Origin of the sequence: Paenibacillus sp. FSL A5-0031 (genome assembly GCF_001956295.1) — a bacterium.
Lineage (GTDB): Bacteria > Bacillota > Bacilli > Paenibacillales > Paenibacillaceae > Pristimantibacillus.
In genome coordinates this window covers 1-57,671 of record NZ_MRTD01000009.1, presented here as the reverse complement: position 1 = coordinate 57,671, position 57,671 = coordinate 1, and the positions used below count along the sequence as shown (strand labels likewise).

General features: G+C 46.3%; 46 protein-coding genes (1 of these 46 running past the window's edge). 9 read left to right on the top strand and 37 right to left on the bottom strand.

The window, feature by feature from the left end; genetic code table 11:
* Positions 1-295: the 3' end of an S-layer homology domain-containing protein gene (locus BK120_RS16980; RefSeq protein WP_076268690.1), read on the top strand. The gene continues 911 nt to the left of window position 1, outside the view; only the last 295 of its 1,206 coding nucleotides appear in the window; its start codon lies off the left edge, out of view; its stop codon occupies positions 293-295.
* A 174-nt stretch (positions 296-469) separates the two neighbouring features.
* Here BK120_RS16980 and BK120_RS16975 read toward each other — a convergent pair whose 3' ends face one another.
* From BK120_RS16975 to BK120_RS16960, 4 genes are all read right to left on the bottom strand, one after another.
* Positions 470-925 (bottom strand): hypothetical protein, encoded by a 456-nt coding sequence (locus tag BK120_RS16975; protein ID WP_076268689.1) that lies wholly within the window; start codon positions 923-925, stop codon positions 470-472.
* A 102-nt stretch (positions 926-1,027) separates the two neighbouring features.
* On the bottom strand, positions 1,028-2,860 hold the full coding sequence (locus BK120_RS16970) for an ABC transporter substrate-binding protein (RefSeq protein WP_076268688.1): 1,833 nt from the start codon (positions 2,858-2,860) through the stop codon (positions 1,028-1,030).
* Positions 2,861-3,082: 222 nt separating this feature from the next.
* Positions 3,083-4,591 (bottom strand): ABC transporter permease, encoded by a 1,509-nt coding sequence (locus BK120_RS16965; protein ID WP_076268687.1) that lies wholly within the window; start codon positions 4,589-4,591, stop codon positions 3,083-3,085.
* Positions 4,592-4,605: 14 nt separating this feature from the next.
* A complete protein-coding gene (locus BK120_RS16960) occupies positions 4,606-6,048 on the bottom strand; it encodes an ABC transporter permease (protein ID WP_372239000.1) in 1,443 nt (480 codons plus the stop codon).
* Between the two features lie 217 nt (positions 6,049-6,265).
* Here BK120_RS16960 and BK120_RS16955 point away from each other — a divergent pair, with 217 nt between their 5' ends.
* Entirely contained in the window at positions 6,266-8,002 is a 1,737-nt protein-coding gene (locus BK120_RS16955) for an ABC transporter ATP-binding protein (RefSeq protein ID WP_076268686.1), read from the top strand.
* Between the two features lie 132 nt (positions 8,003-8,134).
* Here the strand turns inward: BK120_RS16955 and BK120_RS16950 are convergent, their stop codons facing one another.
* Genes BK120_RS16950 through BK120_RS16940 form a run of 3 tightly spaced genes read right to left on the bottom strand, consistent with a single transcriptional unit; the run spans position 8,135 to position 10,310 of the window.
* On the bottom strand, positions 8,135-9,109 hold the full coding sequence (locus BK120_RS16950; protein WP_076268870.1) for a formylglycine-generating enzyme family protein: 975 nt from the start codon (positions 9,107-9,109) through the stop codon (positions 8,135-8,137).
* 28 nt (positions 9,110-9,137) lie between these two features.
* Positions 9,138-9,668, bottom strand: coding sequence for a chromate transporter (locus BK120_RS16945; RefSeq protein WP_076268685.1), 531 nt, complete (start codon positions 9,666-9,668; stop codon positions 9,138-9,140).
* 24 nt (positions 9,669-9,692) lie between these two features.
* The gene (locus BK120_RS16940; protein ID WP_083682092.1) at positions 9,693-10,310 is read right to left on the bottom strand and encodes a chromate transporter; all 618 of its coding nucleotides are present in this window, start codon (positions 10,308-10,310) and stop codon (positions 9,693-9,695) included.
* A gap of 259 nt (positions 10,311-10,569) precedes the next feature.
* On the opposite strand from BK120_RS16940, the gene BK120_RS16935 reads away from it, so the two are divergent.
* Both BK120_RS16935 and BK120_RS16930 read left to right on the top strand, forming a co-directional pair.
* A complete protein-coding gene (locus BK120_RS16935) occupies positions 10,570-12,105 on the top strand; it encodes a sulfatase family protein (protein WP_076268684.1) in 1,536 nt (511 codons plus the stop codon).
* Positions 12,106-12,286: 181 nt separating this feature from the next.
* Positions 12,287-13,132, top strand: a complete 846-nt coding sequence (locus BK120_RS16930; protein ID WP_076268683.1) for an AraC family transcriptional regulator — start codon at positions 12,287-12,289, stop codon at positions 13,130-13,132.
* A gap of 147 nt (positions 13,133-13,279) precedes the next feature.
* On the opposite strand, the gene BK120_RS16925 is transcribed toward BK120_RS16930, so the two are convergent.
* From BK120_RS16925 to BK120_RS16890, 8 genes are all read right to left on the bottom strand, one after another.
* On the bottom strand, positions 13,280-15,046 hold the full coding sequence (locus BK120_RS16925; protein ID WP_076268682.1) for a glycoside hydrolase family 2 protein: 1,767 nt from the start codon (positions 15,044-15,046) through the stop codon (positions 13,280-13,282).
* A 10-nt stretch (positions 15,047-15,056) separates the two neighbouring features.
* Positions 15,057-17,078 carry an alpha-L-arabinofuranosidase C-terminal domain-containing protein gene (locus BK120_RS16920; RefSeq protein WP_076268681.1) on the bottom strand — a complete coding sequence of 674 codons (2,022 nt, stop codon included), beginning with the start codon at positions 17,076-17,078 and terminating at the stop codon, positions 15,057-15,059.
* 38 nt (positions 17,079-17,116) lie between these two features.
* Positions 17,117-18,013 (bottom strand): carbohydrate ABC transporter permease, encoded by an 897-nt coding sequence (locus tag BK120_RS16915; protein ID WP_076268680.1) that lies wholly within the window; start codon positions 18,011-18,013, stop codon positions 17,117-17,119.
* 16 nt (positions 18,014-18,029) lie between these two features.
* Positions 18,030-18,989, bottom strand: coding sequence for an ABC transporter permease (locus BK120_RS16910; protein WP_076268679.1), 960 nt, complete (start codon positions 18,987-18,989; stop codon positions 18,030-18,032).
* Between the two features lie 33 nt (positions 18,990-19,022).
* Entirely contained in the window at positions 19,023-20,609 is a 1,587-nt protein-coding gene (locus BK120_RS16905; RefSeq protein WP_076268678.1) for an extracellular solute-binding protein, read from the bottom strand.
* A 124-nt stretch (positions 20,610-20,733) separates the two neighbouring features.
* The gene (locus BK120_RS16900; RefSeq protein WP_076268677.1) at positions 20,734-22,374 is read right to left on the bottom strand and encodes a response regulator; all 1,641 of its coding nucleotides are present in this window, start codon (positions 22,372-22,374) and stop codon (positions 20,734-20,736) included.
* 3 nt (positions 22,375-22,377) lie between these two features.
* Entirely contained in the window at positions 22,378-24,174 is a 1,797-nt protein-coding gene (locus BK120_RS16895; RefSeq protein WP_076268676.1) for a sensor histidine kinase, read from the bottom strand.
* A 77-nt stretch (positions 24,175-24,251) separates the two neighbouring features.
* A complete protein-coding gene (locus BK120_RS16890; protein WP_305953888.1) occupies positions 24,252-25,154 on the bottom strand; it encodes an AraC family transcriptional regulator in 903 nt (300 codons plus the stop codon).
* A gap of 375 nt (positions 25,155-25,529) precedes the next feature.
* On the opposite strand from BK120_RS16890, the gene BK120_RS16885 reads away from it, so the two are divergent.
* Positions 25,530-25,853: a 2Fe-2S iron-sulfur cluster-binding protein gene (locus tag BK120_RS16885; protein WP_076268675.1), complete on the top strand. Its 324-nt coding sequence runs from the start codon at positions 25,530-25,532 to the stop codon at positions 25,851-25,853.
* Between the two features lie 215 nt (positions 25,854-26,068).
* On the opposite strand, the gene BK120_RS16880 is transcribed toward BK120_RS16885, so the two are convergent.
* The 8 genes from BK120_RS16880 to BK120_RS16845 form a co-directional block, all read right to left on the bottom strand.
* Positions 26,069-26,509 (bottom strand): hypothetical protein, encoded by a 441-nt coding sequence (locus BK120_RS16880; protein ID WP_076268674.1) that lies wholly within the window; start codon positions 26,507-26,509, stop codon positions 26,069-26,071.
* A 293-nt stretch (positions 26,510-26,802) separates the two neighbouring features.
* Positions 26,803-27,513: a lysoplasmalogenase gene (locus BK120_RS16875; RefSeq protein ID WP_076268673.1), complete on the bottom strand. Its 711-nt coding sequence runs from the start codon at positions 27,511-27,513 to the stop codon at positions 26,803-26,805.
* A gap of 508 nt (positions 27,514-28,021) precedes the next feature.
* Positions 28,022-29,986 carry a M56 family metallopeptidase gene (locus BK120_RS16870; RefSeq protein ID WP_076268672.1) on the bottom strand — a complete coding sequence of 655 codons (1,965 nt, stop codon included), beginning with the start codon at positions 29,984-29,986 and terminating at the stop codon, positions 28,022-28,024.
* A gap of 2 nt (positions 29,987-29,988) precedes the next feature.
* Positions 29,989-30,351, bottom strand: coding sequence for a BlaI/MecI/CopY family transcriptional regulator (locus tag BK120_RS16865; RefSeq protein ID WP_076268671.1), 363 nt, complete (start codon positions 30,349-30,351; stop codon positions 29,989-29,991).
* Between the two features lie 92 nt (positions 30,352-30,443).
* Positions 30,444-31,370, bottom strand: coding sequence for a hypothetical protein (locus tag BK120_RS16860; RefSeq protein ID WP_076268670.1), 927 nt, complete (start codon positions 31,368-31,370; stop codon positions 30,444-30,446).
* Positions 31,371-31,642: 272 nt separating this feature from the next.
* Positions 31,643-32,344 carry an Imm50 family immunity protein gene (locus BK120_RS16855; protein WP_144376784.1) on the bottom strand — a complete coding sequence of 234 codons (702 nt, stop codon included), beginning with the start codon at positions 32,342-32,344 and terminating at the stop codon, positions 31,643-31,645.
* On the bottom strand, positions 32,314-32,682 hold the full coding sequence (locus tag BK120_RS16850; RefSeq protein ID WP_076268668.1) for a VOC family protein: 369 nt from the start codon (positions 32,680-32,682) through the stop codon (positions 32,314-32,316). The genes BK120_RS16855 and BK120_RS16850 overlap by 31 nt, the downstream gene beginning before the upstream one ends.
* Positions 32,683-32,756: 74 nt before the next feature.
* Positions 32,757-33,230 (bottom strand): MarR family winged helix-turn-helix transcriptional regulator, encoded by a 474-nt coding sequence (locus BK120_RS16845; protein WP_256710926.1) that lies wholly within the window; start codon positions 33,228-33,230, stop codon positions 32,757-32,759.
* A gap of 343 nt (positions 33,231-33,573) precedes the next feature.
* Here BK120_RS16845 and BK120_RS16840 point away from each other — a divergent pair, with 343 nt between their 5' ends.
* Positions 33,574-34,377, top strand: coding sequence for an AAC(3) family N-acetyltransferase (locus BK120_RS16840; protein WP_076268667.1), 804 nt, complete (start codon positions 33,574-33,576; stop codon positions 34,375-34,377).
* A gap of 166 nt (positions 34,378-34,543) precedes the next feature.
* On the opposite strand, the gene BK120_RS16835 is transcribed toward BK120_RS16840, so the two are convergent.
* The 8 genes from BK120_RS16835 to BK120_RS16800 all read right to left on the bottom strand — a co-directional run bounded on the left by BK120_RS16835 (position 34,544) and on the right by BK120_RS16800 (position 43,187).
* Positions 34,544-35,974 (bottom strand): VanZ family protein, encoded by a 1,431-nt coding sequence (locus tag BK120_RS16835; protein ID WP_076268666.1) that lies wholly within the window; start codon positions 35,972-35,974, stop codon positions 34,544-34,546.
* A 343-nt stretch (positions 35,975-36,317) separates the two neighbouring features.
* On the bottom strand, positions 36,318-36,680 hold the full coding sequence (locus tag BK120_RS16830; RefSeq protein ID WP_076268665.1) for a cupin domain-containing protein: 363 nt from the start codon (positions 36,678-36,680) through the stop codon (positions 36,318-36,320).
* Between the two features lie 133 nt (positions 36,681-36,813).
* Complete coding sequence (locus BK120_RS16825; protein ID WP_076268664.1) at positions 36,814-37,641, bottom strand: helix-turn-helix transcriptional regulator; 828 nt, start codon at positions 37,639-37,641, stop codon at positions 36,814-36,816.
* Between the two features lie 490 nt (positions 37,642-38,131).
* Complete coding sequence (locus tag BK120_RS16820; protein ID WP_076268663.1) at positions 38,132-38,725, bottom strand: DJ-1/PfpI family protein; 594 nt, start codon at positions 38,723-38,725, stop codon at positions 38,132-38,134.
* A 181-nt stretch (positions 38,726-38,906) separates the two neighbouring features.
* Positions 38,907-39,452, bottom strand: coding sequence for a 50S ribosomal protein L25 (locus BK120_RS16815; protein WP_076268662.1), 546 nt, complete (start codon positions 39,450-39,452; stop codon positions 38,907-38,909).
* 434 nt (positions 39,453-39,886) lie between these two features.
* Positions 39,887-40,741 carry a sulfurtransferase gene (locus BK120_RS16810; RefSeq protein ID WP_076268661.1) on the bottom strand — a complete coding sequence of 285 codons (855 nt, stop codon included), beginning with the start codon at positions 40,739-40,741 and terminating at the stop codon, positions 39,887-39,889.
* A gap of 265 nt (positions 40,742-41,006) precedes the next feature.
* Positions 41,007-42,167, bottom strand: a complete 1,161-nt coding sequence (trpB, locus tag BK120_RS16805; RefSeq protein ID WP_076268660.1) for a tryptophan synthase subunit beta — start codon at positions 42,165-42,167, stop codon at positions 41,007-41,009.
* A 180-nt stretch (positions 42,168-42,347) separates the two neighbouring features.
* Entirely contained in the window at positions 42,348-43,187 is an 840-nt protein-coding gene (locus BK120_RS16800) for an aminoglycoside phosphotransferase family protein (protein ID WP_076268659.1), read from the bottom strand.
* Between the two features lie 872 nt (positions 43,188-44,059).
* Here BK120_RS16800 and BK120_RS16795 point away from each other — a divergent pair.
* On the top strand, positions 44,060-46,336 hold the full coding sequence (locus tag BK120_RS16795) for a preprotein translocase subunit SecA (protein WP_076268658.1): 2,277 nt from the start codon (positions 44,060-44,062) through the stop codon (positions 46,334-46,336).
* 185 nt (positions 46,337-46,521) lie between these two features.
* Here BK120_RS16795 and BK120_RS16790 read toward each other — a convergent pair whose 3' ends face one another.
* The 5 genes from BK120_RS16790 to BK120_RS35970 form a co-directional block, all read right to left on the bottom strand.
* A complete protein-coding gene (locus tag BK120_RS16790; RefSeq protein ID WP_076268657.1) occupies positions 46,522-48,339 on the bottom strand; it encodes a family 43 glycosylhydrolase in 1,818 nt (605 codons plus the stop codon).
* A gap of 543 nt (positions 48,340-48,882) precedes the next feature.
* Positions 48,883-50,622, bottom strand: a complete 1,740-nt coding sequence (locus BK120_RS16785) for an ABC transporter ATP-binding protein (RefSeq protein ID WP_083682090.1) — start codon at positions 50,620-50,622, stop codon at positions 48,883-48,885.
* On the bottom strand, positions 50,619-52,553 hold the full coding sequence (locus BK120_RS16780) for an ABC transporter ATP-binding protein (RefSeq protein ID WP_083682088.1): 1,935 nt from the start codon (positions 52,551-52,553) through the stop codon (positions 50,619-50,621). Before BK120_RS16780 ends, BK120_RS16785 begins: the two co-directional genes overlap by 4 nt.
* Before the next feature lie 86 nt (positions 52,554-52,639).
* Complete coding sequence (locus tag BK120_RS16775; RefSeq protein WP_076268656.1) at positions 52,640-53,590, bottom strand: ABC transporter substrate-binding protein; 951 nt, start codon at positions 53,588-53,590, stop codon at positions 52,640-52,642.
* Between the two features lie 248 nt (positions 53,591-53,838).
* Complete coding sequence (locus tag BK120_RS35970; RefSeq protein WP_076268655.1) at positions 53,839-54,864, bottom strand: helix-turn-helix transcriptional regulator; 1,026 nt, start codon at positions 54,862-54,864, stop codon at positions 53,839-53,841.
* Positions 54,865-55,051: 187 nt separating this feature from the next.
* Here BK120_RS35970 and BK120_RS16765 point away from each other — a divergent pair, with 187 nt between their 5' ends.
* Together BK120_RS16765 and BK120_RS16760 are read left to right on the top strand one after the other, a co-directional pair.
* Entirely contained in the window at positions 55,052-56,131 is a 1,080-nt protein-coding gene (locus tag BK120_RS16765; RefSeq protein ID WP_076268654.1) for an NAD(P)/FAD-dependent oxidoreductase, read from the top strand.
* 257 nt (positions 56,132-56,388) lie between these two features.
* Complete coding sequence (locus BK120_RS16760; protein ID WP_076268653.1) at positions 56,389-56,763, top strand: hypothetical protein; 375 nt, start codon at positions 56,389-56,391, stop codon at positions 56,761-56,763.
* A 243-nt stretch (positions 56,764-57,006) separates the two neighbouring features.
* Here the strand turns inward: BK120_RS16760 and BK120_RS16755 are convergent.
* On the bottom strand, positions 57,007-57,671 hold a 665-nt coding region (locus tag BK120_RS16755), incomplete at its 5' end, for a discoidin domain-containing protein (RefSeq protein WP_144376783.1).

Here is a 57,671-nt window from a genome sequence, read left to right as displayed (position 1 = left end):
TACCAATATAAATCCGTCATTACGTACATATAAGGGGATTGTCCTCGGAGAAAGCACCATGTTCGATGTCCTTCGCCTATATGGAACTTTTGGATTTTATGGAGACCAATCAGCTACCTATTTCTACGAGAAGACCAGCGACGGAAATTACCGCGACATTTCCATTCATGATAAGCTTAACAACCCTGATAATATGTATTCAATATCGTTCATATTCGATAAGGAGAGCCATGCTGTTGTCTATGTCTCGACTTCTTGGTTCCCCTATTCTTATTTTGGATGGGAAGATGTTTAATGTTATACAACAAACCCAGTACCGATGCGGTACTGGGTTTGTTGTATAGGTATAACATTCGTTCCAAAACCCTAAACGAAGAGCATTTTTAAAAAAAGCATCCTTCTTATCGGTCACAATTCTGTTCACCGAAACCATAATCATAAATGATTCCTTTTTAATTCCAGCCAACCCTTATGCTCTAACAGGTGCCACCTTATACGCGGCTCTACCGTCTGAATCTTGCTCTCCCTCATGAGGGGATACTCCCCAGCCGAATGAAAGTACGAAAGCGAGGCGCTTTGCTTCAGCTTCTGACAAATGGGCGATGACCGCTTCGTTCTCCGGCTCCAGAATAAGCTCTGCTTCTTGCTTCAGTGCGACAAGTATCCAGCTGTGAATGCCGCGTATCGTGTTGTACTTGATTTGATAGCCGTTTGTTACAGCTTGTACGAAAGTATCTTGCTCCTCATTCGCCAAAGCGGTTAAAGCGGTGTATTCGAAATGGAACTTACTTTCATCTGTAGGCAAATTGCCAGCCTGCACTTTGCTAATCAGTTCATCATTTGGCCAGCCGTAAGCCTTCAGCGATTCCAGCATCAAGGCATCCCATTGTGAAAGCTTCGTTTCGGGCTTGAGTGTGTCAGCCATTCGTAATCTCTCCTTTATGCTCGCATGTGAGCAGTCCTATGTGAAAGAGACTGCCCCGGTCATCATGGATAACCGGAGGCAGTCTCTTGCCAATATTAAAAGTTACTTGCTTGCTTTGTAGGCGTTTAGGAATTCTTTCGCTTTCGCCGGATCAGCTTTCAGCTCCATGCCAGTATTCACAAGCGGGCTAAGCGTGGAAACGGCTTTGAACTTGTTGCCATTGTAGAATGCCAAGATCTCATCCTGGTTAATGGAGTATAGAACTGCTTTCCGCAGATCTGCGCTTTCCGCAACTGGACGGTTTTTTGTATTGAACAGCAAGTAAGAAACAGCATTGCTTTGTACGGTTTGAAGCGCCAGCTTGCTGTCGCCCTTCACAACGTCAAATTTCGTCTCGGATACGCCGTAGTAGATGTGAATCTCACCACTGCGAAGCGCGGACAAGCTGCTGTCTGCGTCTTTGATAAAGCGGATTTTAATATTAGCGATATTCGGCTCATTTTCTGTACCCTTCATATACGCAGGGTTTTTGTAGAAAATAGCCTCGTAATCATTTTTGGAGGACAGGATGTAAGGACCGCTTGTAAACAATGTGTTGTTATACGCGCTGCCTTCTGTTACCGTATTTTGGTCGCCGTAAGGAATATCTTTGTTCACATCGAATTTAGCTACATCGTACGTGTTGATGCTCTCTACTTGTTTCTTGGACACGATACCTGCCGATTGGTGAGCCAAGTAGTTCAGTACTTGCGGGAAAGGCTCAGTCGTCGTAAGCTTAACGACTTGGTATTTACCCTCTTTGTTGTTCGCTTGTTTCTTATCCGATACGAGAGCGGATATTTTTGAACCAAGACCTTTTTCAAGAGCTGCTTTTACAGTGTCGCTGCCACCGGAAACCTTAACAGCATCTAGTGCTGCAGCATCCGTTACAAGTTCCACGTTATTGATATGCTCGTGAAGAGTAAACGTACGGTGGTCAGGTACAGAGTTTTTGTCCTTCGCGCGGTTCAGCGAGAAGATTACATCGTCAGCACCAACGCGTTCGCCAGTATCAACTGCGAGCTTGTTTTTGATTTGAGCAAAGTTGATATCGTCTCTTAGGATAAAGTAATAATCGGAATTGCCATCAGCAATCGCATGATTCAACGATAGGGAACCTTCGGAAGTGATTTTATCATCATCTGTAAGATTCACTAGACGCACATACATATTCGTATTAATAATGTTGATGGAGCCGTCGTTGCCTTTGATTGGATCAAGCGACGTCAGCGTCGGCATAGTCGATTGAAGCACTAGCGCATCTTTTGCACGCTTTGAAGTGTCTTTAAAATCAACATCTTCCCAAGGAAGCGAACGTGACTTCGAGATGCGTACGGAATCCTTGTTCAGTACGTCTTGATTCAAAGCCTGTGCTTTCAATGAGTTGTATAGCGGCGCGATATAAGCCTTGTCAAAGACAAGCTGCTGCTCGAATTGCTTGTACGTTTCTGTGTACTCTTCTGGCGTTTGAGCACCAGCCGCATCAATCAATTTATCGATTTCCGGATCAGCAAGGATGCTGTAGTCTCCGCCTGTTTTGAAGAGCGAGCGTACTGCATAGTCGGGGTTACCCGTAACGGTAGTCCAGCTGGACAATGCGATGTCATAGTTGCCAGCGTCCTGCTGTGATTTGAAGCTGCCGTAATCAGCTTGAAGATTCAATTTCACTTTAAAGCCGTTTTTTGTAAGCTGATCGCGAACAATGTTAAGGTCAGCCTCGTTTGAGCTCATGCCAAGCAATTCTATATCTACTGGGTTACTGTCAACGACTGCCTCTGTTCCTTGCGTTGGTGCTGGTGATTCCTTCACGTCGTTCTTGGTTGTTAATTTGCATCCGCTGAGCATAATCGAAAGACTGATTAGCAACAATGCGGCGAATTTGCCTTTGTTCTTCATGATAGTAGTCTCCTCCTGTTTTATCTATATCTTATATGTTAACTCACATTCAGTTATCGCCCATTCCGGTCTCGTAACGTAGAAGTCGATGGAATATGAATGAGGTTAAGAAGAAACGACTTCGTCGTCCTTGTTTAAGGACAAGAAGTTTCTCGCAAAATATAGGCGGAGTATAAATGTGAAGCTTATACTTTCCTATATTTTAAAAAAGGGATGAAATCTTTAATCCAGCTTCGGATCCAGCGCATCGCGCAAGCCGTCGCCAAGAAAGTTGAATGAGAGTACAAGCGCGATAATCGCAAGTCCCGGATAAACAGCCGTATAGGCATGCGTTTCGAGATATGCGCTTCCGAGCTTTAATATATTTCCCCACTCCGGAATATGCGGTTCGACGCCAAGCCCCAAATAACTCAAGCTGCTTGTGGAGATGACCGCAGTACCAATCGTCAGCGTAGATTTTACAATCATCGGCGCGATGGAGTTAGGTACGATATGCTTGAACAAAATAGTTCGGTCACTGGAGCCGAAAGCTCTAGCAGCCTGTACATATTCCAGCGTAGATACGAGCATGACATTGGCTCTCATTGTCCGGGCATAAGTTGGAATCGCACCTACGCTTAATGCCAAAATTAGATTGACCGTACTTGCGCCAAATGCCGCAATGATCGCAATGGCAAGCAGAATGCCAGGAATCGCATAGAGGATATCTAATATCCTCATAATAATATTGTCCGTATGCCGCCCGTAATAGCCAGAGACTGCACCTAGAACGCCCCCAATCAAGACGGGGATGAGCGTTGACAACAAGCCGACAGCCAAAGAGATTCGTGCGCCGAAGACGATACGCGAGAACAGGTCTCTTCCGAAGTTGTCCGTTCCTAGCGGATAAGCCAGCTCAGGAGATTGAAGAATTAAGCTGTAGTTGTTCTCAACCGCAAGGCCGTAATCAAAGGTCAGGTAACTTGTTATGGACAGCGTGAGCAGGAACAGGATAAAGAGCAGTCCCAGCATGGAAGTCGAGCTTCTCGACAGACGTTCCACAACTTCTCCAAGCTTAGAGCCGGATGAATAACCCTTGTCCCGCAGCTTCGCAATCAGTAATAATCCTAGAAATAATGCGAACAAGTTGCCGGATACCGAAGTTAAAATAAGGATACCAGCAACGATTCCCATCCAGCGAGGCATCGCTGCTTGATCTGCATACTTAGCGACCAGCAGCAATGCTGCGAGCTGCAGGACCGCTGCAACGATCAATAGAAACATACCGATCATAAACCCGTTAGCCACATATGGCTTAAACAAGTTAAGAGCTGATACTGCGAATACGAACAGAGTCGTAAGGAGCGAGTAAACAGCTAACGTATACGCCGCGCTTTTTTTCTGCTTGATGAGCTGGAACGCCGTAGTTGCCACGAATACATTCGCGGTTAGAAGGCTTAACAGAAGTACATAACCAAGCATTCTTGTGGAACGTCTGATCGCGCCCAAACGGATAAGATCGCTTCGAATGAGCGCCCATACCGCCAGCTCGAGCAGAGCGAAAGCAAAATATGCAATGCTTGCAATGAGTACTGCAGGCTTAAATGACCCGTCACCGGGAACATAACTGTTTAGCAGAAGTACAAGACCAAGCGCCAGGGATACAATGCCAGCGAAGCTTGCCTGACTGTATTCTTGACTCGATTTCAGCCTGAACTTGACTTCTTGCTTGCTGATAGTAGGATTCGTCAAGAGTAGCACCTGCTTTAGTATTGTTTCATTTTCGAGCGGATTCTAGGATCAAAAAACGCATACATCAAATCGACGATAACATTCACGATCGAGATGGTAATGGCTGTATACACGACCCCGCCCATCACGCTAGGAATGTCGGGAATGAACTGCTTATCAACGATATAACTGCCGATACCGCTAATATTGAATACTTTCTCTGTAACCGCCGCTCCCCCGAGCATACCGCCGAACTGCAAGCCAATGACAGTAATGATTGGGATAAGCGCGTTGCCAACGGCATGCTTCCAAATAACACTTTTGCGAGCAAGCCCTTTGGCCCTTGCAGTCGTAATGTAATCCTCATGAATAACTTCAAGCGTCGATGAACGGGTCATTCGGGCTACGGCAGCCGTTAGCCCTGTGCCTAGAACGACAATCGGCATAATCGCAGACAGCCAGTTCTCAGGGTTATACGTTGCAGGCAGCCATGGAAGCTTAATTGAGAAATTCAAAATAAAAATAAGCGCCTGCCAGAAGTTCGGAATCGACAATCCGAGCAAAGCAATGAACATAAAGGTATAATCAAAAAAGGAATTCGGTCTCGTAGCCGAAATAATGCCGATTGGCAAAGCGATCAATACTGCGATCAGCGTCGAGATAACCGTTAACGTGAGCGTCACCGGAAATTTATTCGCGATAGCTGCAGTAACATTCTCGTTGCCTGCAAATGACTTGCCGAGATCGAATGTAAATATTCCTCTAATTGTGTCCCATAACTGGACAAGATAAGGTTGATCCAATCCGTACAGATGGTTGAAGGCTGCGATCTGCTCGGCAGTCGCTGTCTCTCCTAATAAGTTAGCCGCTGGATTCATCGGCGATATATACAGGATTGTAAAAACGAGAAAAGCGACGCCCAAAATAACGAATACTGACATCACGATACGTTCCGCAACGTATTTCAAGTAAGGCATCGAGTAAATGGCCATCAACACATACATTGGAAAACCGATAATGAGTGATAAGATGAAGAAAGCCGGATTCAAGGCTAACGCATGATACGTATCGCCAAATGAAAACTTCAGCCCGTTCTCGCTGGCAAGCCGTTTATCCAGCTCATGGTTGAACGATTCATTAAATTTGATCTCAGCCAACCGGTGCGCTTCCTGCTCGGTTTGCTCTGCGCTGACGGTTTGCCCGAAGAAACGATGCTTGCGGACAAGCTGTTCTTTAGCCTCGATACGCAGCTTATCAAGGTGCCCAGTTGCAAGCAGCTTGCTCCTCGTCTCCGCGGCGATTGCTTTGTAGCCGTACTTAGACTTACGATATTGATGAACGCCATACACGATGGCAGATACAGGAGCTCCTAACAGCAATATAAGCAGACTGTAGGCTGGATGTAATAACATTTTGCGGTAGATGGCGGCGATATGATCAATAAAGCCATTACCCATAGCAGTTGCGTGCCCTTTCAAGCTAGTCCGCTTCCTTTCCATCTAGTAATTTTAAATTGCATTATTCCGATCAATATAGTAGATTTTATTTTATGGACTGGAATATGTCAATAACTTATAACTTTGTTACTTACTTTTTTTCATTATACATGATATAAGGAATATCAGGTATAAATAAGAATCTCTCTTTAAATTACCCTAATCTCAATTGGAAAACCACAGAATTGCAGGTGCATATATGGATACATTATTACAAGTTAACGATTTATCGGTTTCTTTTTTCGCCCGTAACAAAGAAATAGAAGCGGTACGTCACGTCAGCTTTGAGGTCCGTAAAGGCGAAACGCTCGGCATTGTAGGTGAATCCGGCAGCGGAAAGAGCGTTACTGCGCGTACAATTATGAGGCTTCTGCCCTCTCCCCCTTCCATGGTGAAGAACGGTGAGGTGCTTTTTCAAGGACAAAATTTAGCCTTTAAAACCGATAAAGAAATGGAAGCCATACGCGGAAGAGATATCGGGATGATCTTTCAAGATCCCATGTCCTCGCTCAATCCGACCATGCGGATCGGCAACCAAATTGAAGAAAGCTTGATCAAGCATCAAAAGCTGGACAAGAAGCAAGCCCGTACTGAAGCGATCGAGATGCTGAAGCTCGTAGGCATTCCGAATAGTGAAGCCCGCTATCATCAGTACCCTCATGAATTCTCTGGCGGGATGCGTCAGCGGGTCATGATCGCCATTGCGCTGGCATGCCGTCCTTCGCTGCTAATCGCAGATGAGCCGACAACGTCGCTTGACGTTACCATACAGGCACAGATCCTTAACCAAATGAAGGATATACAGAAGCAGCTGGGAACCTCCATTATTTTAATTACGCATGACCTAGGCGTCGTAGCCGGCATGTGTGATCGCGTCGTCGTCATGAAGGACGGAGAAATCGTCGAGACGGGAACAACGGAGCAAATCTTTGCTAGTCCCCAGCATCCTTACACTGTTAAGCTTCTCCATGCATTGCCTCGTTTAGACGAGAAGAAAAAACAGAAGCCCATCCCTGCGATTATTCAGCGGGAAGAAGGCGTGCCTTTGCTGCAGGTTCGTTCTTTGAAGCAATATTTTGATATGGGCAAAGGGCAAATTGTTAAGGCCGTTAATGATATCAGCTTCGATATACAGGCTGGTGAAACACTCGGAGTTGTCGGTGAATCGGGCAGCGGAAAGTCAACGACCGGCCGTACAATTCTTCGCTTAAATGAGGCGACGGGCGGCGAAGTGCTTTTCAAAGGAATACCGCTTCAGCAATTAAATCGCTCGGAGATGAAGACGATGAGACGCCATATGGGCATGATCTTCCAGGACCCGTACGCGTCACTAAATCCAAGGCTTCGCATCATTGATATTATTGGCGAAGCGCTTGACGTACACGAAATAACGACCTCCAAACGTGAACGTCAGAAACGTGTCGAGGAGCTGCTTGAGATGGTTGGGCTAGATCCATCTCATGCCATGCGCTACCCGCATGAGTTTTCCGGCGGCCAACGGCAGCGGATCGGCATTGCGCGGACGCTCGCTGTAGAGCCTGAATTTATCGTCTGCGACGAGCCATTGTCCGCACTCGACGTTTCCATTCAAGCACAGATTGTGAAGCTGCTCGAGGAGCTCCAGCAAAGACTTGGTCTGACCTACCTGTTCATCGCCCATGATTTATCGATGGTGAAGCATATTAGCGACCGCGTCGCGGTCATGTATAAAGGGAAGATCGTTGAGCTTGCCGAAAGCGAGGAGCTTTACGCGAATCCGATTCATGCTTATACGAAGTCGCTTTTGGCGGCAATCCCAGTACCTGATCCCAAGGTTGAATCGCAGAAGAAGCTGGTAGTGCATGAGGAAGCTGCCAAAGCTGATCCCTACGAGCTCGAACACTCCGAATTCGTAGAAGTGAAAAAAGGCCACTGGGTGGCCGTTGCAACCAGCTAAGCTGGCGACATTAAAGAACCGAAACCCGTTGGATGAATGGGTTTCGGTTCTTTTCATTTTGGTTATCGATACGTTGAGCATCTTTCAATTGCAACCTCACGACGGATACACAACCCCATCGATTACCCTTGTTTATCCGTCCATAATGTCCGCTGCCACACGGAAGCCACAGTTGCCGGTAGAGCTGTCTGGCGTGTTGCCGCTTCTGGCTGCTACACGGTAACGGTTGCAATAGGAACGGTGGCATAGATAAGAGCCGCCGCGCATGGCACGTATGCCTGTCGGTTCCATGAACCTCGGATTTCTCTCGGATGTCACTCGGTGATATTCGGGGCTGAACCAGTCAGAGCACCACTCCCATACATTACCGGACAAATTGAACAATCCATACCCATTAGGCTCATAAGCATCAACGGGCGCGGTGCTTACATAACCGTCGCCGGCATTGTTCTTCACGGGGAATTTGCCTTGCCAAATGTTGCACATGTGCTTTCCTTCTGGTTTCAGCAAATCCCCCCAAGGATAGGTTCTGCCTGTAAGCCCGCCTCTTGCGGCATATTCCCATTCGGATTCCGTCGGCAAACGAGTCCCGGCCCAGGCGCAATATGCCATCGCATCGTGCCAAGTGATATGAACAACTGGGTGGTCAAGCCGTTCATCAATAGTTGAATCCGGCCCCTCCGGCTTCGCCCAAAAGGCACCATCCACAGCAAGCCACCATGGCGCTTGCTGCGGGACCTGTCTGACCCGCTCTCGTGTCGGCTCGGAGGCCAGCAAATGAAACACAAATGACCAACCGAACCGTTCGGCTTCTGTAACGTAGCCCGTCTCCTCAACAAAGGAGCGAAATTCACCGTTTGTAACGGCATACGGAGAGATAAGAAAGGAATCGACATGCACATCACGAGCCGGTCCCTCTCCGTCCGACGCGACCCCGCCCCCTTCACTCGTCCCCATCCTGAAAGTGCCCCCATCAATTTTTACCAACTGACTGATTCCTCGTGCGCGAGTGGATCGTGTGGGAAGCAATGGATAGTCTATTCGTTTTATTTTGGCGGCTGCTACCTGTTCTCTGCCTGCCGCACAACAAGATTTCCCTGGTATCATATCATTATTTTGCCCCTCTCCCGGCCTATTAAGCATAGAATGCTGCCCCGCTAATCCCCGAGAATAAGAGAATCGTAAATGGATGCAATCGTAAACGAAATAACATGTATAAGCATGCAGCTACAATAAGGAAGGCCGGCAGCAGCTCATTGATAGACAAGCTAGCGGATAAATGGGCCACACAAAGTTGATAAGCGGCAAAAAGTATAAGAGCTGTAACAACAGGCTGCACGCCATACATGCAGCGCCCCAGATAATTTTTATGATCACGGGTAATGAAGTAAATCATTCCTGCAGTCATCAGTATGGAAGGCAGCAGTAATCCTAGCACACCAGCAATGGCGCCAATCACCCCGTAGGCTTGATAGCCGACAAGCAAACCCAAATTAACGGCGATGGGACCAGGAGACATTCCTGCGACTGCGATAACGTCTACAAGCATATCGCTGCTCATCCAGGCTTGGCGTTCCGTCTCCCTCTCTATTAATGGGATCAAAGCATACCCTCCGCCAAACGACACAAATCCCATTTGCAGAAAAAACCAAAATAACTGCGCCATGACTTCAGCTCCCAGATGAATGACTTAAATAAAATACATATATGAATTGTCGGCACCATCCTTGAATTGGCGTGCCTTCGAGCTTTTTGCACTCCGACTGCTATGTGTTGCAACGACACTGGCAGCAGCACCTCCGGTTATAAGCCAAATCGGATGTGTCTCCAAAAAAAGAAGTACAAGGCTTATAATCGCAATTGCTAACGAAAGTGTATCCTTAATTGATATCCTCCCCAGCCTAAAAACGGTATAGAGGATCATTGCAACAATTCCCCAGCCGATTCCTCTTAACGCTCCAATTACCTTCAAGCTGTCACTGAACTTGTAATAGAGTAGAAAAAGGCCGATTACGATAAGACAGGTCGGTAAGATGGCACCAATTGCAGCTGCGACCGCCCCCTTCAACCCGACTAGACGATACCCGATCAATAAAGAAGCATTGATTGCCACGCCTCCTGGGGCCGCTGCCGCAAGCGAAAGCGTTTCTTGTAATTCCTCTTCATTCATCCATTTCCTGCTCGCAACAATCTCCCTTTCCAACGCAGGAAAAGTGGCGTATCCACCGCCAAAAGAAACAGGCGCAAGTTTTAGAAAGCTCCAAAATAGGGATGTTATTCGAGGAGAACTCGACTCAGAACGATTCACTTCGCAACACTACCTTCCTAATCATTAACATTCTATTCGCAGCTTTGTTTATTCCAATCTGAAATAAGCATAAGCTAAATCCGAAATGAGGGAGTGATTTCAAAGCATCTCTCACGCTTTTATCTTACACCTTAATCCCAATATGATAAAAACAATCCTTTCGATCTTCCTCACAAAATAACAAATACTAAGGACACATTAGAGCATCCTTCTTATTACCATTATTGTCTATAATGAAAAGCAGAAAGGAGATGAATCTATGAAAAAGACAAATATTCTATTGATTACGAGCGACCAGCAGCATTGGAATACGATAGGTGCATTTAACAATGAAGTGCATACTCCCAATCTGGACCGGCTAGTTCGTGAAGGTACAACCTTCAGCCGAGCTTATTGTCCCAACCCTACTTGTACACCTAGCCGTGCATCCATTATTACCGGCATGTATCCAAGCCAACACGGAGCTTGGACGCTTGGCACGAAGCTGCTCGAAGATCGTCATACGATTGGCGAGGACTTCCAACAGGCAGGTTATAAAACTGCGCTGGTCGGTAAGGCACATTTTCAACCCTTGCGTTCAACAGAACAATATCCATCACTCGAATCGTATCCCATACTGCAGGATTTGGATTACTGGAGAACACACAAGGACTCTTTTTACGGCTTCTCTCATGTTGAGCTAGCACGAAATCACACCAATGAAGCGCATGTTGGGCAGCACTATGCAGCATGGCTGGAGGATAAAGGATGCACCAATTGGCGAGATTATTTTTTGCCGCCGACAGGCACCATGGATCCTAACCAGACTTACACATGGCCAATTCCTGAGAAATACCACTATAATACCTGGATCGCCGAACGAACGAATCTGTTATTGGAACAATACAAACAGAATGATGACAGCTTTTTCTTGTGGTCCAGCTTTTTTGACCCTCACCCAGAATACTTGGTTCCTGAGCCATGGGACAGGATGTATGATCCCGATAAGCTAACCATTCCTGCCATGGTTCCGGGTGAACACGATAATAATCCGCCGCATTTTCGAATGACTCAAGAAGAGGCGCCAGACTTCTCGTTCTTGCGAGAGAGCGAATTCGACATTCACGGTTACCGCTCCCATCATTATTATGAGTACGGCAGCAAACTCAGGCTGACGGAAAAAGACAAGAAAAAGCTGGTCGCTGTGTATTATGGCATGGTCAGCATGATGGATAAATATATTGGCACTATTCTTGATAAATTAGATCAACTCGGATTAGCTGATAATACGCTAGTCGTATTCACAAGCGACCATGGCCATTTCTTTGGACAGCACGGCTTGCAAGCTAAGGGCGGCTTCCATTATGAGGATTTGATAAAGCTGCCGTTCATCGTGAGGTACCCAGGGCACGTTGCGGCCGGCAAAACCTCTACAGCCTTTCAATCACTTGTTGATCTAGCCCCTACCTTCCTGTCGTTCTCAAATCTGCCTATCCCTCATGCAATGACAGGAGTAGACCAGAAGGAAGTGTGGCTTGGCAGGTCCGATCAAGCAAGAGACCATGCCATTTGTGAATTCCGGCACGAGGCAACGACCATCCATCAGAAAACGTTTGTAAATGAACGATATAAAATCACGGTTTATTATAACCAGATATACGGTGAAATTTTTGACCTGCAAGAGGATCCCAACGAACTTCACAACTTGTGGGATAACCCTAATTACTCCAGCTTAAAAACAGAGCTCCTGCTGAAATATGTATGGGCTGAGCTTGGTAAAGAACCTATGCCGATGCCTAGAATTTGTCACGCTTAGCTTGTCCATCACGAAGCCTCAAGTCTGTTACCAAGTGGGTACGTACTATTTGCATCATCGTACTAGGCCGCAGGCAGACTTGAGGCCCTTCTCATGAATGACGGTTACTATTCACCTATGTCGGGCGATGTTAAAATGATAGTGACTTTCATCAACTTTAACTTCGGAAGAGGTCGTCTGCATGATAGAGTTCACCCATGAATATGCGGAACATTTGTACCACACCCCCAATGCCTTGGAGAAGCATAACGGAGTTATACCCATCCGTATTGGCTATAACGAGGCAAAGCCAAATTATCATATAGGACCGCGCTTTATTGCTTACTATAGCTTGCATTTCGTTCTTGCAGGACAGGTTACACTGTGCATGAATCAGGAAGAGACAACACTTACGCGAGGCGATCTTTTTGTTTTATTCCCTCACAGCATTCATGAATATTACATTACTTCCTGTGAAGAACCCGCTCTAAAGATGTTTTGGGTTGCTGCCGAAGGTAAACAAATGCCGCTGGTCACTCGCCGCCTTGGGCTTACGCTCAAACACCCCTATATTAAAAATTTTTTCAACCAGGATCTTGAGCGATCCTTTTTTCAATTCGCCTCCGAATGGAAGCAGCTCGTGAGACAGGATGACTTCTCGTTAACGCAAGGATTCTACTCTTTCCTAAATCAGATCATTCAATTATCCAAACCGATGAAAGCAGCCTCACCCACCGATGACTGGGTAGCAACAAGCATCGACTATATTCATTTGTATTATAAGGAAGGGATAACCGTTGCAGACATTGCTGAACATGTCGGGATCCATCGCTCTCATTTTTCAAATGTCTTTCACCAGAAAGTCGGCATCCGGCCGCATCGGTACCTGACGAATCTAATCATGACGGAAGCTATGAAAATAGTGCAAACGACAGCACTGCCGATTTCTCATATCGCCCTATCCCTCGGGTATTCAGACGTGTACTCCTTTACACATGCTTTTAAAAGATACCATGGACACTCGCCAAGCTCTTACCGCAAATCATAATAACCTAACTTACAGCCTAAAAAGAGAAACCCGATGTCCTCCATAAGACTCGGGTTTCTCGACAATCTAACTGACTGCAGCAGATATTCATTGATTTATATATAATTGAAGGAAATATTTGATAATGGCTGAGCTTTATAGGTTCATTCAGGCTAAATTAATAGCTTTAATTGTATCCAAAGGTAATTTCGGCTTTCGATCCTCAGTCAGAAGCCCGTTAATCTCCTGCTGAACGTCGGCAAGCTGCGTATAGCAGTAACCACTAATATACTTAACGTCCTTAATCGCTTGGGTAATGCCGCGGAAACGCTTAATGAAATCCTCCTCCGACACCACTTGATCGCCGTAGCCCCAGCCTTTGTCCGACTGGAACGCGATACCTCCGAATTCGCTGATGATGATCGGCTGACCTTGATATTCGTATCCTTCGGCTAACGCGTACTTCCATTGATTGCAAGTCGTTTCATTGGCCAAAATCGCATCCTTGTCCGCATAACGCTTCAGGAAACCGTCACCTGTAGCTACATAGTCATGCAACGTTAAAATGTCGGATACCGTATGCTCCCAGCCGTCGTTCGTGATGACTGGACGGTAAGGATCAATGGACTTAGTCAAATGATAGATGCCCTCGGTAAACTTCTGCTGCCGTTTATCTCGCAGAATAGACGGGATGCCCCATGATTCATTAAACGGCACCCAAGTAATAATACTTGGATGATTATATTGCTGCCTCACAATCTCCAGCCATTCCTTTGTAAACGCATCGACCGCTCGGTCATGAAACTCGAAGGTGGCCGCCATCTCCGACCACACAAGCAAACCTTTCACGTCGCACCAATAGAGAAAGCGGGCATCCTCGATCTTCATATGCTTGCGCACGCCGTTGTAGCCCATTGCCAGAATGTGATCGATATCTTCAATTAAGGCTTCCTCGCTTGGTGGAGTCAGATGGCTTTCTGTCCAATAGCCCTGATCCAGAATCATTCTCTGGTAGATGGGAACATTGTTCAGCAGCACCTTTCCGTTCTTAATAGACACTTTTCGCATGCCAAAATAGGAGAACACCCTGTCTACGGCCTGATCCTTCACATACAGCACAAATTCCACGTCGTATAAGTTCGGATGCTGCGGAGACCAGAAGCTTCTTTTCCAAGGCCCGTTTGCCTCATGCAGCAGATCAACCTCAACGGTTAGGCAAGGGCGGTCGATCGCTAGACTAACCCGTTTCACAAGCTTGCCTTTGAAGGTAATGATAGCTTCCAGCCTTAAATCACCGGCTCCGGCTTCCTCCACCCCTTGCACCTCATAATCGAAACGGACGATGGAACGGTCGAAATCCGGCGTGATTTTGACGGCATCAAGTCTCTGTTCCTCCACGTATTCCATCCATACCGTCTGCCATATCCCGGTCGTCTGGACATAGAAGCATTCGAAATTGTCTTTGGTCCAGCGCTGTTTGCCTCGAGGCTGATAGCAGCTATTGCTGTCTACCACCATCACCGTAATTAGATTATCAGCTCCGAATGCGAGATAATCAGTAATATCGAACGAGAAAGCCGCGTAGCCGCCTATGTGCTGGCCTACTAACGTTCCATTCACCCACACCTTCGCTTCGTAATCCACCGCTTGGAAATGAAGGATAGCTCGTTTCCCTTCAGCTTCCATCGGGATGTGAACAGCTTTGTTGTACCACACTTGCGGATGGAATTCTTCAACTCCAATCCCGCTCGCTTTGGTTTCGTACGTGAAGGGCACATTTATTTTGTGGGTCTCTTCGAATTTCTCGTGCCACTTTTCTTTCTCTCCCATCCCGCGGTCATCGAAGCGGAAGTTCCATTCGCCATTTAAGCTTAGCCAATTGTCGCGTACAAATTGTGGTCTGGGATAGTCTTTGATATATGCCTTTGTTGTCATGCCGTACCTCCTAATTCTTGTGCTTCTCCAAAACTTCCAGTACATAAACAGATGTAGGACGCAGCGGATAGCCGAGCTTCCATTCTTCGGCAGGGACGATTTTTTTCTTGCCTATAACCCGTTCCGGCTCAAACACGGAATTAATATCGTCATAGGAATCTCCCGTAATTTCATATAAAATTGTTTCTTCCGAAGCCTCGAAGTTTTGCAGGTCAAGCGTCGCTTTCACCTCATTTAAGCTGCGGTTTACGATAAACACGGTGACGGAGGTGCGACCGCTGTTCGTGCCTGCCACAACATCGAGATCAGGCAGCGCCTCCAGAGAGATAGGCGTCTGCCTGAGTGACGGAACAGCAAACTTTCCGCACTCGGCTGTGGCGTGAACAAGATGCCGAACATCCCGATTCGCGTAAAGCTTCATTACTTCATAAGTTGGCGTTCCGTATACGGTAAGGGGTAATCCGCTCCAGCCGGGTTCCTTGCCGCAATATTGATCGGCATAATAATCGCCAACGCGAATACATCCGCCGAGCCAGCCGTTTACCAGATCGGAGAAGCTGCCGATATGAACCATATCGCTGCAGCGTATCATTTCGTTCAGGTTAGCAGCATTGGCTACTGCCGCTCCTAAGGTATGCTCATTCGGCAGCCCTTTTCGAATCGTGTTCGGGTAATACATCGTGTTGTATTCGGTAATCGCCAGCTTCACATGGCTATGCTTCGCATTCGCAAGAATATGCTCTGTCGTCTTTGCTATGTGGTGACGGGTAAACTCGGGATAAGCAGCAATCGCTTTATATCGATCCTCCGACGGCGTATTCTGGTTCATGCCGAATGGTCCATAGCCGTGGTACAAATGTAAAGTAAGATAATCAAAATGTTCACCAGCTAAATCTAGGACTGTCTTGTTCCACTCCTGCTCGTAGTGTCCGCAAGCCAGCAGGACGATGGAGGGATCTGTTGCCTTCATAGCTTCGGCGAAGGAAACCGTACGCCTTGCAAACTGATCTGCAGAACATGTACCTACCTGCCACTGTCCCCATACCTCGTTGCCAATCTCCCAATAGCGGACATTGTAAGGCTCTGGGTTTCCGTTCGCTGCACGCCTCGCACCCATTGGCGTATCGATGCCGCCATTACAGTATTCAATCCACTGAGCGGCTTCCTCGGGCGTACCCGATCCGTCATTTACGCAGATGAGCGGCTCCACCTGAAGTTCTCGGCAAAACCGAATAAATTCGTCCGTGCCAAAATATTTACTGGTCCAGCCACCCCATGCTTCGTTGTACATGACTGGTCTTTCGAGAACAGGACCTATACCGTGCTCCCAATGGTAGGCACTGATGTAGTTGCCGGCAAGCCTCATCATCCCCGCGTTCAAATCACGCGTCATGTCGATGACTTCACGCTTCACCATGGCGACGCTATCTATCGGCAATACAGATACATGGTCAATCCATAGCATACCGGTGGACACGTGATCGCTCCATCTCTGGTGGTCAGCCGGAATGTATACCCTGAGTTCGGCGTCGACGCATTCGCGAGCAATAGGCAGCTGCGCTTCGTACTCACGCCAATTGTGACTTTCGAGCTCGATCCGGACTTGTCCAAGGAGCTCTTCCGAGCGCCGATCGACAGCTTCAATGATAATAGTCTTCAACTCGACGGAGGCACGGGCCACAAGCTTGACCGTATAATTGGCTGGCCCCTTGAGCGCCGTCTTTTGCGCGATTCCCGCATAGGCCTCATCATCGCTCAGAAGGCGAATGCGCTGGGCGCGCCCCGAATGCTTCGGTGCAGGCGCCTCCAACGCGTACTTGGTATTTCGCCCATTCGTATAGGCGTACCAGCTACCGGAAATCTCTTTCTTTGACACGGCCTCGCTCTCGAAGTCCATATCTTTAAGCGGGAATGCGAGCATCGCTTCCATATGATCCCGAATATCTTCAACGAAATGACCGAACAGGTAAGGGTTTACCGCATGCTCGCTCGCGTGGCTGCAATCAATCGTAATCTTTGCGTTAGTTTTCAAAATAAACCTCCAACTGATTTGTCATAATGGTTACGATGTTAACCTTTAAGCGATCCGATCATAACGCCCTTTACGAAATGCCGCTGCACGAATGGATACATGATTAATACCGGCAAAGTAGAGACGATAATGACCGCGAACTTAATGCTCTCGGCAAGCAGAATTTGATCCTCCAGCCCGACACTTCCGCCGTCGATGCCTGCGGATTGGCTGATCATGAGAATTTCACGCAGCACAAGCTGGAGCGGATGCAGAGCCTCGTCACGGATATAGATCAGCGCGGCGAAGTACGAATTCCAATGACCCACCGCATAGAATAGAACCATAACAGCCAGTATCGGTTTGGATAGAGGCAATATAATGCTAAACAGCAATCGCCAGTTGGAGCAGCCGTCCATGTGAGCTGCCTCCTGCAGCTCCCATGGAATGCTTGATTGAAAGTAAGTCCGCATAACGATTAAATTGTACGTGGCGATCGCCCCCGGGACGATCAGCGCCCACATGGTATTCACCATCCCCAGTTCCTTAACCAGCATATAGGTTGGAATCAATCCGCCGCCGAAAAACATAGTGAGCGTGATCAAGACCATAATTTTGCCGCGCCCGGGAAGATCTGGCCTGGACAATGGATACGCCGCCAGTATCGTCATGATAATATTGATGAGCGTGCCGACCACGGTATAAACGATCGTATTGCGGTACCCTGTCCAAATTTTATCGTTGTGCAAAATGCTCTTGTACGCTTCCAAGGTCACACCCTTCGGCAGCAGCCATACATCTCCATTCAACACCTTGGACGGATCGCTGAACGAAGCGCTGACAATAAAGAGCAGCGGATACAGCACAATAATAATGATGATTGCGGCGATCACGTATATAACGAAGTCGAACGCCCGTTCATCCGACGGTTTTCTTATGGCTTGTTGCTTCGACATGCCTGAGTTCCCTCCTTTACCATAAGCTCGTCTCTGACGTCTTGCGCGCGAATCGGTTGACCATCAGCAGCAGGATGAGATTGATGACCGAGTTGAACAATCCGATAGCCGCCGTGTAGCTGTATTCTCCCTTCAATATGCCTGTCGTATAGACAAACGTGGAGATGACGTCGCTTGATTCCAAATTCAAGTTGTTTTGCATGAGCAAAATTTTCTCAAAGCCGACGTTCATGAAATGGCCGATATCCAGAATGAGCAGGATCACGATGACCGGAGCTATGCCTGGAAGCGAGACATGCCATATGCGCCTCAGCCTCGACGCTCCGTCCATCTTGGCCGCTTCGTATAGCTGCGGATTCACTCCGCTGAGCGCCGCAATGTAGATAATCGATTGCCACCCCATGTTTTGCCATATGTTCGAGCTGATGAAGATCGTCTTGAACCAGCCGGCTGCCTCCATGAATCGGACTGAAGTGCCGCCGAATGCCTCGATCATCATATTGATCGGTCCTGTCGGCGATAGGAATACGTTCAATATGCCTACGATAACGACAACCGAAATGAAATGAGGGATATACGTAATATTTTGCAGCCATTTGCTAAAGGTTTTGCTTCGGATTTCATTAACAATTAGAGCGAGCATAATCGGAACCGGGAATGCGATGAGCAGAGAGAACAAGTTGATGGACACCGTGTTCCATAACAGCCTCCAGAAATAATACGAGTCGAAAAACCGTTCGAAATGCCCGAAGCCTTCCCAAGGGCTTCCGAAAATGCCCTTTGCCGGATTGAAGTTTTTGAATGCGATTTGCAGGCCGTACAGTGGACCGTAGTTAAAGATTAAGTACCAGGCTACCGGCAGAAGCAGCATAAGATACAGATCATACCGTTTGGCTATATTCCTGATCAGGCTGGATCCGCGCCTCGGCTGGATATGGGACAGAGCGGCGGCTGCACCTTCTTGCGCGCTCTTCATGAGCATTCACTCCTTATTCATACGGTCTCGGTCTTATTTCTCCATCTTGTCGTAAGCTTCTTGATAGAGCTGTTCCAGCTCGTCGATCTTCATTTTTTTCAAAGTAGACTGGAATTCCTCCCACTTATCGAAGCTGATCGCGCCAACGATAAACTTCGTGCTTTGCTCGTCGATATATTTGTCGATGTCATTGCGCAGAATATTAACCTTCTGAGCGTTCTCTTCATTGAACATCGGAGCAGCATAACGAATCTTCGGCATGTACGGCTCCAGCTTCGCGTATGCCTCTTGAACTTGCGGTGGATTAATGAAAGACGCTACCTTGTCGCTGATCAAGTGAGGCGCGCCGCCGCCTGCGTACGGTGTCATTTTTCCCTGCGCGCCTGTTATTGCCAGAAAATCCTCTTTGTAATATGGCATGCCGTCCTTCAGCTCGTAATGCTCGCCCTCTCTGCCAAAGCGCAGCAGGGTGGAGCCTTCGTCACTGTAGAAATAGTCGATCCAGCGTATTGTCGCTTCCGGATATTTGTTCACAGATGTAATAGCGAACGCTCCGAAGTCGCGTGGCACCGGCGCTACCGGGCTTTGCATCTGGTCGCCATGCGGACCGACTGGAGGAGCGGTGCCGACATATTGATCCTGGATCGGCAAGAAGTTGTTGTTCGTCTGGTCAAAGAAAAGACCCGTATTGCCTGAGCCTTGCTTAGCAAGATATTGTGCTTCCGTATGCGTGAAGATTTCCTGATCCAGAAGTTTCTCCTTATACAGCTTGTTCAAGTACATAAGCAGCTCTTTGTGCTTCTCGTCGCTGCTCCAAATATTGATCTTGCCGTCTTCGATGTTGATGTTATAGCCGAGCTGCAAATCCAAGCCAAACGATCCGGCCATCATGTTTACGATAGGTATCCCCGCTGCCGCCTTACGCGCAGTCATAGGAATTTCATCTGATTTGCCATCTCCGTTCGGATCTCCATCCCGGAAAGCGAGGAGTACTTTATATAGCTCATCCGTCGTTTTGGGCTCTTCCAGGTTCAGCTTCTCGAGCCAAGCTTTATTGATCCAGCGTTTGTCCGTACGCGCCGAGCCTGTCGTTACGATGCCGGGAATCGAGTAAATGTGTCCTTCCGGAGTCGTAATGCCCGAGCGGATCTCTGGATATTGCTCCATTAGGCTTTTCAAATTTGGTGCATACTGCTCAATTAAATTCTCCAGCGGAATAAGCTGTCCGGCCGTCCCGTAGCGAATAGTCTCAAGCGGATTGAGTTCCGATCGGTACAATACATCGGGAAGCTCGTTGGAAGCGAACAATAGATTTTTTTTCTCTGCGAAGCCGTCTGTAGGAGCTTCGGTAAATGCTACTTGAATGTTGCTTAATTTCTCATAGTCTTGGAACACCGGCATATCTTTGAACGGCCCGTTAGCAGGCGCGATTCGCGTGAACATCTTGAGCTTGATCGGTTGCTCCACGATCGGGAACCCTTCCGCTTTAACAGCGCTTTCAGAAGCAGGCGAAGGCTGATTCTCTGTCTTTGAGCCTCCGTTGTTGTTGCTGCAGCCGGTCAGGATCAGACCGGAAACGATCATCGTAGTAAGTGCGTTTCTTCCCCAGTGTCTACGCATAAATCTGTGACCTCCAATGTTCTATTCACCGAATGGTGTAACCGTTTGCCAGCGGTGTCCACTCATTATAATTCACCCGTTTCGCCACAAAGTTATAATAATATGACTATTTACTCCACATATTTTACAACTTCGCTTCAGCTCCCCCGCCTCCCAAACCGTTCAAATACGTTTGGGGCGTCACGCCGGTCATTTCCTTAAACACTCTAAAAAAATAGTTGTAGGAAGAAAAGCCCGCTTGACTGCTGATTTGCTTGAGCGAGTATTGACCGTTCTCTAGCAGCTTGCGCGCTGCATCGATTCGGATCCGGTTTAAATATTCAGAGAACGTCGACTTCGTCTCTTCTTTGAATATTCTGCTTAAATACGATGGATTCAGGCTGATGGCGTCCGCTGCCAGCTCCAGGGTGACGCTGCCTGAATATCTTTCCAGAATGAATCCTATCGCTTGCGATACATGCCGTGAATACGGTCCCACTGCATGTGTCTCCTTGAGCAGGCTCAACAGGCTGGCATAGAAGGCTTGCAGCCAATGCTCCATCTCTCCAACGCTGTCTAATCTACCCAGTTCGCTCCTTGCAGGAAGCTTGTCCATCGCAGAGCCATGCTGAGGCAGCCATTTCTTCAACACTTTATCCGCGATATGCAGAAGCTCGCTGATGATCATTTGCACGGAATGAGAGTGAATGGGCTGCCCCTTAATCGAATCGAATACGGACAAGATCAGCCGCTGCATGCCGTCCTTATCGAGCATCTCGATTGAGAGCAGCAGCTGTTTCTGCTCCTCGATGGTTAAAGAGACCCGCTGACCGTATATGCCATTTCCCCCTCCATTCACTTGGCCAGTCAGTTCCTCGCCGGGTGAAAAGTCAAGCAATCGCTCTGCGGAACCGTAACTCGTTCCAAGAAGTGACAGGCTGCTGCATAAATGTCCGACGGCATAAACGCACTTTAAATTCAGGAATAGCTCCAGCGCATGGCGAAGCTTGCTCATCATTCGGTCAGCCTCGCTTGCGGCTGCATGCTCGCTTCGTTCCTTGAACGAAAAAACGACAACCATACGTCCGTTCTCAAGGTAGGCGGCTGTACGTTCTTGTATATCACCCAGACTCTGCTGCATGATCTCAACAGCCTGCTGGACGAGTCGATTGGTTTGTACGTCGCTGCAGGATTGCGTCAGCAGCAGGAAAGGGACAATCTGAAGAGACGCTGCAGCGTAGCTCACCGTTTGAGAATATAGCCCATTCTTTCGTGCAAAGGTTTCGATCTCCTGAGCGGACTGCGATTTCCTTCTTACCAAATCGGCTATATAACCACGGATGAGCACGGGATTCATTCGTTCTGCCATCGCTTTCTGATCATTGCGGTCCTCCAACAGCCGATCCTCCTGCCGAAGCGCAAGAACCGCTTTGTTCAACATGTCAATCAGCGTTGCTCCGTCGAGACGATGCTTCAGCAAATAATCAATGGAGCCATTTTTTAAGCAATCTCGCACATAATCATAGTCGTCAAAGCTGCTAAGCATAATCGTCTTAATGGCAGGATATCTTTCTTTGATCGTTCGATTTAGCTCCACACCATTCATTTCGGGCATATTTACGTCTATAATGGCGATATGCGGCGGAGACTGCTCGATCAATGCCAAGGCCATGACTCCGTTGTGCGCTTCACCACTTATTTCAAAGCCGTGTTTCCGGAAATTGATTAGCGTCGATAAATTGTTGCGGACCAGCGGCTCGTCATCAACCAACAGCACTTGAAACATAACCTATATCACCTCATGATCTAATTTTTCCGTGTCCCGTAGAACGGGAAGTGTAATTACGACCTTCGTATATAGTCCCAGTTCGCTGTACAGCTTTATACCGTAAGGTTCTCCATTTATGCGAACAATTCGTTCATGCACATTACGCACTCCCATACCACTGAAACGTGATGGAGCCTCTCCTTTGCTATGCTCGCCCAGCAGCAAATCCATCTGCTCCAGGGTCATACCTTTGCCGTTGTCCGTCACTTCGATTTTTAGGTTGTGATTCTCTTCGCAAACGCGAATCATAACCGCTCCCCCTTCCTCCAGCGAGCCGATCCCATGAATGATGGCGTTCTCCACGATAGGCTGCAGCATAAGCTTGGGTACCCGGCATTCCAGCAGGGCTTCATCCTCAATCTCCTCATACACCGGAATTGGCTGCATGTACTTATATTTCACGATGGAGATATAACTGCTTACATAGTCCAGCTCCTCTCGAACCGTAAGATATTCATTGGAATTACCTAAAACCCCGCGCATCAGCTCGATTAAAGAGCCGGATACCTCCTCGATATTGGGCACCCCGTTCAGCTTGGCCAAGTATTTGATTGTATTGAGGGAATTGTATAGGAAATGTGGACGTATCTGCGCCTGAAGAGCCGTCAACTCCGCTTCGCGCTTCTCCTTCTCACTGATTCGAATTCCTTCCAGCAGCCGTTTCAATTCCTCCACCATACCGATAAAGACGTGGTACAGCTGGCCTACCTCGTCTTTCGTTTTGATTTCCTTCATTGGAAATTCCAAATTCCCGTCCTTCACCCGCATCATCATGGACTTCAGACGCCGAATATTTATGGTGATCCGGGAGGACACCTGCAGTGAGCAGATTAACACGATGGCCAAAACAAATACCGATACTTCAGCCATCAGCTTGCGAAGATTCGCAGATTCACTAAGCAGTGAATCCATCGGTATTAGCGCCAGTGTAGTCCAGCCCGTATATTCCGATGAACGTCTAACGACGGTGTAGGTTCTTCCATCTATGATCATTTCCGCCGCATCGCCAGGGCCTTTGAACTCCTGCTTAATGCTTACAATCTTCTCAATAGGAGGAGCAAAAGACGGCGCCGATTCGGACTGATACACGAATCCGCCTTCTTTATCGAGCACATACAGCATGCTATCGGCGGTCGGCTTCACTCCATACGTTTTTTTGATGAAATCATAGTTTAAATCCACCATAACTACGCCGATTGTCTCGCGGTTATAACGGATTTCTCTGCCTACGGTAATGGCATCCGACACGCCGGTCTGCTTCAAATAGGCATGGCGCGATCCGTTTCCAAGCGTATAATCCATCATCTGTGACCCAAGGACTGTCCGGTCCAGCCATGGACCACCGGAGAAAAAAACCTTTCCGTTCAACCCAACAACGGCAATCCTAGAAATGTAGGGCTTATAATCGATCAGCACCGATAGAAATTCTTCAATCCGCTTCTGTTCTAAAAACCATTCGTAGCTGATCTCTTCCGATGGACTGAGCAGCGTATCGATCACCGTGTTTTTGTTAGTCACTACTACCGTGTTCAGCCGGTCGATCTCTTCCAGCATAATATTTAGGGATTCATCCGCCTGGCGAATACTATCCGATACCGAAGTAACTGCGTTATCCTTTATCGTCTCGCGCATATTCAAATAGACAATGCCAGATACGGATAATATGGAAAGCAGGGCGACTAGACTGAATGCGATGAATATCTTCCCTTGAATGCTTAAACGGGGCGAAATCCATCGTTGAAGGGTGGATAACTTCATATCGAGAAATCTCCTTTTTGAACATAAGGAAGTGTTTATCGTGTAATCGTTTTCAAATATATTGTACCTACTTGAGATTATCCAATTGTCTTTCTTAGAGTTAAGGGGGATTCCTTAAAATAAGTCTTGAATGCTCTGGTGAACGTATACAAATTCGGATACCCAAGGGACAGAGCGATCTCCGTTATCGTTGCATCTGTATCCATTAGCAGCTGCCTCGCCTTGTCCATACGGATCTTCTGCATGTACTTCATTGGCGGCATGCCCGCTTGGCTTGTAAACACTTGGGTAAAGTAGGAACGATGAACACCCGCGAAATCCGCTACCTGTTGGACGGATATTCCCTCTGAGGCGTGCAGCTCTATGTATTTCATGCATTCATGAATCCAACCTGCAAGCTCGGCCTCTTGAACTGGTACCGAATCCGGAATCAACCCGGCGAATAATGCACAAATATGACTTTGCAGCTCAAGTGCACCTGCCGGATTCCACCTCTGAGCGCCCTCAAGCGTATGAATGACTTGGTCTGCCGATGCTCTGACTCGTGAGGTCAGCGCCTTCTTGCGAAACGGATGCTCATGCGTTAAACCCGCAAGCTCTAGCAACGCCATTGCCCTATCGCCATCCACCGCCAACCAGCTCATTTGAAGCGGCCGATCAGTGGGAAGCATGTCGTAGAAATATTTACGATAAGGAAATAAACAAAACACGTCGCCCTTCTCCAGCTCCACCTGCTTGCCTTCGTACTGCAGCCGAACCATTCCCTCCTGCACAAAGTGAAGACTGTAGCACTCGATCCTCTTGGGTCCCACTTTATAGTTAGGCTTGGCCAAACAGCGACCCGCTCGAACCGGCCATATACGACATTCCTTTTCCAGTTGCCCAGGCGTATAGTAAATGAAATCAGCAAACTCATACTCGTATTCCTGCATCGCAGCCATCACTCCCATCCCATAATCATTTCCACAGACATCTAACATAATGACAACTATCTCATTTCTCAACATTCAAAATAAATTGAATTATTATAAGAATTATAATAATAGTAGTGGATTGTTCTTGTCTAGTTCACCTAACATAATGCTAATTATATTGGATGTGAAAAAAGGCCACTGGGTGGCCGTTGCAACCAGCTAAGCTGGCGCCATTAAAGAACCGAAACCCGTTGGATGAATGGGTTTCGGTTCTTTTCATTTTGGTTATTTACACATAAGAAGGATACTTTGAAAAAAGCCCCCCTCTTGTGGGTCTTTATTCTGATAAGGGCTATAGAATTGGACTTATTCATCAAGATAATGGTTTAATATAAGCTGGTTAGGTAATATAAGGATGAACAATTCGAGGAGGAATGGCAAATGCCAACGGTTCAAGTAGAAGGAAGAAACGCCATTCAGGCAGTAGAAGGCACAAAGCTTGTGCTAATGTTAGAGGATAATGGAGTCGACGTCCTGCACCGATGCGGCGGGAATGTTAAGTGTACGACCTGTGCTGTAGAAGTGCTCTCTGGAGATGCAGGCGAGATGAGTGAGGCAGAAGCGACAGTTCTTCGCAATAAAGGAATCGAGGATGCAGCTATTCGGCTATCCTGCCAAATTCGGTTGCATAGCGACCTATCGGTCCGGCTTATTAAGACAGCAACCTCTACTGGTCTGGAGCCCGGCACTCGTCCCCAAGATTAATCATTTTCCCGCGTTATATGGTGATGGAAAAGCAGATTCGATCATAACATTAAGTGAACTAACTCCATCTGGGTCATATCTACAACAATAAGGGCTTCTAGCCCTTTTTTTGTTTATATTGGCAGGAATAATGATTAGACCGTGCCGCCCAAACAAGGAAATGAACACGGCCTTCTTGCTAACAGTACGGCTGTTATATCCAATGAGTAATTAGCTTATGTTTTTCTGCACTTCCACGACTGTTTTCTCTTACACTTTCTATTGACTTTAACACCTAACTCTACAGCCGTTATAGAAGTTATTTTAATATATGCTACGACACCTCTCACATTAAGAATGACGCTGCCATCTGAAATGCCCAAATAAACACCTACATGCGATGTTCCATCAAAATGAATCCGAACATTGGGTGTTCCTACACCAATTCGCAAAAGAATTTTTAAAATATTGCTGTTGCTTCCACTGCTTTTACCGCAGCAGCATTTATGGCCTTCGCTCTTGTGACCTTCATTTTTGTGGCCTTCGCTTTTATGTCCTTCGTTTTTGTGTCCTCCACTCTTGTGGCCTTCGCTTTTATCGCCATGGCTCTGGTTTTTTGAGCATTTACAACCTGAGCTTCGGTCTCCTCCGCTCTTGCTTCCCCCTGTTCTCATCATTCCTATCATCTCCTTAATATTAGTAGAATTACTACTATCATATGGAGATTAATAGATTTTGGTGTGTATACGGCAGCTCAATGGGTTGGAAAGGCATATAAACTGCTCATGAGGAGAATAAGACATAAGGCTATATCAACGGCAAAAAGGGCTCTCAGCCCTTTTTCTGTATTTACCACAGGAGATTATACCACTCGCTGCTTATTTGAAGAATGTACCAAGTTCGATCAGGTGTCAGGCGACACTTGTTCTCGATCCAATTTGATTCACAATCATCAAGTTCATATTCTTAATCACAGAGGAATGTTCTTAGGCTTAGCGGCCGCCGCTCCAACATTCTTGACCTTCTGTAAGCTTGAAGCAATCAACGTTTGAGCAGCGAAGTAAGTAGACATAATAAGGAGATCTGAATAAGGCACATCTGCGACAAACTTATTCCAAGCCAGTATCGAGTCCGATGCAACGAATAGTATCGCACCAACAATCGCAAACGCATTGCGGCTCATAATTGCCGTAAAGCACATCGCTCCAATAACGGTAATATAGACAACGACGGGAATCCATAACCCGCTTAAGCTTTCATCCCCCGAAATACGCTCATAAAAGCGACTGCCCAGCAGCACCGAGTAAATGAAGATAATCAAGCCCGCAAGCACACCGTACCATCTCATTCGCGATTGCTGCTTAAACCAACGAGCAACCATTGCAGCCACATAAAACAAATGCCCCGTTAGAAACGCACCCAATCCGAACACAAACCACGGATCATCGGGAAGCAGCAGGAACGCATCTCCCAATAGGCTAAACAGCAGCCCTGTCAGAATCAGCTTCCTATAAACCGCTTGGCCGCGTCCATCTGGTACACTGCGAGCAACGAGCGTAATAATGAGTGCCATTGGCAGAAGCTTGAATATCCAATGCAGCACCGTACTGTCCACTGATAACGTCGCAAGATGAATTAAACCTGTACACACAATAAGTCCCAGCAGCCAACTTCTACGCATATGCGATCCCCCTTATTCCCTCACTTTACCTGAACCTAGAAACGATGTAAACGCTGACATAAACATGAATATTTTTGCTTCTCTAAAGTAGAACAAAGGAATGAAATAAACGAAAATAGAGAACGAGCAGCCTTTTTTCGTAACTTATCGCCATTCCTTTAATTTAAAAAAGGGCTGTCCCAAAAGTAGAATTACCTACGCTTGAAACAGACCCCGCTTTGTTTTTCGATGGAGCTTAGGCAGAAGGACGTCCTTCTCTTACCATTCCTTTAGCTTACGAACCTTATAGCTCTTATTTAAGCCATTGGTAGTCGATTAAAATTGTAACGAACTCCAGAATCGTTATTTCGAGAAAAGTAGCTCATAACGCCTAATAAAGTAGGTTATAACGTTATCCAGGTTCGTTAAAATAAAATAGTTGTCCTTTTCTGCACAATAAGCGCAATACGGTTCGTTAGAAAAATGATTTTGGAATGGAAATTGGATCATAGTAGTGAAAGCTGCATCCTCAATCACCGTGATCTGAGCTTCTAGCTTTACTTAATAAGATCTGTCCTTTCTCATAAACAATATCCGATATAAAATCAGTTTTCTTCCTATTGAAATGAGCAAAATCTATTAAATTTGATATGTCTGCGCCATATAGAGACAGACTGCCGTCACCATGATCCACGAGGGTCATGTCCTTATTCATATTTGTGTAGGGTAAGGTTACAATTTCTTTGGTAGACGGGTTAAAATAACCCGCATGAGAGCGATGAAGACCAGAACCCCATGAGTATGTAAAATACAATTCGGAATCCCCATCGTTGTCCATGTCAGCTAGAGCCATAGTTGTTACGCCAAACCCACCAAACCACTCGCCAAGCCGATATACAACTCCCTTATATAACAAAAATGATGCGGCAGATTTGTCATATTTGAAAATGCTATATTCAGAGTTATCACTAATAGATTGCGGTGTGATGTTATAACACTTATCTGTGTCGTAGCCTGAATTAAAATCCTTTTGCAAAGCTAAAAAAGCATCAACACCGTTCTGAGTTCCCACTATAGATTCTGATTCTACTATCTCCTCGTCTAGCTTCGAAATTTTGTAGATGCTCCAAATATATTCGCTCTTTAGAGTATTGACGTTATCCTTATGTGTTTTTGCCAGCCATACCTCATCATCCAGCAGAAAAAGACGATATTCAGGATCAACGGCCGAATCGGTTAGTACATACTCGTATCTTTCTTTATAACCTAAAATATTAGGAACATTAATACTAGGCATAAAGCTTTCATTAAACTTTTGCACATCTAAAGCTTTCCGTTCATAAATAGCCTTCATTTTCTGTTGATTGCCGGCTCCGTCGGTTATAATAAGCGAGTTTTCGGTAAAAGTATAGTACTCCTTAAACCCATCGGCAGCTACAAACGAGCTCAGTAAATTCATATACACCTGTTCCTCAAAGCGATAGCTGCCATACGGTTCTCCAGTCTCTTGCAGCGCCCCATTCACAATTGGATTCGTTGCACAGACGGCAACAGCGATTATACAAGCTGCGGCTGAGAATATGATCACACGTTTATTTGGCGTCTTAAAGCGTAGTATATTTTTGACGCGCTCACGGATGCCTGTCTCTCCAAAGGCTAGCGGACTAGCAGACGGTAAGCGGCGGTTTGCCGCAAAGGCTAGCAATGACGTGCAATAATCCTTCGCGATTCCCGAACCCGTCTCCGACAGCACCTTTTCATCGCAGCTCATCTCCATGTCTTTGGCCATTAATATAAAGGCAAGCCAAGCAAGCGGATTAAACCAGTGAAAAGCAAGAACCACAAAGGCGAGCGGCTTGATTAAGTGATCTTTCCTCTTTAAATGGTAGGCTTCATGCTTCAGAATGTAGACTCGTTCTTGCTCCTGAAGCCCAAAGGGAATATAAATTCGCGGTTTGATAAAGCCAAGAATAAATGGCGACCGGATGCTGTCGGACTCGAATATATGTTTATCCAAACGGACTGCTGTAGCCATGCGGCGTTTCAAACGGAAATAGGTCACCAAGCTGTAAACAAGCAGCGCAAGTACACCTATACACCATAAAACTGTACCGATCTGTATCCATATTTGCAATGGATTTACGCTAGCAGTCGTGTCCGCTTGCGGCAGCGTGTCGCTTATCATGACATTTACGGTCGGTATGCCTACCGTCATCCCCGGCTTCTCCATATAGCCGATGTCTGCTGGGACATAGCTCAGTGCCGCTTCGCCGCTCTTTTGCGCTGCAGTCATGTCAAAGGGGGGAGCATTAAAGAGGCTGAGCTCAGAGGAAATAGACACAGGACAAACTAGGCGGAACAGTACAATCGCCCATAGCAAATAGGAATATTTCTTTGGTGCCCGTTTCAACAGCAGACGGATGAGAAGCACTGCGATAATGACATAAGACGCCGTGAGAGACATATTGAGTACTTTTAGAAACAACGTTTCCATACTCAGCCCTCCTTATGCTCATCAATTAGACGCTTTAGCTCATCAGCTTCCTTATTGGAGAGAGCTTTATTGCCGAAAAAAGAGACGAGAAACTGAGGCAGCGAGCCCTCAAAAGTCCGCTCAATAAAATGCTCGCTTTCGTACGCCTGGATCTGCTCTTTTGGAATAATGGAGCTTACCATTGTATCCTCATTTTTAAGAAGTCCTTTTTCACACATTTTCCGAAGCACGGTATAGGTGGTTGGCTTCTTCCAGCCGAGTTTTTCTGAACAAAGAGTTACCAGCCTTCCGGATGCCACCGGCTCGCTCTCCCACACAACAAGCATAAAGCGATAATCACTTTCACACAGCTTCAAGTTACTCATAATAACCTCCCCTATCTGGTTTATAATCATAAACCTTTGTAACGAGTTTATAACTATAAACCAGATTAGTCAATGAAAATAGGAGAGCAAGGCTAAACCACTTCTTCCACCGACACCAGGTACAACAAGCTTCCTTCACTGAAAAGCACTCGATTCTCTCGAAAATCCTGTGTTAACGGGACAAGCGGCTCAGCTTTTTCATTCAGAAAATGGATCTTGCACCCTTCAGATAAGCTCCCCGGTTTTTCATTTTTCTTAAGAATATAAGCTCCGTGTTTTCCGTAACCGCCATCGAACAGAAAGTGATAACCATCCGTACAAAACCCAGAAGAGCCGGAAATCTCAGGATTTATAAAAGTGACCTTGGGCTGCTCGATTCCGCCGGAAATACAGCCCAGCCAAAAGTCCGTATAATAATAAAACCACACTTTCTCATCGCTAGCTGCATTGAGCGCATAACAATCGGCGATATCCGACACTTGATCCTCATACAATTTGTTGCCGTTCTCATCCCATGCCACAAGGCCTTGCGCTCCTACAGGTTTATCCCACCCGTTGTTTCCAAACACGCCCTCGTCGAAATAACTGGTCCAAATAATCCCATTCTCCGTCACCTGAACACTTTGAATACCGTCTCCAAGCAAAAACTCTCGAATTGTATTTCCTTTAAAATCACACACTTTAGCATTCAGATCATATTTGCCTGCGCCATAGTAAGAGCAGCGCGCTCCGACTAACAGTAGACGATTATGAAGCGGCTGGACATAATGATAATTGAATTGTTGATCCGCAAACACCACTTCATCAACATAATCTTTTTCTACGAGCAGTACCTTGTAGGTATATGTTTTCCCTAGAACCGTTTGGACGAACATGCCTCGTTCCCGTACGGGGATCTCGTTAATGAGCAAAACATACATGCAGCCATCGGAGCCAATCTGTGCCGAGACAATCTTGAACCCCTCCGTATACGCAGAAATATCAGCAAAAGGTTGAAGCGCCACCGTTTTATTAAACATGCCTATTCCTCCTTAAAGACAGTTATAAAACAAACTAAATTCTGTACTTATTAACTGAATTATGTCTGAGAAGAACGCTCCTGAACATGGCGAAAGTATGGCAAAGGAAAAAGTGTTACATGAAGCCCTGATGCATGATCCTTCATGATCATAACGATGAAAGTTAGACCTGACCTTAGCAAAGTTTGTTTTTTAGGCATAAAAAAATACAGCGCATATGAATCAAAGATCCATTATGCACTGTATTTTCAGTGTCTGACCTATGAAGTTTCTCAGCTCTTACTCCCATCGTGAAATTGAACAACCATTTTTCGGCATAGAAACGATGCTTCAAACCCAGACACGGCATCCAATTCGACGCGAATCTGATCGCTTTCATAGGCGAGACTCAGCTGCAAACAGATATTGTACTCCTCGGCGGGGCTTATTTTCTCATGCTGGATGTCTTCGAAATACAATGCAATAGGTTGCTCCAGCCCACCTGCGGATGTATGCCTGATCGTTACAGATAAGTTTTTCTGATTGCCATGCAGTCCTGCAGCTTCTATACGGGCCTTCGTTATTACATCGTAATGAAACGGGGGGAAAAAGCCGAGCTTATCAATAACACTTTCGGCTCCCTCTATAGAAGTGAGCGGTGAGAATAGGCGTTCAAGCTGCCTTGTGTTCATTAGACTTGACTCATATTGGGGACTCGTATAAAGCAGGATAGAATCAGTTCTGCAATTCACTACCGTTCCGATAAAAGCAGCCCAGTCGGGTTTACCTAATTCGCCAACAGTCATTCGAACCTGATCCTGAGCACGTAGCTCTGCTGACAGATCCGTATTAACATATAGTCGATAGCCCTGTGCTTGCACCTGCCAATCAGTGTTTGGGGTAAAGCAGATTTCTTCCCGTTTTACAGAGCGAACGCTAACGTTCCATTCCCAATTATCTAACATCAGCTTCGATAAAAGGACAACACCCAGCATATGCCGTTCCGATCGGTAACGATCGCCAACAGACCGTTAAATGGAGCTTCATACATATCCGTATTAACTGTCCCGCTGGAGGCAAATTCATTGTAAATCCCTCGATAAGCCTCCTCCGTCTCGATTTTCAGAAAGACTCTTACATAATCGCCCTTCAGTGCTGGTTTCGCTGCTTGAGTATCTGCAAACTTAAGAATTGCATCCCCCACCTGCAGGTCCGCATTGAGTACCTCTTCCCCATGCTTGCGTAGAATCAAAATTTCGCCGCCAAAAACGCTTTGATAATACTTCATTTCATCCTTGCAGTTGTCCACTACGATAAACGGATATGCTATCATCCTTTACACCCTCCTAAGGTTCGTTTGGTCATACGCTGCATTTGCAATTTCAATCGCTTATGTGACATTTTTCATTACAGCATTTCATCCTGCTTGCTCAGATTGCTAAGCACAACCTTCAACAGGTTTATAAATAGATCATATTCCTCATCGGAAATCCCCTGCTTGGTTCTACTCTTGACCCTATCTAACGCTTCCTGTACTTTCGGCACCACGCCCTGTGCCGATTCTGTCAAATAAAGCTGCTGATAGCGGTTATCCGCGGGGTCAACTTCCCTGCGCACATATCCTTCCGCTTCTAGCTTTGCAATCGCCTTAGCGGTAGTCGTCTTGTCAATAAGCAGCTTCTCGCTTAAAGCTTTTTGAGTAATGGGCTGCTGAGATGCTATGGCCATTAGAAAAATATACTGCCCGCTGCCGATTCGATAAGGTGCCAGTTCGGCTGAAATCAAGATTTGCATATGGCGATAGATGGCAGAGATGTATTGTCCGTGAGATTCCGATTCATGCTTCTCAGCAAGCTTCCTATATTCGCTCAGTTTTCTCACTCCTTAAATAGTATGTCATTGCAACTAATATCAGTATATGAAATATAGAATGCTATTGCAACTATTTTTCTGTAAATATTTATACATTTTTTACGCGCTCGAAGCAATGGTTCTGTGCTAACCATCCACTTCGCAAAATAACAATTCAGCGGAATTGTCCGTGCTGTCTTCATCAGCATTTTTTTCTGCTGACCATTGTAGACTGTCATTTTTGTTGGTATACTATTGAAAAATAATTCCATTTTGAGTAATTCAAGGGCTATGCTTTTCTGGCAATGCTAGAGACAACCCCGCTACCTGTAGCGGGGTTATTTTGTTTTCCAAATGAAATGGAGGATGCACAATGACTGGAAACGAAGAAACGAGAATGATTTTAACGAAAGAGGATTTAATTACACAATTTAAAAACTGCGGATTAATGGAAGGGCAAACCATATTCGTACATACTTCATTAAAGAGCTTGGGATTTGTTATAGGCGGGGCTGAAACGTTAATAAGGTCACTTCTTGAAATCGTAGGAGAAGAAGGAACATTGATGATGCCTTCTCAGACATGGAAAAACCTTGACCCCTCTACTGGAGTTCATTGGAATGAACCGAAGGAATGGTGGCCTATTATTCGTGAAAACTGGCCCGCATATGATAAAGAAATAACACCTGCCATTGGTATGGGTGTCGTGGCTGAAATGTTTAGACAGTGGCCAGGGGCAAAAAGGTCTGATCACCCGGCAAGGTCGATAGCAGCAGTAGGGAAACACGCGGAATATATAACAGAAAAACATGATTTAAGTAATATTTTTGGCAGCGACTCCCCTGTAGATAAATTGTATAAATTAGATGGACATGTACTATTAATTGGTGTTGGCTATGAAAAAAATACATCCCTGCATTTAGCGGAAACGAGAGCAAATTTTTCTTCCAAAAAATTTGCAGATGAGAGCAGTTCAGTCATGATTAATGGCAAGAGAACGTGGGTTACTTATTCTACTCAAGCAGTCGACGACGAAGATTTTTGCAGATTAGGAAACGAATATGATCAACAAAAAAATATGAAAATTCATAAAGTAGGAAATGCTGATGTGCGATTTATGGAAGTAAGACCCCTGATCGACTGGACCGTTTCGTGGATGGAGAAGAATAGAGCGTGACGGCATGCGCCCACTAATCACTCTAGCTACAAAAAGGTACCCATACGCTAAACATTCTTTTAAAAATGTCCACTGTATGGGTACCCTTTTATAAATGCCAACTGAGCTTCCCGAGATATGCTTTAAGGGATATGGATCAAAATATAATAAGCCCAAATCAGCTTTTTTAATTCTTTGCATCAATCAAGGTAAACCAATTGGGATCTCCATTATATGTTCCATTAACCTGATATACAGGCCGATAAAAGTCTTTTGAATCATACATATAGGTTAGTTCTATTCCTTTTATTTCTAGATGGTCACCCTTTTTTATTTCAAGCTGATCCTTTGTTAATAAAGCATTTCTTTTCAGCTGCTGAAATTCCCCATCCTCTATGCGTTTATATACTTCGGCTGGAGATAATAGATCCATCGTCCTCACAAACTGATTGTGCTTAATTCCGCTATTGATCGCGTAGATGCTGCCATCCTCTTTTAGGCCAATGGAGAAATCGCCTGTCCAGTAATCCTCGTTCATTCCTGGGATCTGCGAGAGTGACCATGCATACTCACCGTCATCTACTCCTCGCAATTCAGCCTTCTCAGTAGGCAAGCTCAAATCATCCGCAATCGTTTTCGCCTTCTCTAACATAGATTCCGAATCAGTTAGCGAGGCTTGCCCTGGGACGTAATCATTTTCGGTTAACGACCAGTTACCCCCTTCGGATTGGAATAACGTGTAGTGTGTACCGCTATTACTCGTTAACACACTTTCACGATCACTTCCCCACTTCTTGACGCTTAACTCAGTCAATGCTAGTTTTTGCCGCAGCAGCGCTGCGATCTCATCATTATTTACGACTCTTTTGTATACCGCAGCAGCATTTGGTTCTGGGCTTAACGTGAGTGAAGCGCTAAGCTCAACGCCCTTCATATTCCATTTGTGATACGAATTAATGGCTAGTTGACCAAACTCCTGCTGATTATAGACGATATTCATTGCACAAAACATCAAACCGATTGCTATGGGAATGGACAGATTGCCCAGCAGGCTCTTGATCTTAACTTTTTTGTGCTCAATAATAGAAGCAGCAAGTCTGTATAACTGGTAGCCCATAATGCCGCCAAGTGTGTTGTTAATAAGATCATCAACCTCAAATAGACCTGCGCCAGTAAGCGTCTGATACGTTTCGATAGCTAATGTTGCACATACAACAACAAGAAGAAGCCGTTTGAACGCTCTAAACTTGTAACTCAAACAAGGCAGCAAAATCCCCAATGGCACAAACATTAAAATGTTAAAAATGCCGTTCTGAAATTCTCTTAGCGAGTATTTTTGCCATGCAACGATATAACCACCGAAAGGATATAAGTTCATTTCCAAGAAATGTGACGTACCTCGGCCGATAACGGTCAACTGGAGAACAAAAACAATATAACCGATGAAAAGCGCACCGAGGATAAGCTTACTCATAGGCAGCCAGGGCTCTTCCTCTCGCCTTCTTTTGCGATAATAAAATGTATAATAACCTGCAATTAGAAGCAGCTCGATACCAACTACAATGACCACTGGCAATCCCAAAAAGCGTAAGTAATTGAACATATCTGTAATGCTCACAATATTCCTCCTCATACCGAACACAAAATCGTAATGTCTTACTCTCTTGTGGTTTTTCATTATAACACGGCACTATAAATCATCTTTTGCTAATTCCTTAAGAAACCTTTAAAAATGCTTAAGGTTTATACTATCACTTATGGTAAGCTTATCCGCGCTGTCAGTAACGGCAAGCATTAACACTTCGTTTGAAAATAAGTAAAGTCGTATATAAACAGGAAGCATTTTTTAACGATTCACCTTAACATCTGTAAAGCAAAATGAAGGACACCCTGATTGGGTGCCCTTCATTGTAGCAACAAAAATTAAACACGACATTTCTATTAAGCAAATCTCCCATGCACTAGATCCAAGTATCGGCTGTTGTTAATTCGGACTCCGTATCGCCAGTGTTTATAGCGCTTTTAGGCTCCACCAGCATGATATGGCATTCCTTTTCGGCGGAAGGCTTCATCTCTCTTCCCCTTGGGACAATAAACATTTCACCCTTGGAAATTATCACTTGGCCATCACGAAAGTCAAGGTTCATCTCCCCTTCAAGTGCGATAAATACCTTATCGGTATCTTCATGAACGTGCCATTCATAATCCCCTGCAATCTTAATAAGCTTAAATTGATAGTCGTTCATTTCACCAATGACTTTCAGAGACCAATAGTCATTGAATTTAGATAGCTTCTCATTCAGATTAATAGCTTGATAATGAATATTAACCCCTCCTTTTTTCGAATTTTCAATATACCCTTATAGTGAACAGACACTCTGATGCAATAAAGGGCTTATTTCCGTTTCCATTATTATAGTAAAGTCATATTTTGATTTGAATGGATGCTTGTTGAGACTAGAATGGATTATTGATGAACTTCTCTCGATATTCAGTGGGAGCAATACCAAATTGCTTTTTGAACACTCTACTAAAATAAAAGGGGTCAGCAAATCCAACAGTTTCTGCGATTTGTTGTACAGGTTCATCACTTGTAAATAGCATTTCTTGCGCCATGTTTATACGATATTTTAATAAATATTGTGCAGGCCCCATACCTGCATGCCTTCTAAACACGTAAGAAAGTCGATTGCGATTAACGTTATTCTGCTCTGCAAGCGATGCTATTGTAAGGTTTTGATAATAGTTTTCTTGAATATAATTAGATACCCGTTCGAATAAAATATGTGATTCACAGCTATTTTGCCTATTATCAACACATAATAAGGCTTCATTCAGCACATCGCGAAACAGCATCTCGGTCTGAAACTTTGATATGCCTCCACGCTGATTATAAACACGCCAAAGACGCATAATTAATTCAATTAGACGAGGGGACTGCCCTGTTAATAATTCAAAATGCTGATGCGAAAAGCTTGACTCTTCTAGTTCCGAGTTACATATCCGGTATAAAACTAAGATATATTCCCAGTCCGTTTCACCAAGCACTTTTTGGCCTAGTTTCATTTTTGCAGCCCCATGTACAACTTTTCCTGGCGAAAAGATATAAGGCGTGTCATTAAATTGAAATTGTATTTTTCCTGTAAGAGGAAACACAAATCCAGGAAAAGAATCTGTATAGTCAGCGTGAGGCAAACCTGGATTTCTAGCGTATCGATATACTCCTTGTACTTGAAAAGGAGTGTGTGCCAGATGCTCTGCTAACCGATCAACGTCGATTTTCACTATGCTTACCTCATTTCAATGGTAATTGACCGTTAATCCTGACCGATCGTTGTATATCCAGTGTCCGTTGGAATATAGAAAGGCGGGCATGAGGACACTCATCTATTTTCGCGTTATTGATAACAATTATCATCGCCAATCTGCCGTTAGTCAAATTACTGCTGACAGCCTAAGTAACCAGGCATCATATTCTCTACTAAGAGTTTATAGTTTATGAGCATGTGCTCTGTTAAAAGCATTTCATGAACCTATTCCAATTTTTTCGTCGGCTTTGTATTGATTCCAAGCACAAAAAAATACATCGCTTAGAGCATTAAGCCCACATGGCGATGTATTTAAATCATTCATACTGTTATGCCTCTCAGCAATTACTCGTCGCTGGCTAGGCGCGCATATGTCAAAAAAGACACCCTCAACGGTGTCTTTTCCTTCTTCTATTCGTATGCAAAGCCAACACTTGAAAGGCAATGCATATTCGCTGTATTAAGAATTAACTTGTGGTTGAGGTTAGTTCCTTGTTTGACGTCCGGCCAAGCAGATTTAGAAATTCCCGCATAAATCCAGGGAGATCAGGCCATGCGTGACCCGATACTAAATTTCCGTCTACATGCAGTGTCTCGCTTGCATATTCTGCGCCGAGTGATTCGACTTCTAGCTTGCACGCATTGTATGCCGTTAACGTTCTGCCTTTGAAGTAGGAACGATCGGGCAGCGCCAGGAATACCTGAGCACCGTGACAAATCGCGCCTACAGGCTTGTCCGCATCCAGAAAGTGCTGGACAATTCGCGGAAGATCTTGATCGTTGCGGATGAACTCAGGAGCGCGTCCGCCTGGGATGATCAAGGCATCGTAGTCAGCAGGCTCCACGTCCGCAAAGGCTATATCAGACGGCAGCAGATGAGCTGGCTTCTCCGAATATGTATCCCATCCATCGATGAAGTCGTGGCATACCGTATTTAATGTCTTCTTTCTCGGCGAAGCGATCACTGCCTCGTAGCCCTCTTCCTTCAACCGATAGAATGGATAATAAACCTCCAGAACCTCTGCACCGTCGCCGGTTAGAATAAGCACGCGTTTGGACATTTTACCCTCTCCCAACTGTAAATTCATGTAACACCTTTTTCTATTATGGGGATAATTTGCAAGCGCCGTCAATGGTCCTTAAGAACGGGAGGAAGATGTCAAATTACGCAAAAACACGTCGTACCCGCAGGTAAGCTGCAGATACGACGTGTTTTTAATAGTTGAAGCCTAATAGGATGAGTTAAGGCTTCACTACAGATACGAGAAACTCGTTTTTACCGGAAATAAGTGTAACTTCTGATGACAAATCCAAATCCTTCACATAGACGGATTCACCGATATTCATGCCGCTGATATCATATTCTATCACCGACGGCAAATGCCTTGGCAAAGCTTCTACCTCAATAAACTCGGACTGAAGTTGTACGATCCCGCCCTGCTTCAATCCGATTGGCTTGCCTATGAATTTTACTGGAATCTTTGTGCATACGATTTCGTTATTCTGCACTTGCTGGAAATCAACATGAATTAAGTCACGCGTTACCGGATCTCGCTGGAGATCCTCAAGCAGTACAGACACCGAATCTTTCCCGTCAAGCTGTATATCGATAAAACCAGATGCACCTTGCTTCAACCACTTATGAAATTCTATCGTTGAAATATGAACCATCTTATTTTCTACATTCCTACCAAACACAATACCAGGCAGACGTCCTGATTTACGTAGATTACGAAGCCCTGATGTATTCAAATGTGTACGTTTCTCTGCTTGCATAAATGTTGTCATGCTTAACTCTCTCCTCTTTATTAAAAGATCTTTGCGCTTGTTCCTTAGTCGCTGAATCTTCCCCGATTGGGGATAAAGAGCGAAACATAGCATCACCACCTCCATGTTCTGCCGATTACGGCACAATACATTTAATGTAAAACCTCCGTAAATATACAGGAAGGCACCCCACTTCGGAAAGTGGAATGCCTATCTGTAAACCACACCATATCATAGAAACGTCACCTTGTCTAATCAAGAAACTGAACAATTACGGGCAAAGGTTCCGGCACCTTTGTACATTTAAGATGAATAAGAGTGTACGCTAGGTCTCTGTAAATAATTCATTTCACCGTTCGATATCCATTTGTTGACCTCGTGTTGAGTTCACGATATAAAAATACATCGCCGCAGCTTACAAGCTGCATGGCGATGTATTCATCGAATAATTACTGCTATTCTTCTAACCGTTCTTCTTCGTCCCCGATGGCGATTGGGTTGTTAGAGAAACTAATCCAATCGCTCCAGCTTCCTGCATACAAGCGCACTTTCGTGAAGCCTGCTTCCTGCAGCGCAATGACGTTTGGCGTAGCTGTGACGCCTGATCCGCAATACACGATCAGCTCGCCGTTCTTGTCCAGATCATAGAACCGATCGGTTTGAGCGGCGACGTCCTTCCAACCGCCGGATTCCGTTAGACCCTCTTTCCAGAAACGATTAATCGCGCCTGGGATGTGGCCTGCGACGCGGTCGATCGGCTCGACCTCTCCGCGGTAGCGTGGAGCTTCGCGCGAGTCGATAAGCGTTACTCCCTCGCTGCCAAGCAGCTCCTTAACCTCATCCATTTCAACTAGCATATTGTGCTGAACCGTTGCAAGGTATGTCGCAGGCTGTACCACTTTGTTCTCAGTTGATACAGGCAACCCTTCTGTGACCCATGCCGAGAAGCCTTTATCCAGCACATAGACCTGCTCATGTCCCATATACTTCAGCAGCCACCACAGCCGAGAAGCCATCGCTCCGCCTTGATCGTCATACGCGACCACAATCGAATCGTTGCTTATGCCCGTCCTGGCGAACGTCACTGTCATTGCAAAAATATCGGGAAGCGGATGGCGTCCGCCATATTCCTCGACCTCACCGGATAGATCCTTCTCCAGATCCATATAAACAGCCCCCGGAATATGGGACTCCTCGTACGCTCTGGGCCCCGCATCGGGATCGTCCAAACGAAAACGGCAATCCGCGATGACAAGTTTTGGCTCACCGATTTTCTCCTTTAGCCATTCCAACGACACGATGTTATTCATTTTGACTCGCCTCTTTCGTTCATTTATGTAATCCATTATGGAACCTTTAGCCTTAGATTGCTCTATTAGCCTTCATATCTATAGTATATGGTGTGATTCCAATCTTCAATGGAGCGCTTCTGCCAATTATATAACAAAGACCGGGAGTCTCTCTACTTAGGAGTCTCCCGGTCTGCTATTCCAAATTCTAGATTACATCGTGATAATCGTGATTGTTTTCATCGTACCGCAGCCGATCTTGCATAGATGCAGCCGACGGTTGTTATTATTTAATCATCTGAAATACTTGCTCGACATCTTTGTCTCCACGTCCAGAAAGGTTAATGATTAGGATCTGATCTTGATCCATCGTTGGCGCCAGCTTCTTGGCATAGGCAACCGCGTGCGCGCTCTCCAAGGCAGGGATAATTCCTTCCGTACGAGAAAGTTCTTGGAACGCTTCCAGCACTTCCTGATTGGTAACCGTCGCATATTCGGCGCGCCCTGTCACCTTCAAGTGGCTATGCTCTGGCCCGATACCCGGATAATCGAGCCCCGCGGCGATCGAATACGTCTTCCGCGGCTCTCCTTCTTCGTCCAGTAGTACCAAGCATTTGAAGCCGTGAATCATGCCCGGAACGCCTTCCGTTAAAGTCGGTGCTTGATCGGGTTCAACGCCGATTAAGCGAACGCTCGGCTCGTCGATGTAATGAGCGAACGCTCCAATCGCATTGCTGCCACCGCCCGCACAGGCTACTACCGCATCAGGCAAACGACCTTCCTTCTCCAAAATCTGCTGCTTCGACTCTTCACTGATGACCGCCTGAAAATGCTTAACCATCGTCGGAAACGGATGTGGACCAACCGCAGAACCGAGCAAATAAAATGTATTTTTATAATTACGAACCAGATCACCCAATGCTTCATCCACGGCGTCCTTCAGTCGACCCTGCCCCTTATCAACCGGCACAACAGTAGCACCCAGTAGTTCCATCCGGAACACGTTAAGCGCCTGGCGGCGCATATCTTCGGCTCCCATATAGATGACGCATTCCATATTAAACATAGCACAGGCCGTAGCAGTCGCAACTCCGTGCTGACCCGCACCAGTCTCGGCGATAATCCGCTTGGCGCCCATTCGCTTGGCTAGTAGGATCTGGCCAATAGCGTTATTGATCTTATGCGCACCAGTATGGTTCAGATCTTCGCGCTTTAAGTAGATCTTGGGTCCTCCCCACGATTTGGACAGCCTCTCCGCATACGTGAGCGGGCTCTTGCGGCCAACATATTCACGCAGATAATAGCTGAGCTCTTCCTGAAAGTCCGGATCTTCCCTGAACTTGTAAAATTGCTCGCTCAAATAGTTTAGCACTTCCTGCAATTCCGGTGGAACGAAGCTGCCTCCGAATTCCCCGAAGTACCCCTCTTGCTGCAACTGTTGGTCCATAAGTAAGCGCCTCCATAAATTAAAATGGTAATCTATCAAAACTATATTACCATAATTTTCTTTGATATTTTATATACGTGTATTGTCACACGATAGAATAATAACACTCTAGCTTGCAGTCATGCTCTGAAAATGACTCCCAATCGTAAACTTGTCCTTAACCTGTTACAGTCCTCTTCGCTAAAGCACGATACTGAGCTTATCCCTAATCAAAGCAACAAGCTTTTTCGCTTGTACGTCTGATAAAGCACCCGATGCGAGCTGACGAGCGGCGACGGGAACGTACCAAGGGAGTATTTCATCTTCTGTCACGCCAGACAGCTTGCAATATTCATCGACGAATATACGGTAAGCTGTCTGCCGCGAGAATTCAAAGAATGCGTTAACGTCAGGCGGCGTTTCTGGGGGCAGCACAGCATACAGGATCGTCACGCATACTTCCGCGATATCCGCCGCCGGGTTGCCAATCACGGCATGCATCCAATCAATCATAACTGGTATACCTTCTCGCAAAATGAGATTATTGACGTTCGTGTCGCCGTGGCATAGCATTCGTTTATTAGGCAACTGATCCACATAAGCATGGAGGGCAGTTATTTCGTCTTCCGTCAGCAAGGAGGGTCTACCGATGATTACCTTCAAATGCTCCTTTTGCTCATTAACGATCCCGCTGATGTCTCCTTTATGAATGTTATACAGGACGCGAGCAAATTTCCTTAAATCGCTGTCTACATCGTCAAAATCAATTTCATGAAAAGCATGCAGTTGTTCAAAAAAACGATTCACGAATGTCGATCCGACTACTTTCTCGAAGACGATACCAAGGCGGTTATCCCACACGACTTGCTCGAACGGGCGCGCTGCCGGTAGTCCGCTGGACCAAGCAGCAGAACTGTTCCGATATTCGAGCTGAACAGCTTCCAATGGCGTGCCAGCATGAAACAACTTTACTACTTTTCCCTCTTCGCCCCACTCATGCACCTCACAGCTGGAGCCAATGCCTATGCATTTGCCTAGCATAATAAAGCGTTACCCCCTTTATCCAATCTAATTTTGTAAAATAATTGAAATTAAACCTATTATTCGTTATAATACCACTCTTCCATTAACCTGAAAATATAAAAATAGAGACGATAGTATTCCATTCATTGCTGAGCATATTGACTACTTAAAAAGGGAATCTGCCTACCAAAATGCCATCGAGTTTTGCAGCTAGTTGAAAGCGAACAAATTTAGGAGGATAAATATGTAATCACCTGAAATAAAAAACTCAGTGGAAGGTTAGCAGAAAAATATGTACTATCTTCGTACTTAACACAAAGCTTAATCAAAGTATTTTCAGACACTTTCCGCCACTGGAATGCAATATATGATTTACATTTTGCAATACACAAATTACAATATTTTCTAACCAATAACTAGAGACGGTCCCTCGTATGCTTGTTAACAACGATCGTGGACTGAGGGCGCGCTTCAGACGGTTGCAGCGACTCGCCAGACAGAAGGGTTATCGAGAAAGGAGACTACTCCCCTTCGATTACGTTCGCTCTCAAATTTGCCGTAACTTACAAGGTTCCCGTTTAGGAAGTGTTTTATTTAAAGGAGGAGGAGAAGTAAGCTGCTGTCATGGATTATGCATTAGCCATTTATTTCGATTATATTGCTTCTCGAAGTGTCTGGTCTGAGTGGCAGCAATGGGTCACGCTCAAAGCTTGTCCAAACGCGTCCTCTGCTGGATCGCGGTCAGCTTTGCTTTTTAGAGTACGGTGATAACGATAAGTGCAGTATATGGTTTTGCTTATATGAAGTGATTTTAAACCTATTAGGTGACAGGTCAGCACAAATATTATCCAAAACTAATCGAATTTCTACCGAGGGGAGATCAAATTCCTATGAATATAGCCGCCAAGCTGATGCAAAAGTTCAAAGACCGCGATACCCAGCATAAACTGCAAGTCTATCAGGACAAAGTGGAGCTCATTAGGAAACGGAATTTGGAAGCATGGGACGATGGGCAACTTCAAGCGGAATCCCTCCGGCTAAGAGAGAAAGCAAAATCGGGTACGCCTTTGGATGAGCTGCTTATCGATGCTTATGCGTTAGTCTGTGAGACAGCGAAAAGAACACTCGGATTACAGCCTTACGATGTTCAGATCATCGCTGCCATCGCTCTTCACGAGAGATTTTTGATCGAGCAGCATACCGGTGAAGGAAAAACACTCTCTGCTGTTATGCCTGCTTATCTAAATGCGCTGACAGGCGAAGGCGTTCATGTGCTGACTTTTAACGATTATTTGGCAAATCGAGATGCGGAGTGGATGGGCCCAATCTATCGTTTCCTAGGGTTAACTATAAACTCGGTTCAAGCGGGCATGAACCTGTCCGAGAAACGCGAAGCGTACGCCGCGGATATAACCTATGTTACAGCCAAGGAGGCGGGATTCGATTATTTGCGAGACACGATCGCACTGGGCGAAGCCGATACCGTACATCGTCCTTTCCACTACGTCATCGTCGACGAAGCGGATTCACTGCTTCTCGACGAAGCGCGGGTGCCGCTAGTCATCGCCGGCGAGTCGGGCTCTTCCAGCAACGACGGCATTCGTTTCGCAGAAGTGGCTCGGCATCTCGAGCAAGTAGAGCATTTCGACTTCGACGAGTTTGAGCGGAACGTATATTTAAATGAAGCAGGCTCTGCGAAAGTTGAGTCGCTGCTCGGATGCGGCAATTTGTACGATAGCCATAATAGTCTTTTGTTAACGTCATTAAATTGCGCGCTGCATGTGGAATTGTTATTGAAAAAAGACGTTGATTATATCGTCCGGAGCGGTAAAATCGAGCTGATCGACGAATATACCGGCCGCGTGGCGGAGAACAGGCATTTGCCGGACGGGCTGCAAGCTGCACTTGCGGCCAAAGAAGGGCTCCAGTCGATATCCGGCGGGGAAATTCTCGGGACAATCACCCTTCAACACTTCCTTAGCCTATATCCGAAGATTTGTGGAATGACGGCTACCGCTTACGCTTCCGCAATGGAATTCGAAGATATTTATGCGCTGCAAGTCGTACAAATTATGCCGAACCGGCCAAACATACGGATTGACCATCCCTACCGGATTTATACTCATAAAGAAGCCAAACTCAAGGCACTTGTAAAAGAAATCATATCCGTCCATGCGACGGGTCGTCCGATTCTCATTGGTACATCAAGCGTCGAAGAATCTGACATGCTGGCGGAGGCGCTAGCGGTTGCCGATGTACCTTGCCATGTTCTGAATGCAAAAAACGACGCAAAAGAAGCTGAGATCATAGCCAAAGCAGGAGAAATCGGGGCCGTGACGGTGTCTACGAATATGGCAGGCCGTGGCGTCGACATTCGGCTCGGCGGCGGCAACCCCTCGCAAGCAGAAGCTGTCGCCAAGCTTGGTGGGCTGTATGTAATTGGCACACATGTAAACGAAAGCGTTCGGATCGACGACCAAATGCGCGGGCGTTCTGGCCGCCAAGGCGACCCGGGAGCTTCCGTAATTTTCGTAAGCTTGGAGGACGAGTTGTTGCTTCAGTTCGGCATCGATAAAGCGTTTCGCAATCTGAGGCAGGATGAGGCTCTCGAAAAGCCGGGGCTCCGCAGCAAAATCGCGCATATTCAGCGCGTTGCAATGGGGCAAAACTTTCATATCCGCCAGGAACTGAACTGTTATTCGGATATGGTGGAGGATCAGAGGCGAATTCTATACGAGGAGAGGCTCGGAATTTTGAAAGGCGAGAAGCCGATGAGCCCTTCGGAGCAGCGGGTACGACTTTTTTATATCGACGAGATCTGGGCTGACCATCTGGCATACGTTTCTTACATTCGCGAAGGCATCCACTTGGAGAGCCTTGCCAGCCGCAATCCGATCGACGAATTTCATGTGCAAATCGCCCAAGCCTACGAGCAAATTCCGGCTAAAATAAATAGTGAGTCGGAGAATATGCTTGTAAGGCTCGAAGGTTCGAATGATCCGGCGAAGTGGGAAATGTTTGGTCTGAAGAGCCCTACTTCCACTCGGACTTATATTATCAACGATCAATACATCCAGAACAAGCGCAGCTCTTGGACCCCCATGACGATAATGGCTTATTATATTCGCAAGATTTTGCAGCCGGTATTCGGGTGGTCAAAAATTTGATATAGCGTAGCTTTTTTAAGGATAATTGCGTTGCCGCCCACTCGTGATTAAAACACTTGCTTAATTTTAATGTTGAACGTAAAAGCCCAAAGAGGGCCGCAACAGGTCACCAACCAGTAACCTGTCAAAGCCCTCATCCTGCTTAATGATTAAGCAATTATTTTGTTATTTTAACGGACTCTTATTTACGGAATCGACGAGACGATGACTAGGCTCACGTTAGCTCCGCCCATGCCGCCGCTCACCCGAATAACGTTGCTGTTGCCTGTATTCAAATCGATGATGCGACTGGCCCGACCGGTGTAGGCACTCCAGCCTCCCGTGCCAGGCAAAGTAAGCGAATAGCCGTTCCCCGACGGGTCGCCGCTGGCGTTCACTTTAAAGGTTGTTTGGGCATCCGCTGAAGCATAAACCACGGTCAAAAGCTTCTGGCCGCCCATACCACCGCCAACCCCAGTCAGCTCGAAGTAGGAGCCCGGGATATGCATATTTTCAATGTTTCCACCCGACTTCGTCGCCCCTCCCCCGACTGACACGTTAGCTCCGCTCATCGGATATTCCGCTTCTTGTGTCGTTTGCGGGATCAAGGATACGATGACGCGCGATACGTTGACTCCTCCCATACCGCCGCTTAGCCGGATTTGATTGTTCGTGCCCGAATTCAAATCAATTAGACGGTTCGTTCGACCGGTATAATTTCCCCACCCTCCCGTGCCAGGCAGGGAAAGAAAATAACCGTCTCCGGCCGTGTCGCCGCTTGCATCTACCTTAAAGGCTGATCCGCTGTCCCCGGAAGAATAGAGCACGGTAAGAAGCGCTTTTCCGCCTGCGCCGCCGTTGATTCCATTCAACTGAATGTAGGAGCCTTGTGTATGCATATTTTCAACATTTGCACCGGATCGGGTCGCCCCTCCTCCTATAGATACGTTGCTCATATTCATGGCATACTCCGTTTTCTGTGTATATGCGTCAAAGCTTTCGTTAATCAAATCGTAGTACTTGACCTCTGTAGCGGTTGAGCGCGGTCCAACAGCCGGTACTCCTTCGGACGTCTGTATGACCTTTTGGATTGTCCCGTCAGAATTGAAATACAACCGATCTACGGCGACGGAACGCAGCGTACCGTTCGAGGAGATTTTCGCATTATGATAAAACATATACCAATTCCCTTTGTATTCCACAACAGATCCATGCGAAGTTTCACTTCCGAATACCGGATCCAGTATGACGCCGCGGTTGGTCCATGGTCCAAGAGGATTGCTGCTGGTTGCATACCGCATCCGGTTCGCGCCAGGATTATTGTCGGAGTACATTAAATAATAAACGCTTCCACGCTTAAACACCCAAGTAGCCTCGTGGAAATCCTCCAGCTCGGTGAACTGCTTAACGGGACCATCTATCGACACCATGTCGGCACCAAGCTTCATCCCGTAGCTGGTACCTCCTCCTCCGGCATACAGGTAATAGGTTCCGTTGTCGTCGCGGAATACGTTAGGATCAATCAAATTGCTGTCAGGAAGCCCCTGTATATACCCTTGAACCTCGAAGTCCTCGGCAGGCTTGTCGCTTGTTGCCACGCCGATCTTCCAAGAACTATTCCAATTCGTGTCGCTAGGATGTGGAAAATAGAAGTAGTAGGTTCCGTTCTTGTATGCGGCATCCGGAGCCCACATAAAGCCCCCTTCCGGCCGTCCCCACGGCACATCGTCCGCGCTCAGGATCTCTCCTTCGTCCACCCAGTCGACCATATTGTCCGACGAGAAGACGTGATATTTATCCATCAAATCGCTGCCTCTGGATGGAAAGATATCGTGTGACGCGTACACGTAGATACGTCCGTCATTCCACACTCGAGCAGAAGGGTCGGCGGTGAAAATACTAGTAAAAATGGGATTTCCAGAACTGATAATTGGATCCGCGGCTAATGTAGAGGAATTGAATCCGATAAGGACGGACAGAAGCATCGCTGCTGACAAAAACAAACTTAAAAACCTTTTACGCATAATTATTACCTCCCATTTCTTAGGTTCGGCTTATACCATTAGCTTGCTTGGCAACCAGACAGCGAAGAGGATTCCAACATCACCCCTAAGTATTCATAATGGAAGATCTGTAAATATAAGGACTACTATTAGCTTACCGTATGAGTAACCTAGTATGTAGTGAGACATTTTTAAACTTTCCCAGTCATTCTTAGCCTTTTGGAACCGTTTACATGAAAATTGAAAAGTGCTGCAGCCCCCAAATAGCTTCTTCGCTTAGGCAACCGTAAAACACATCATCAGTTTGAATTTCTTTTAACTACTCCTTCTCTCAGATGAACCGAACTCATTCACTATCGACTCGTACTGTGTTTATAAACTACCAATAAATCATCAAATCCCCTTCAATTCCTTTGAAGGGGATTTCCGTTTGATTGCATATCAAATCGCCTAGAATAAACAGATTTTTTAAAATTCTAGTTGCTCATTACTCAGCATTGCATCCCGGAAGCAAAAATCAATAAGCCTGCGAGCTGCCTATATCAGAAAAGCTCTAAATTTTTCTTATTTGAGCTGCCAGCCTGCAGCTTCCTGCTGCAGGCTCCATAAGCTAGCATAACGTCCAGCCTGGGCGCATAACTCGTCATGCGTGCCTTCTTCTACAAGCCTACCCTGCTCGAGAAACAGAATTTTGTCCGCATGCTGAACGGTCATCAGACGGTGGGCGATCATAATGACCGTCTTGCTTGCGACCAACTCATTGATGGCCTGCTGAACCTCAGCTTCATTTTCTGGATCAAGCGAAGCCGTAGCTTCGTCCAGCAGAACAATTGATGCATTCTTAAGCAGTGCGCGAGCAATAGAGATACGCTGCTTCTCGCCGCCGGACAATGTGGAGCCGCCCTCGCCAACCGGGGTGTCATACCCTTGCGGCAGCCTTGAAATAAACTCATGGCAGCAGGCACGTCTAGCCGCTGCTTCAATTTCTGCTTGCGTTGCATCCAGCTTGCCGATGCGAATATTGTTTCCAATGGTATCTTGGAAGAGGTATACATCCTGAAAGACCATCGATATATGCGATAACAACTGCTCAGCATCGGACTGTTCGAGCGTCTGTTCCCCAATGCGGATAGCACCTTGCTGAACGTCCCAGAAACGAGCGATTAAGCGCAAAACTGTGCTTTTCCCACTGCCCGACGGTCCTACTAAGGCTGTAATGCTTTGCGGCGCAATCGTAAACGACAGCTCCTTCAGAACAGGTGCTTCTGGCCGATAACCGAAGGTAACTCGGTCGAATACAATCGCACCATTCTCGTCAATACCTCCCGTTCCCGGCATCGGCTGCTCCTGCCGAATATCCATAATGCGCTGGGCACTGTAAGCGGAATAGCGAATCTCCCCATAGTTCATCAATACGGCGGTCAGCGGGTCGAAGATGCGGGTGCCTACAAGTAAAAACAGCAGAAAGACGGTCAAAGAAAGCGTCCCTCCGGCAAGCCAAGCACTCCCTGCTGCAATCATGATCGTCATGCCCGAGCGGGTCAGCAGTGTCGCTCCCAAAATGAGCGGGCCCATTAACCCTTCAAGCCGAATCGAAGCCCGCTTCAGCTGGTCAAAGGCGAGACGCAAACGTTCGAATCGCTTGCCCCCCATGTTATGGGCTTTGATTTCTTGAATGCCGCTCAAATATTCCTGCAGTCGGTTGGCCGCTTCATTTTTAGCCCGGATGTGCCCTTCGCTCAAGCGCACCTGCAGCGCGTCCGTCAGCCAAAGCAGCAGCAATCCTGCTGGCACTGCCACGAACATTGCCAGTGCCATCCGCCAATCCAACAGCAGCAAGCCGCCAAATGCCAGCAATGGCAGCATCACTGCACTGATTAACTGGGGTACATTATGCGATATCGTATGCTCGACTTGAGCGTAATCGCTTAAAAGCAGGTTAGTCATATCCGCCGGATCGCGCTTACCGAAATAACCTAACGGGAGACGACGCAAATGTTCAGCCAGACTCATCCGACCCGCAGCAGCCAGGCTGTACGCCGCTCTATAAGCTTTGTTGTACAGCAAAGAATATGCAGCATAGGAGACAGGCAGCCAAACAATCAGTACAGCCGCCACCATCCAGAGCCGCCAGGTATTCCACGCAGTACCCGGCTCCGTATAGAAGGTATACATCGTATGAAATAGATCTGCCAGCAGGGCAGCGGGGACAATCTTGACCACGCCATCCAACATAGCGGCAAGTGTCGAAGGGATAAGGGGACGAGGATTTCCGCCTGACAGATTCATCAGATATTGCTTCACGGCTTCCCCCTCCTTCCATTAGAAGCATAAGGTACTTTCGCAATAGTATCTTCGGGAGATGCAGGAGCAACTCCAGCTATCTCAGCTATTACTGTTGTTCCGACAGCTTCTGCAGTTGCTGAGTCCCTAGCTGTGGCCCGTCCCGCCCCTAGCTTCCAAGAAGCAGCATTAATATGAGATTTCCACATTTGCTCATATAGTCCCTGTAATGCCCGAAGCTCGTCATGAGTCCCACGCTCTACAATTTCTCCTTGTCGAATAACCAGAATCTGTTCTGCCGCCCGTATGGAAGATAACCGATGAGCAATAATAAGCACTGTTTTCCCTTGCACCAGCTTAGCCAAAGCCTGTTGAATTAGGTACTCATTTTCGGCATCCGCATAGGCAGTTGCCTCATCCAGTACTAAAATCGGAGCATCCTTGAGCAGTGCCCGAGCAATAGAGACCCGCTGGGCTTCGCCCCCTGATAGATAAGTGCCTCCTTCCCCAATCTTGGTGTCATAGCCTTGCGGAAGCTGCTCAATAAATTCATGACAGCGAGCCATGGTCGCGGCTTTTGTAACAGCTTCCTTGGATGCCGTCATATTGCCCATTCGGATATTGGCTTCGATTGTATCGTAGAAGAGATGCACATCCTGAAAAACAAACGATACGAGGTCCATCAGCTTCTCCGTTCCGATCTCTTGAATCGGAACGCCGCCTATCGTAATACGACCTTCGTTGATCTCCCAAAAACGCAGCAGCAATTGGGCAATTGTAGATTTGCCTCCGCCCGAAGGACCAACGAATGCAGTCATTTCGCCAGCCTTGGCCACAAAACCAATATCCTTGAGAACAGGCTTATAATGTTTGCTGTCGCTCCGCTCATAGGCGAAAGAAAGCTGCTCAAACGCAATATCATAAAAAGATGGGTCTCTCGGAACAGCAGGCTCTTCGACAATCCCTTCCTCAAGCACAGTTTCAATCCGCTTGTAGCCCTCCACAATTTCCCGCAAGCCACTCCCAGCTTGCATCAGCTTCAGCAGCGGCACTGCCATTCCTGGAGTAATAAGCAGAAACAGTACAAAGGTAACTGTAAAAGCCAGATTGCCAGGTGTATTGGAAGCAAGCACTAGTCCTGCTGGAATGATGAATGTGAACAGCGAGCTAACCACCAGAAAAAACAGACCGTACGGCCTTCTGTAAAGGTCCGTTATCCGAAGCGATATATCCCGATAGCGCTCGACTGCATACCTGAAGCTTAGAAAGCTGTCCGCTTTAATGCCGAACACTTTGACAGCAGGCATGCCGCGCACATACTCAACACCAGATGCATTCATTTCCTCCACCGCATATTGAAAATCACGGTATGTGTTCCGCCCGCTTTCGCTTGCAAACATTCGGGTTTGCAGCCAGTAGCCGAAGCTGATCGGAACGAGCAGTACCAATGCCATCCTCCAATCCAGCCAGAACAAATAACTAATTAACAGCAAAGGAATCATGATGGCGCTGACCGTATCCGGAAGCTGATGCGCAATAAATTTTTCGATTTTCTCGACACTGACCTCGATGATTTTTTTCAATTCTCCGGTCGCAGTTCTTGTATGATAGCCCATGGGAACTTTGGCCACATGATCAGCAAGACGAACTCTTAATCGATATAAAATATCGAAGGCCGCAATATGCGAGCACATACCGCCAATATACAGCGTGACGAGAGCTCCGATTAACGCCGCCAATGCAGCAAGACCCCAATACATAATGAGACTCTTGTCTATACCTGCCTGATCGTTGGCATGGAGAAAAAGCTCCTGTACAATTTGATATACCGCAACAAAAGGGGCCACCTGCAGCAAGCTGGAGATTGTCGAGAAAATGACGGCCACGGACAGAAGTCCTTTTTTCTCTGCGGTAACTTGTAGCAATCCCGATAATTCAGATTTCAAATCCATGGCAATAACTCCTTTACGTTAGGATTGAACAGCCTGTCCGGGTTCATTATTCCCCGCTGACTTGACCAAGATGAGAACGAATCAGCCTACTTCTTGTGCTTCTCCAGAATAAGTGACCCAATCATGTCGAGTAGATGCATCCTGCCCATTGCGGTATAGGAATAATTGTAGTTATCGATGTTTGTAATCCGATATACATTGTTCTGCTGAACGGCCTTTAGATTGCTCCATACTTTACTATCACTCATTTTGTTCTCGCTGTTCTCCATGAGCAGCAAATGATCTGGGTTAATAGCAGTGAGTCCTTCCAAACTCATCTCCCGGCCTCCCCAATGTTCAGGATCAGGAATGCCCTCTGTACGTTTGAAGCCGAAGTCTTTATAGATCAACTCCGCGCTGCCTGTAGATGAATAAGCCACCAGATTTTTCGGATAAGTTTCAATCATAGCAAAGCTTTCATCCTGTATAATCGGCGATAGCTTCTCCTTCCAATCCACAACCTTCTGCTCATATTCCTCAAGCCATTTATCCATTACATCCTTTTTGTCAAACAGATCGGCCAGAAAGGCAAATCGTTCCCTCCAGGCATAATAAGGATGTGGAACAACTACCGTTGGTGCAATTTGCGACAACTGTTCATACAAGTCTTCATTGAACAACGTCCCTAATATGATCAAGTCCGGCTCGGCAGCTGTGACAAGCTCTATATTAATTGGCTCAGCATACCAGCCCAAATTGATCGTATCGGGGTCCAACTTGTCCTTAATTGTAGGCGTGAATACTCCCCGGGTTCCATAATCCGCATTGGCTGATGCAATCGGCTTAATCCCCAGAAGCAGCAATTCTTCCGTTGATCCCGATAAATCTGCAATCCGCTTTGGATGAAGCGGCAATTTGATTTTGTCTCCTTTAGCATTCTCAATCATTTTGAACGTCGCCTGACCGTTCTCCCCCTTTTCCCCTGTTGTCTTCGCACTACTGCAAGCTGACAGTACGAACACCATGCATGCTATGGCCAAAATTAAAACCTTCTTCATCTCGTAATCCACCCTTTCCAGTATTGAGTACGCTCTAGCTTAGTTGCCAACTGAATGAATTCCGTCCCTGTACGAAGTATTCATTTCTCATCCATACCTTAAATTAATAACGATTATCATTATCAATTAAGTCGAAAAAAAAAGAGCTTCAATTCACGCTAGGATGTCATTCAGCCGATATGCCCTACTATCTCATACCAGCCCTGCCAGCTGCTACCCAAATCGGGAGGGGAAAGGACAAATCCGGATTATTGTAAAGGAAGTACACGCTCCCCGCTCAGCTTCCGATGATGAGGGAAATATTCAGAAGGTTTCATCCCATATTTGCGCTTAAACTGTTCAGAGAAATGACCTACCTTGCTAAAGCCCACAGCATAAGCAGCCTCCGTTATATTTACAACTCCCTCTTCCAGCATGTAATAGGCTGCCGTCAGCCTGCAATCAATCACATAGGCATGAACCGGGAAACCGAACAGCTCCTTAAAACCTTTTTTTAGCTTGTATTCGTTCAAGCATACTTGCTTGGATAATTCGCCTAGCCCTGGAGGCGTCAGCAGATTGGCATCCAAAATTTCTTTGGCCAGGTGAAGAGCAGCAAGATCGGTTCTGGACAAATCCGGCATAGTTAGCGGCTTCTGAAGCAGCGATTCACTAACGTATAGCGCAATAAGCTCCAATACCTTGGCACTCAAATAAATCTGCTTCACATCGCCCGTGTACCGGCAGTGTAAAATCTCGTGCGTAATTTGCTTCATGCCTGGCGTCATCTTACTGCTAAATATTTGTCCCTTTTTCTCAAAAAAAGCATGCATTACCCTATCAATGGGAAGCTGCTGCAACGATTGGCTGGCCATTTTCCGGTTCAGCTTTAAGGTTAAGCCCTGAAAATGCCGGTGGACATCGTACTCGCAGCAATGGCTGTCCTCTGTGTTGAAGAAGGCCGATACCTCGCCAGAAGCAAGTCCAAACTCCTTTTTGTTGCCCTCGACATTCCACCAGATCGGATCACCCAGACAAAAACCAATAACGGCAGAGTCCTCCGCTTCTTTGCTGCTCATCACCATATGTTTGTGAAAACGCACATCACAAAGCACCAACTCGACAGCAGCAAGTGGCCGCATACGCTGCCAAGAGCCATTTCCAATCTCGAATGGAACTTTCACTTGATGCTCCAGAGCATCTGCACTGTACATGCGATTCAAATGAGCGGTCAATTCACAGCTTCTATTTCGTTTATTTTCAATTTCACACCCGTGTCGTTGGATGTCCTCCATTCTGGTTTACCTCCTCCGATACTTTTTTCCTATTATATTAGTTTGGTTCGAGAAGTTAAACAGGAAAAGCGTTAGGAACCGGATTACTAGAATTAGTACTCCAATCACTCCAGCTGTCTGAATATGTTATAACGTCTGATTACCATGATTCCTATGTTACACTAGAGTTATAGAGGGGGAGTCATAATTGCAAAAACAAAAAATCGTGATTATTGGCGCAGGGATTGTCGGGGCGTCCTTGGCCTATCATTTGGCTAAACGAAATCAAGATGTAACCGTAATAGAACGACACCCCGCTGCGGCGCGTGAAGTTACGGAAAAATCTTTTGCCTGGATACATACGACTCATAGAGTGGCTCCAGAATACTGGCATTTGTATGATGCAGCTCTAGAAGAATATCATACGCTTCAGCAAGAGCTGCCCGAACTGAAGATTCATTGGAATGGAGCGCTGACTTGGGGAACCCCGCCACTCAGGGAGCAACTCCACTTTCAAAAATTAAACCGAGAGCAGCTTGAGGCATTGGAGCCGAATCTAAAGGAATATCCGAATGAAGCGATCTTTGTTAGCGAAGAAGGTGCGGTGGACCCTATAGGGGTAACGGAGCTGTTGCTCAGCAAAGCACGGGAGTACGGAGCAAAGATTAAGTTCGGCACCAACGTTACACAGCTGCAGCAAGAAGATTCCCGCTTAGTCGGCGTCCATACGTCCAATGGTTTTCTGGAGTCAGATGTCGTAGTATTGGCCGCAGGAACAGGTATACCCAAACTTTGCGACCCCTTAGGTTGTCACGTGCCGGTAACGCCGTCGCCTTCCATTCTAATTCAGATGAAAACTACGAATAAACTGATACGCACATTAATCTCAAATGCGCAATTTGAAGCACGCCAACTGACAGATCATATACTGCTGGCTGCGGAAGATTATATCGACGAGTCAGAGGAAAATGGACCAGAGGCGGTCGGTAAGCGAGCGTTCAACACGTTGAGGCACAGTCTGAAGGACGGAAATCAACTGGAACTGGAAAGCATAAAGGTCGGGATGAGACCTATGCCTGAAGACGGCTATCCGATCGTGGGCTTCCACGACCACATAAACGGACTTTATCTGACAGTGATGCATTCTGCGATTACGCTGGCGCCGCTGATTGCGCATCTGGCTGCAAGTGAAATAATCTATCGGGAATCAAGAAGCGAATTAGACCCTTGTCGACTCTCCCGATTTTCAGACCACTCGAATGATGTTCCCGATGCTTCTCGCGCGTGAGCTGGGTGCTAGAATGTAGTATACAGAGCTTTCCAAAATCAACGTTACTGTATTGTAAGAGTACAACGCAAAAGAGTACGTCGCCACATGAGCGATGTAATAGAAAAAAATCCGATAGAAATAGACATACAATTCAAAATTCTAAATATAGTTACTTCTGTTCATTGATGATATATTCATTGCGAGAGCTCTCTGCAAAGGTACATACCCCTTTCGGCCGGAACGGGTAAGACGAACCTTACTAGGAGGAATGAATAATGAAGAAGATATTTTCGCTTGTCATGGTCATCGGTTTGCTGCTCGGGATGGCTTCCCAAGCGAGCGCGGCCAATGGGGTCTTTGTGTTTAACCCGTATCCGAATAGCTACGGCGCGGTTCCGGATTATATCGGTATTACGAAGCCAACCGGAGGTTACCAGTACGAGTTCCGCATCCAGGAAATAAACAACGGATCAAGGACCTACTATTCGGGTTTGCTCAACGTGCCGACCAGCGGATACGACATTCATCATACGTTAACAAATAGTACAAAGCTCGTGCTGGCAGGCGGAACTTACAATATTGATGCATCGGTTTATGACCGTTGGGGGACTCTCATCGGCAGGGATATAGTCAAGGTTAATTTTCTATAATTACGTAAGGGATGAAATCCCTCCGCAATCGCGATTTCTCGCAGGCTGGCCCTTATTCGTTCGGGGCCAGTCTTTTCCCTTACCTCACTTCTCTGCTCCCCTGTCATTCCTGCATGACAATTACCATGTTCGAAACCCATGCAATCCCGGCGGGGCGTCGTGTCTATAATTAAAAATCAAAAAGCCCCTGAAACTTAAAGTTTCAGAGGCATTAAATCTTTACTATTACATAAGTCGCAAGGGTTATGTCGTAAAACTAGGTCCGTATGCCTCAAACTCATAAATCCTTGCTGCAAGGTTGGTGGTTTGCGTAGGCGCCGTAACGTTCAACTTAATGTATCGAGCCGGTACAGTAGTAATTGTGTCTACCGTAATGCCACTTAAGTTATTGGTTACGTTTACCACCTTATTCCACTTCAGACCATCCGTGCTAATTTGGATATCATAAGCCTTCGTATTATAAGAGGCCGACTCTCCGCCTTCCGATGCGTGCTTGATGACAAATTGGTTCACTTGCTTCACGGAGCCGAGATCGATCTGCAGCCAACGGCTACTGGATTTGGAGCACCATTTGCTGTCATTGACAACTACGCCGTCCACGGCTTTGGCCGCGGTTTGCGAAATATTGCATGTACTGTCAACCGTCGCGGGTTTATTTAATGCTAAATTTGGAGGTCCGTATACCTCGAACTCATAGATTCTTGCTGCAAGGTTGGTGGTTTGCGTAGGCGCCGTAACGTTCAACTTGATATACCTTGCTGATAATGCAGTGATATTGTCTACCGTCGCACTATTTTTATTATTGGTTACGTTGACTGCCGTTTTCCAGTTGGTACCATCGGTACTGACCTGGATATTATATGCCTTCGTGTTATAGGAGGTTGGCTCTCCGCCTTCCGATGCATGCT

Excerpts from the sequence above, each read along its gene's own strand:
- BK120_RS16975 (WP_076268689.1), bottom strand. The coding sequence starts at position 925 with ATGGCTGACACACTCAAGCCCGAAACGAAGCTTTCACAATGGGATGCC.
- BK120_RS16970 (WP_076268688.1), bottom strand. The coding sequence starts at position 2,860 with ATGAAGAACAAAGGCAAATTCGCCGCATTGTTGCTAATCAGTCTTTCG.
- BK120_RS16955 (WP_076268686.1), top strand. The coding sequence starts at position 6,266 with ATGGATACATTATTACAAGTTAACGATTTATCGGTTTCTTTTTTCGCC.
- BK120_RS16950 (WP_076268870.1), bottom strand. The coding sequence starts at position 9,109 with ATGATACCAGGGAAATCTTGTTGTGCGGCAGGCAGAGAACAGGTAGCA.
- BK120_RS16945 (WP_076268685.1), bottom strand. The coding sequence starts at position 9,668 with ATGGCGCAGTTATTTTGGTTTTTTCTGCAAATGGGATTTGTGTCGTTT.
- BK120_RS16935 (WP_076268684.1), top strand. The coding sequence starts at position 10,570 with ATGAAAAAGACAAATATTCTATTGATTACGAGCGACCAGCAGCATTGG.
- BK120_RS16930 (WP_076268683.1), top strand. The coding sequence starts at position 12,287 with ATGATAGAGTTCACCCATGAATATGCGGAACATTTGTACCACACCCCC.
- BK120_RS16925 (WP_076268682.1), bottom strand. The coding sequence starts at position 15,046 with ATGACAACAAAGGCATATATCAAAGACTATCCCAGACCACAATTTGTA.
- BK120_RS16915 (WP_076268680.1), bottom strand. The coding sequence starts at position 18,013 with ATGTCGAAGCAACAAGCCATAAGAAAACCGTCGGATGAACGGGCGTTC.
- BK120_RS16910 (WP_076268679.1), bottom strand. The coding sequence starts at position 18,989 with ATGAAGAGCGCGCAAGAAGGTGCAGCCGCCGCTCTGTCCCATATCCAG.
- BK120_RS16905 (WP_076268678.1), bottom strand. The coding sequence starts at position 20,609 with ATGCGTAGACACTGGGGAAGAAACGCACTTACTACGATGATCGTTTCC.
- BK120_RS16900 (WP_076268677.1), bottom strand. The coding sequence starts at position 22,374 with ATGTTTCAAGTGCTGTTGGTTGATGACGAGCCGCTGGTCCGCAACAAT.
- BK120_RS16895 (WP_076268676.1), bottom strand. The coding sequence starts at position 24,174 with ATGAAGTTATCCACCCTTCAACGATGGATTTCGCCCCGTTTAAGCATT.
- BK120_RS16890 (WP_305953888.1), bottom strand. The coding sequence starts at position 25,154 with ATGTTAGATGTCTGTGGAAATGATTATGGGATGGGAGTGATGGCTGCG.
- BK120_RS16885 (WP_076268675.1), top strand. The coding sequence starts at position 25,530 with ATGCCAACGGTTCAAGTAGAAGGAAGAAACGCCATTCAGGCAGTAGAA.
- BK120_RS16880 (WP_076268674.1), bottom strand. The coding sequence starts at position 26,509 with ATGATGAGAACAGGGGGAAGCAAGAGCGGAGGAGACCGAAGCTCAGGT.
- BK120_RS16875 (WP_076268673.1), bottom strand. The coding sequence starts at position 27,513 with ATGCGTAGAAGTTGGCTGCTGGGACTTATTGTGTGTACAGGTTTAATT.
- BK120_RS16870 (WP_076268672.1), bottom strand. The coding sequence starts at position 29,986 with ATGGAAACGTTGTTTCTAAAAGTACTCAATATGTCTCTCACGGCGTCT.
- BK120_RS16865 (WP_076268671.1), bottom strand. The coding sequence starts at position 30,351 with ATGAGTAACTTGAAGCTGTGTGAAAGTGATTATCGCTTTATGCTTGTT.
- BK120_RS16860 (WP_076268670.1), bottom strand. The coding sequence starts at position 31,370 with ATGTTTAATAAAACGGTGGCGCTTCAACCTTTTGCTGATATTTCTGCG.
- BK120_RS16855 (WP_144376784.1), bottom strand. The coding sequence starts at position 32,344 with ATGCTGGGTGTTGTCCTTTTATCGAAGCTGATGTTAGATAATTGGGAA.
- BK120_RS16850 (WP_076268668.1), bottom strand. The coding sequence starts at position 32,682 with ATGATAGCATATCCGTTTATCGTAGTGGACAACTGCAAGGATGAAATG.
- BK120_RS16840 (WP_076268667.1), top strand. The coding sequence starts at position 33,574 with ATGACTGGAAACGAAGAAACGAGAATGATTTTAACGAAAGAGGATTTA.
- BK120_RS16820 (WP_076268663.1), bottom strand. The coding sequence starts at position 38,725 with ATGTCCAAACGCGTGCTTATTCTAACCGGCGACGGTGCAGAGGTTCTG.
- BK120_RS16815 (WP_076268662.1), bottom strand. The coding sequence starts at position 39,452 with ATGACAACATTTATGCAAGCAGAGAAACGTACACATTTGAATACATCA.
- BK120_RS16810 (WP_076268661.1), bottom strand. The coding sequence starts at position 40,741 with ATGAATAACATCGTGTCGTTGGAATGGCTAAAGGAGAAAATCGGTGAG.
- trpB (WP_076268660.1), bottom strand. The coding sequence starts at position 42,167 with ATGGACCAACAGTTGCAGCAAGAGGGGTACTTCGGGGAATTCGGAGGC.
- BK120_RS16800 (WP_076268659.1), bottom strand. The coding sequence starts at position 43,187 with ATGCTAGGCAAATGCATAGGCATTGGCTCCAGCTGTGAGGTGCATGAG.
- BK120_RS16795 (WP_076268658.1), top strand. The coding sequence starts at position 44,060 with ATGAATATAGCCGCCAAGCTGATGCAAAAGTTCAAAGACCGCGATACC.
- BK120_RS16790 (WP_076268657.1), bottom strand. The coding sequence starts at position 48,339 with ATGCGTAAAAGGTTTTTAAGTTTGTTTTTGTCAGCAGCGATGCTTCTG.
- BK120_RS16780 (WP_083682088.1), bottom strand. The coding sequence starts at position 52,553 with ATGGATTTGAAATCTGAATTATCGGGATTGCTACAAGTTACCGCAGAG.
- BK120_RS16775 (WP_076268656.1), bottom strand. The coding sequence starts at position 53,590 with ATGAAGAAGGTTTTAATTTTGGCCATAGCATGCATGGTGTTCGTACTG.
- BK120_RS35970 (WP_076268655.1), bottom strand. The coding sequence starts at position 54,864 with ATGGAGGACATCCAACGACACGGGTGTGAAATTGAAAATAAACGAAAT.
- BK120_RS16760 (WP_076268653.1), top strand. The coding sequence starts at position 56,389 with ATGAAGAAGATATTTTCGCTTGTCATGGTCATCGGTTTGCTGCTCGGG.